Below are 55,646 nucleotides of genomic sequence, written 5' to 3' on the forward strand. Positions count from 1 at the left end.
AGAAATGACCTGCTTATTCGCACCTTCCTTAGGGCACTTTCACTTGCCCAATAAGGTCACGATTATGAAATTAGTTATCGCCTCCGTAATTTCTCTGCTCAGCTTCAGCGCGCTGGCGGCGCCAGAGGGGACGCTCAGCGTACACATTCTTAATCAGCAAACCGGGCTCCCTTCACCGGGGGTGCAGATTGAGCTGGATAAACAGCAGGGGGAGAGCTGGCAGCATATCGCCACCGGTAAAACGGATGCCGATGGGCGGATTAAATCGCTCTATCCGCAGGCGGAGAATATGGAGCCGGGGGTTTATAAAGTGACGTTTAAAACCGGTGACTATTTTAAAAGCCAAAACATGAATACGTTCTTCCCGGTGGTCCCGGTTATTTTCAATGTCACAAAGCAAAATCAAAAACTGCATATCCCGCTGCTGCTCAGTCAGTACGGATACTCTACCTACCGCGGCAGCTGATGACGCAAGCCGCTATCCAGCCAACGCCTGCGCGTCTCCCGCAGGCGTCACGTTTTCCTCGCACCACGATGTCCACGCCTAACGCTCGGTCTCTTTCTCTTTAAAGTGTTTAACAGCTTCGTCGTACATCGCCAGCAGGCCGGAAATTTCGCCTTCATATTGCGGCACGCGCTGGGCGCGAACGAGCTCAATCAGCAGCGCATAGGCTGCTTCTTCCGGGGCCGCATGTGGATTGATCAGTCCAGACATATCACCTCCTTAACAGTGGGCTTTTAGCCTACCCCTCGGCGGGAAAACGCAACAGCCTGATATGCAACCAGTACTTCTTATATGGCTCTTGTGAAACCTCAGAGGCGAAGACCTCGGCGGAAATCAATTGAAGGAGGGGTTATCCAGACCACTGGCGTGGCGGTTAGCGGTGCATCTACACCGGCAGCAGGCTCATCATCAGCCAGGCGATGGTAATGCAGATGAGGGTCATCGACAGCACAAAATTCATGGTAGCTCTTCTTCATCCTTTCTTTACTCAGCGTAAATTTTGACAGCGATGATCGCCTTTATCCTTGGCGATTTGTGCCGCTATCCGGCGGTGGGCTGGGGAAAGACGGCCTGTTTCCCCGTGAAGGCCAGTAAAATATCCTCTTTGTCAGGGTTATAGTGATGACATCAATGAATAAGCGGCATCACATTGGTTATGTTGGTCTTTCCGCCTGAAGAATGACTTCAGGTCGCTGATAAGCTTGCTGGGGGACTAACAGGATGAGCACTACACCGTTAACGCTTTCTTTTGCCGGGCAACAACCGCCCATCGCCCTGCCGCAGGTGCCGGGAACGCGGGGGCCGGTGGGAGTCGACATGCGCGGGCTAAATCAGTCCGGATTCTGCAGCTATGACCCCGGCTTCGCCAATACCGCCGGATGCCAGTCGGCGATTTCGTGGATCGATACGGAAAACAGCGTGCTGCTGCACCGCGGCTATCCGGTAGATCAGCTGGCTCGCCAGTGCGATTTTCTCGAAGTGGCCTACATCATGCTGAACGGTGACGCGCCGGATGAGGCCAGCTATCAAACCTTTCGCGAGACCATCACCCGCCATACTCTGGTCCACGAGCAGATAGCCCGCATGTGCAGCGGCTTTCGTCGCGATTCGCACCCGATGGCGCTGATGTGCGCCCTGGTGGGGGCGCTGGCGGCGTTCTATCATGATGTCCTGGATGTGGAAAATCCGCAGCACCGGGCGCTGGCCGCCACCCGGCTGCTGTCGAAAATGCCCACTATCGCCGCCATGAGCTACAAGTACACCATTGAACAACCCGCCGCGTATCCGCGCAACGATCTCTCCTATGCCGGAAATTTCCTGCAGATGCTGTTTGCTATCCCGGCGGAGAAATATGTTCTGAATCCGGTCATCGAGCAGGCGATGAACCAGATCCTGGTGCTCCATGCCGATCACGGGCAGTGCGCCTCGACCACCACGGTGCGTGCGGCGGGCTCCTCCGGGGCGAATTTATTCGCCTGCGTCGCCGCCGGGCTGGCGTCGCTGTGGGGGCCAATGCACGGTGGCGCCAATGAATCGAGCATGCGAATGCTGGAGGAGATTGAAAGCGTCGATCAGGTTCCGGCGTTTCTGCGCCAGGCGAAGCGCGATCCGCAGGCATTTCGCCGGCTGGGTTTTGGCAACTCGCGCTACCGTCACCGCGATCCGCGCGCCGGGATCCTGCGTGAAACCAGCCATCGGGTACTGGCGGAGGTAGGCATGTCCGACCGTTTGCTGCAGGTGGCGATGGCCCTTGAGGACGTGGCGCTGACCGACCCCTATTTTGTGGACAATGGCCTGTCGCCAAGCGTGGATTTCTATACCGCGGTGATCCTCAAGGCGATGAATCTGCCTTCGTCGATGTTTGCGGTGGTCACCGCGGTCGGTCGGACGGTCGGTTGGGTGGCGCACTGGAACGAGATGCACCAGGCGCCGCTGACCATCTACCGGCCACGGCAGATTTACGTTGGCGAGGGCTATCGGGATTACGTCTCCCGACGCGGCGAGCAGTCTGCTGGCCCAAGGTAATGCGTACGGGCAGGAGGCGCGCGGCGTCTTCCTGCCCAGGCGGGGTGCTACTTAGAGATGCCGGGAGAGCAGATAGTGCTCGACGGCGGTATATTCGGTTAACCGGGTATACAGCGCCAACAGGGCGCTGAGAAAAGCGCCTACCTCACAGGCTTGCGGCCCGGGTGTGGCGAGTAATGGCTGTAGCGTAGCTCTCAGTTGATCAAGGTCAGACTTCAGCACATACGGTATATGCAGGGTGCTGAGGATGGCTTCAGTCTGCTGGAAATCGTGACGAGATGGCAACGCCTCGTCTGCGCTTAGCCAGCTCAGGATAATCAACATAAGGCGATTTTTAGCGTAGAGATACGATTTCATGGCCTGTCTCCTGTCGGTAGTGGCGCAACACCATCCCCTGAACTTTGTTCATCAGTTCCACGTTATTTTTCACCGCCAGCTTGCTAAGGACGCGTGAACGGTAGTAGTAGACCCGTTTGATCGTGAGCTGCATGGTGCTGGCCACGTGACACAACGGCATTCCCCCCATCAACAGGCTGATTAAAAAAGTTTCCTTACGGGTCAGGTTATAGCTGTCAGGTATGGCGATATAGAGCTTGTCGGCGGGGGGCGACGTCCAGCGCGGAGCGCGGGCAAGCGCCGTACTGAGCCCGGCAAAACTGGTGATGAACTCTGCGCCGAGCACAATGGCGAGGCTGCTTTCGAGCTCGCTCAACGGGTAGCCTGATTTGGCAAAAATAAAGATCCGGATCAGGGGATTAAACGATTTTAAACTGAGCGCGACCTGCAGTACTTCGATGCTGACGCTGCTGTAATCAATAAGGATGGTGCTTAACCGGGCTCCGGCATCGGTCGCAAAAAAAGTATAGAACATCTCACTCTGTCCGCTAAACGGGTAACAGAGCATTTCTTTAATATCCAGAGGCTTGCTGTTTGGTTCATTAATATACGCCTTCAGCGCAATATTAAAATATTCTGAATCCGCAATGCAGATCAACATAATGACCTCCTGGCATAAATACGCTGTGCATGCTGTCCTGCCTGATTCGACAATTTACTGTAGAGAATACCCGTCTGAAATAACATACTCCCTGCGCTTTCAATCGAGGGGGGAGAACGTGGGAGGAGGTGGTTAATAATGAGGGTGAGATATTTAGATCGCATTTTACGAATGTTGTATGGAAAACAAAAAATAAAAATTATCATTTATTTACAATGAGTTATGTTTTTAATGTTGGTTTATTTTATTTCTTTTTCAGAGTGGCGTTAAGACTTTTCTATAAAAAGTAGAAATGGTCCTGGTGGCGAATTTGAATAATAAACAATGAAGTGAGTAGGATGTCAGTGCAGGGAAGGGGTTAAAAGATAACTGGTTAATCCAATGGAATGAGCATTAATAAATTGTACGTATAAAGTACGCCAGGGGTATTTCCTGAACGATTCTCCATAAGCGTGGTGATGAGGAGTGAATATGAAAAAATACAGCAGAGGAATGGCATCTTTCGTGGTGATGATGATGCTTTCTCCGGTAGCGGCACAGGCTGCTGATGGCAAAGTCACCTTTAATGGTGAAGTCATCGAAAATACTTGTACGGTAGTGAATAAAGATAAGACGGTGACCCTGCCGACGGTCCAGCGTTCAGCGCTCAGCAGCGCGGGTGAGACGGCGGGCGTGGTTCCCTTCACCATCGATCTGACGAGCTGCACCCCAGGGGCTGATGTCTCGGTGTACTTCGAGAAAGATCAATACGTTTCCACGGAGGGCCGACTAAAAAATACCCTGTCTGACGGCACGGAAGCAGAAAACGTCGATGTGGAACTGCTGAACACCCGGTTTACGCCGATTAACCTCGCGGAGACCCCGGCGGTCGCTGCAGACGGCACCATTGCTCGCCCGGACGTGATCCCGGTGGCGGTGGCTGAGCAGGATGGTTCCGCCTCGCTGCCTTTCTATGCCCGCTACTATGCGACCGACGCCGCTACGGCTGGAAAAGTCGCTACCTACGTCAACTTTACGGTGGTCTATCCGTAAACCCTGTCCACGGCCCCGCTCAGGGGCCGTTTATCCACCCGGCAAGGAGGAGGTGAATATGCGGCGTATGGTTCTGGCATGGCTGCTGTCCTGCATTTTACCCTCGGCGGACGCCAGCATGGTTATTGACGGCACACGGATTATTTTTCCCGGCGACAAAAAAGAGATCGCCGTCCGGGCCACCAATATGGGGGAGACCCCCTCTCTGACGCAGGTCTGGGTCGACGATGGCCGCGTGCAAAATCAACCGGAAAAAGATTCGGCGCCGTTTATTGTGCTGCCGCCGATTGTGCGTATCGAGCCGGGAAAGGGCCAAAGCTGGCGCCTGGTGTTCAACGGCAGCCGTCTGCCGCAGGATCGGGAGTCGCTGTTCTGGTTTAATCTGCTGGACATCCCGCCTGAGCCGAAAAACGGCACGGCAATCAATTACCTCCAGCTCGCGATACGGTCGCGTATCAAGCTGTTTTACCGTCCGGCAGGCGTGGCGGCGGAAAAAATGGCGCCGGAGAATGCCCTGCGCTGGGCGCTGGCTCCCACGGGCAATAGGCTGCGGGTGAGCAATGCCTCATCGCGCTATATCACCATCGACAGCATCACCCTTAACGGACAAAAACAGTCCGCTGGCATGGTCGCCCCTTTTTCCTCGCTGGAGATCGCGCTTAAAGGGGTCGCGCTGCGTACGCTGCCGGAGAAATTCAGCTTCACCACCATCAATGATTACGGCGCGGTAGTGAATCATAATTATCCTCAGTAAGGACATTATTATGAAACTCAGGGAGATCAAGTTTGGGTTGATGCTGCTCCTTCCCTGGCAGGAGGCATGGGCGGCAGAGGCGTTTAGTTTTAACCGCGCCCATTTGCACGGCGCCGCGCAGGTTGATCTCCAGAAATATCAATACGGTAATCCGCTGCACGCCGGACAGTATCGCAGCACGCTCTCGGTGAATGGCCGGGACCTGGCGGAAGAAACGTTTGTTATCCAGGAACGCGATGGCCAGCTTGAGCCCTGCATCTCGCCCTCGCTGTTCGACGCCCTGCAGCTGAAGGATGCCCAGTGGCCGGCGGCGGCCACCTGCCTGCGCTTTTCGCAGATCAATAAGGCGATCGGCTGGGAGTATGACAGCGGGGAAAACGTCCTGCGGGTGAATATGCCCCAGGCGCTACTGCAACCCCATTATCGGGGGGCGGTGAACCTGAAGAAGGTGGATAGCGGCGTGCCCGCCGCAGTGCTGCGCTATCAGGCCAACAGCTATCAGAGCATCGTCGACGGGGATAGCAGCAGCCATCATTATCTCGGGCTGGATGCCAGCCTGCGCGCCTTTGGCTGGCGTTTACATCACCAGTCCAGCTACCAGGCGCAGGAGGGGAATACACACTGGGATAGCATTGCCACCTGGGCTGAGAGAAGTGTAGTGAACTGGGCGTCCACGTTACGGCTGGGTCAGGGATGGACCGACGGAACCTTCTTTGACAGCGTCAGTTTTATCGGCGGCAGGCTGGCTACCGATGTGCGCATGCTGCCGGGCTCCCGCCGCGGCTTTGCGCCGTCGGTTAGCGGCGTGGCGCGCACCAATGCCCGCGTGACGGTCACCCAGAACGGCGCCCTGCTGTACGAGGCCACGGTTCCGCCGGGCAAATTCACCTTTGACGATCTCTATCCCACCAACGCCGGCGGCGATTTACAGGTAACGATCCATGAGGCGGACGGCAGTCAGGAGACCTTTACCGTGCCGTACGCCGCGCTGCCTGGCCTGGTGCGGGCAGGCGCGGTCTACTATGACCTGTCGCTGGGCTATCTGGATGAGGACGGGATCGCCGGGCGGCCGGGATTTGGCGAAGCCACGGTGCAGTACGGCTTCAATGACTATGTCAGCGGCTATACCGGCGCCAACGCGACGACGGATTATTACTCGACGCTGGTCGGCAGCGCCTTCAATACCTACTGGGGGGCGCTGGCGGTCGATCTTTCCCGTTCTGCGGCGAAGGGCAGGGAACGCGGCTGGCAGGAGGGGTATCGCTGGCGGGTATCCGCATCAAAATCCTTCGCGTCCGATACGCGGATGCTGGTCTCGATGAGCCACAGCAACGACGGCAACTATCGTTCCATTCGCGACGCCGTCCAGGAGCACGACCGTCACCCCAACGACTGGCGGGAGATGACCCGCTACAGCGCGACGTTGTCTCAGCAGGCCGGCAGCGGCAGCCTGTCGTTTAACGGAATCTGGAGTGAGGATGTCCGCCACCACCGCTGGCGCTCCTATCAGCTGGGGTACGCCAACCGCTATGGTCAGCTCAATTACTACCTGTACGCCCAGCAGAGTCAGGATATTCATCACCGCAATAATCAGGTGGTGGGCATCTCCTTTTCGCTGCCGTTCGGGCAGGCGGGCAGCCTGACTACCCGCTTTAACCATGATAAGAGCTACGGCAGCCAGCTGCAGTCCAGCTATACCGGCAGCGCTGGCGAGAAAAATGCCTTTAGCTATGGCCTGACCGCCAGCTACGACATGCCGCGGGAGAACCCGCACGAGGCCAGCGTTGGGGGCAACGGTAGCCTGCGTACGGATTATGCGTACCTGAATGCCAGTGCCAGCGCCGGTCGCCACCAGCAGCAGTACTCGCTGGGGGCATCGGGCGCCCTGGTGGCGCATCAGGGCGGAATGACCGCCACCCCCGAACTGGGGGAAACCTTCGCCATTGTGGAAGCGCCCGGCGCGGCGGGCGCTCGGGTGGCAAACCGCCTCGGACAGCCAATAAACCGCCAGGGTTTTACGATCATCCCTTACCTCGATCCCTTTACCGATAACTGGCTGGATCTCGATCCGCAGGGTCTGAACGACCATGTGGAGATTGTCTCCAGCAGCACGACGGTGGTGCCCGATTCGGGCGCGGCGGTGAAGGTCAAATTTGTCACGCGTACCGGCTATCCCTGGTTTGCCCATGTCACGCTGCCGGATGGCGCGGCGCCCCCGCTGGGCGCGGAGGTGTTTGACGACAGCGGTCGGGCGGTTGGCGCCGTCGGTCAGGGCGGGCTGCTGTATGCCCGGGTGCCGCAGGCCGACGGCAGCGTCTCGGTAGTATGGGGCGAACGCAGCGGGCAACGCTGCCGGTTGGCCTATGCCATCCGCGGCGACGCGGCGCAACAGGTTAGCCGCGGTACGCCGCATCAGGTCTGCCGGCCGGGAATAAAGGAGAAGTAATATGAAAAAAATCATCGCATCAGGGGTACCGCTTCTGCTGGCCGGCGGATACTGCGCCTCGCTGTCGGCAGCGTGCCAGATGGTCAGTGGCAAAACTATCGAGTATTCAGTGAACGTCAGCCAGGCCAGTATCAACCTTGACGTCAGCAATCGCCCCATCGGCTCCCTGCTATACAGCTACGGAGGGATGATTATCACTAATAACGAACGCTGGGAGATCGCCTGCAGCGGCAGCGAGCCCGGCGGGTTTCAGAGCATCGGCGGCTCACGGGTCGGCCCGGCGGGAGACGGCAAGCCCGGGGATATCTACAGCATCGACCGCCTGCCGGGCATTGGTTACAGCTTCCAGATGGGGGAACAGGATGGCATTAATTTCGATCCCCTGTTCACGGCCTGGCCCTCAGCGCCGGTATTTTCCGGCCAGCGCGCATTTCAGGCGGAAAATAAAAAACCGACCATCTATTTCTGGCGGATTGCCGATAACGGCGGTCTACCGCCGCCGGGCGAGTATTGCCTTAACGATTACCTTGGCGATATTTATCTTGGCGGAGTACAGGCGATGCGCTTTAGCGTCAGTGGGCTCTGTATTCAGGTCAAATCACCCACCTGCAAGATTACTGACGACAGTAAAAACATTAACGTCTTCCTCGGGCGGCATAACAAAACCGCGTTTACCGGGCTCAACAGCACCACCGCCCCGGTTCCTTTTAACATCAACCTGACGAACTGTGAAAATGTCGGCAGCGTGTTTATGCAGTTTAACGCGACGGTGGACAGCGCTGTCGCCGCCAACGAGGTGATTAAAATCGATGACCAACCTGAAGGCGCATCCGGACTTGGCGTGCAAATCCTCAGCGCCGGCGGCGCGCTGGTGCCGCTAAACCAGGTGAGCCAGGTCTGGTCCGGGAATAAAGGCAGTCAGACGAACTATCGTTTATCCTATCAGGCCCGCTATATCCAGACGCAGCCCGCAGTGACTGCGGGCGAGGCGAACGCCAGCGCGACCTTCGTGGTGACTTATAACTGATCGGCCTGACGGCGTGGCGTCGTCAGGCATGCGCCAGTAAAGGAAACATCAACTTCCTGTCTTTAAACAGGTTTTCCTTCTGGTCATAGACGAAGAGGATATCTTCTCCCTCTATTTTCTCATACTCGCCGAGCCGGTCTTCATTAGGGGTAAAACCGAGGATGGCCTGGTAAACATGGTCATCGGCCAGTTCGTTGACCAGCGTCGACAGGCTCTTACCCTCCTCGCAGAAGAGGTCAAAGCAGATCAGCACCGGACCGTTTTGCATGGCGATGACCACTGCCTCATTTTTTGCCGAGTAATAAACAAAATGCTTCATAAAGGCTGAGCAGTAAAACATCAGCAGGCCAAAGTTATGCTCCACCCGCAGCGGTGAGAACGGGTTGGATTTTTCATAGTAATGGCGGAGCAGGGCGACATCGTCAGCGCTGTCCATATCCAGTTTACGAAAATCACCGGCTCGCGGGGAAACCGGCATAATATATTGATGCTCTTCGCTGCGGGTGAAGCCAAATTTGGGGTAAAAATCCACCGTGGTGGGATTGGCGAATAAAAAGAAGGCGTCCGCCTCCTGCTGCCAGTCCTGCAGGATGTGATGGATAAGCTGGCCGGCTAATCCCTTATTACGGTGGTCCGGTTCGGTCATCACGGTGCCAATCTGAATATAACGCCGGGGCTCGCCCTGCCAGCGCAGGTCGATGATATTGGCCGAGGCGTTAGCGATAACTTTATTGCGTTCGACAAAGGCGTAGGGGATATAGGCGTCGGTCCAGTAACCTTGCTGATACCACTCTTCAAAAGACAGATCAAAAGTCTTAACGGCAAGGTCAATGAAGCTTTTTCTTAATGGGCTATTTTCTCTGACTTGCTTCACTAATTGATAATTCATTGTCATAGTTCCTTCTCACTATGGCTTCTGAAAGCGGCGACGTCGGCAAAGGCACTTGCGTCGAATGAGCGCTGTAAACGTAGCATATCTGGGAAAAGGATCCGCAATGTCGATGCTTAACCTTTGCCCCAGTCACAAATAACCGCATGCTGGCCATATCAGACCGGGCTGAACGGCCTGTTTGCGTTTGCTATCGCCATAATAGAGCGTGAGTAAACGAGGCACTGGTCGAGAGGCTGAGGCAAATGTACTGGCGATTTTATCGACAATCGGCCGCGCCGTAGAGGTTAGGTTTATTTATTTATGCATTAAACAGGAAATTTTACGCGATCTGCCTAATAATAGAGTAGCCGTCATCGCAAGGGCTGAAATTACTCAAGGAGCGACGTATAATAACGCCCTTTGTGTCTGAGTATTACCGCACGAATTGGAAAAATATAACATGCAGGATCCGCTACTTTATTTCGCGGTTTTTGCTCAGCTATTATTGAGTGAATTAACAGGATTACTATGTCAAATTTACCCAAATTTTCCCGCGCGCTTTTGCACCCGCGTTACTGGCTGTTGTGGCTGGGAATTGGCTTTTTGTGGCTGCTGGTGCAATTACCGTATCCGGTGATCTACCGTCTGGGAACGGCGCTTGGGCGGCTGGCAATGCGGGTGATGAAAAGCCGCGCGCGGATTGCCAGACGTAATCTCGAACTCTGCTTTCCCGAGATGAGCGCCGCCGACCGCGAGGCGCTGCTGGTGAAAAACTTTGAATCGCTGGGCATGGGGCTGATGGAGACCGGCATGGCCTGGTTCTGGCCGACGCACCGGGTGGCGCGCTGGACCGAGACCAGCGGCGTTAACGAGGTGGTGGAGCTTCTGGAACAAAAGCAGGGCATCTTACTGATCGGTATTCATTTTCTGACCCTCGAAATGGGGGCGCGAATGTATGGCATGTTTACCCCGGGCATTGGCGTCTACCGGCCCAATGATAACCCGCTGATTGACTGGCTGCAGACCTGGGGACGCTTGCGTTCGAACAAGACCATGCTGGATCGAAAAAATCTGAAAGGGATGGTCAGGGCGCTGAAAGAGGGGGAGATCCTCTGGTACGCGCCAGATCACGATTACGGCCCGGCCAGCAGCGTTTTTGCCCCGCTGTTTGCCGTCGAGCAGGCGGCGACCACCACCGGCACCTGGATGCTGGCGAAAATGTCCGGGGCGACGATTGTGCCGTTTGTTCCGCGGCGCAAGCCCAACGGCATGGGGTATGAATTGATCTCTCTGACGCCAGAGCGCACGCCGCCGCTGGCGAGCGCCGAGGTCACGGCGGCCTGGATGAATCAGATTATCGAACAGTGCATCCTGATGGCGCCCGAGCAATATATGTGGCTGCACCGGCGTTTTAAGACTCGCCCGGAAGGGGTACCGCCGCGTTACTGAACGCTTCGGCCGAAAAATAAGCGCATCGGTAGCACGCTCAGTAAATCGCCGTCTATACTGAAAGAGCCTGACTGAAGGCTAATTCCAAGGAGATTGCAGGATGAAAAAAGTGATAGTCGCGTTAGCCCTTTCCGCCGTTGCATTTGGCGCGTCCGCCGCACAGTTGATCACCAAAGAAGAAGTGAAACACTTCAAACTGACCAAGGTCGGACCGATCTCGGTAGGGCCGTCCGGTGGCGAGTTCTCTTCACCTTCCGATCTGCACGATCAGCTCTCTAAGCTGGCCGATGAGAAAGGCGGAAAATATTACGTGATTACCGCCGCGCGCGAGCATGGTCCAAACTTCGAAGCCACAGCGGAAGTGTATAAATAACCTTTTTAAAAGCGTGCCGTAGCGGCGCGCGACGCATTGAGCCTGGAGCGCGTTAAGCCTCCGGGCTCATTTTTTTTCTGCCATCGGAATTGCCTTAGGCAATTGCGGCAGCGGAAATGCGTTTTTATCGCTATATATAAATTTCATGATCACGATGTTAATGAATTATTGCTTTTTATTGTTAATAAAAAGCCAATTCTGACCTAATGCCTGAGGGAGTGACCCCTGGCAAAAATAGGTAGGACAAATGTGTTATCATCGCGCCTTTCCCTTTTTGTCTGGGGCTTTCTTGTATGCTACAACCTGTTGTTCGCGTCGGTGAATGGCTGGTAACCCCCTCTGTAAACCAAATCAGCAGGAAGGGGCGCCAGCTTACCCTTGAACCGCGTTTAATCGATCTTCTGGTCTTTTTTGCCCGCCATCCGGGGGAAGTGCTTAGCCGGGACGAGCTTATCGAAAACGTCTGGACCCGGAACGTTGTGACCAGCCACGTCGTCACGCAGAGTATTTCCGAACTGCGCAAGTCGCTCAAAGACGGCGACGACGTTAGCCTTGAGTACATCGCGACGGTACCCAAACGGGGGTATAAGCTCACGGTGCCGGTGATCTGGTGCACCGAGGAGGGGGAGGAACTCGCCCCGCAGGTGGAGGCGCTGACGCCTTCGTCGTCGACCGCTATTCCCGTGCCACCGGCTGCCGGTGGGCCGCCAGAAGCCCCCGACTCCTCCGCCGATCTTACCGCGCCGTTGACAGCGCCAGCGGCGGCTCCCGCTGTCGCCAGCGCGCCATCGGCCCGCAAACGCCTCACCACCGCCCTGGTGTGGGGGCTGTTCCTGTTGGCGCTGGGCACCTGTGTGGCGCTGGTGGCGCTGTCGAGCATGGAGTCGCGGCCGCCGGTCAACAAGGCGCGCCTGCTGCTCAATCCGCGCGATATCGATATCCACCTGGTCAATGGTAACTCCTGCGCCAACTGGTCGTCGCAGCACTCCTACGCGGTCGGCCTGGCCAGCCTGATCACCACCTCGCTGAACACCTTCTCGACCTTTATGGTGCATGACAAAACGGACTACAACATCAATGAGCCGAGCAGCTCCGGGAAAACGCTGACCATTGAGTTCGTCAATCAGCGCCACTATCGGGCGCAGCAGTGCTTTATGTCGGTCCAGCTGGTGGATAACGCCGACAGCTCGACGATGCTGGATAAACGCTACTTTGTGACCAACGACAACCAGCTGACCATTCAGAACGATCTGATGAACAGCCTGTCGGATGCCCTGACGCAACCGTGGCCGGCGCGGATGCAGGCGATGCTCAGGCAATATCAGCCCTCGCAGAGCGTGGCGTTAACCTATTTCTACCAGTCGCATCAGCTGTTAATGAAGGGCGATGTCGATTCATTAAGTAAAGCCAGTAGCCTGCTGGATGATGTGATTAAGCGGGCGCCGGATTTTATTTACGCCTATGCCGAAAAAACGCTGGTGGATGTATTACGCCATTCGCAGCAGCCGCTGGACGATAAACAGCTAGCTGCCCTCTACAGTGAGGTTGAGCGGGTAGGGGAGATGCCGGGTATTAAAGACATGGCGATTTATTATCAAATAAAAGCGGTAGATTCGTTGGGTAAGGGTAAAGTCGACGAAGCGAATACCGCGATTAACAGTGCGATTGATTTAGAGATGTCGTGGCTGAATTATGTGCTGTTAGGCAAAGTCTATGAGATGAAAGGAGAGAACCGACTGGCTGCCGATTCTTACATCACTGCGTTTAATTTACGGCCCGGCGGGGATACCCTGTACTGGATTGAAAACGGTGTTTTCCAGACATCAGTTAATCGGGTGGTACCGTATCTCGACAATTTCCTCTCTTCAGAATAAGTAAACCCTCATCATGCGCAAGGTTTTGGGCATGGTGAGGTTAAATTTATGTTTCTCATGAAGTCTCCTGTTGTTATTTGTATTTAGCATTCAGGAGGCTTTGAATAACACTTCAGTAACACTTGACTCCCGCTCTAACTCCATGTAATTAAACGATGTTTATCTTTTTCTGACACCCTGTTGTCATGTTTATATGTTAAGCGAAAAAGGTCAAAATATCATTTGTCTGATGTTTGTTGTTATTTCACTTTATCTTTAGGACTTATCTCGTACAAATCAGTAATCTTGTTGGCAGTTGGTCGGGTCAATTAATGGTTCTGTATCATGATCTGTACCTCCCAAATAAACTTAGGAGAAAAACAACCATGAGTTCTGCCAAGAAGATCGGGCTATTTGCCTGTACCGGTGTCGTCGCCGGTAATATGATGGGGAGCGGTATTGCATTATTACCTGCGAACCTGGCCAGCATCGGTGGTATTGCCATTTGGGGCTGGGTAATTTCAATTATTGGTGCGATGTCTCTGGCTTATGTTTATGCCCGACTGGCCACTAAGAACCCGCAACAGGGTGGTCCAATTGCCTACGCCGGGGAAATATCTCCCGCATTCGGTTTCCAGACCGGTGTGCTTTATTATCATGCAAACTGGATTGGTAACCTGGCCATCGGGATTACCGCAGTTTCTTATCTCTCAACGTTCTTCCCAATTTTAAATAACCCGGTGCCAGCAGGTATTGCCTGTATTGCCATCGTGTGGATCTTTACTTTCGTTAATATGCTCGGCGGGACCTGGGTCAGCCGTCTGACCACTATTGGTCTGGTACTGGTGCTTATTCCAGTGGTGATGACCGCGGTTGTCGGCTGGCACTGGTTTGATGTCGCCACCTATCAGGCGAACTGGAACACCTCCAGCACCACCGATAGCCACGCGGTCATTAAAAGTATCCTGCTCTGCCTGTGGGCCTTTGTTGGCGTCGAATCCGCCGCCGTGAGTACCGGGATGGTGAAAAACCCGAAACGTACCGTACCGCTGGCAACCATGCTGGGTACTGCGATGGCCGGTATCGTCTATATCGCCGCGACTCAGGTTATCGCCGGTATGTATCCTGCTTCTCAGATGGCCGCGTCCGGTGCGCCGTTCGCGATTAGCGCCTCTACCATTCTCGGCGGCTGGGCTGCTCCGATGGTTTCCGCTTTCACCGCCTTCGCTTGCCTGACGTCTCTGGGCTCGTGGATGATGCTGGTTGGCCAGGCCGGTGTACGTGCCGCCAACGACGGTAACTTCCCGAAAGTGTATGGCGAAGTCGATAGCAACGGTATCCCGAAAAAAGGCCTGCTGCTGGCGGCGGTGAAAATGACCGCGCTGATGGTGCTGATTACCCTGATGAACTCCGCCGGTGGTAAAGCTTCTGACCTGTTCGGCGAACTGACCGGTATCGCGGTACTGCTGACCATGCTGCCTTACTTCTACTCCTGTGTTGACCTGATTCGTTTCGAAGGCATCAACATTCGTAACTTCGTTAGCCTGATTTGTTCGGTACTGGGTTGCGTGTTCTGCTTCATCGCGCTGATGGGCGCAAGCTCCTTCGAACTGGCCGGCACCTTTATCGTTAGCCTGATAATCCTGATGTTCTACGGTCGCAAAATGCACCAGCGCCAGAACAACGCAACGGATAACAACAGCCCCGCTAACGCGCACTAATCAGTAACCCTTTTTCCTGAGGCTCCTTCCATCACCTGTCACATCGAGACGGGAGGGGCTTTCTACATCTGGAGATTTGACTATGAACGTTATTGCAATCATGAATCACATGGGTGTTTACTTCAAAGAAGAACCCATCCGTGAACTGCATCGTGCTCTCGAACGCCTGGACTTCCGTATTGTCTACCCGAACGACCGTGACGACTTATTAAAACTTATCGAAAACAACTCTCGTCTGTGCGGCGTGATCTTCGACTGGGATAAATACAATCTCGAACTGTGCGAAGAAATCAGCAAAATGAACGAGTACATGCCGCTGTACGCGTTCGCTAACACCTACTCGACTCTGGACGTTAGCCTGAACGATCTGCGCATGCAGGTTCGCTTCTTCGAATATGCGCTGGGCGCTGCGGAAGATATCGCGAACAAAATCAAACAGAACACTGACGAATACATCGACACCATTCTGCCGCCGCTGACCAAAGCGCTGTTCAAATATGTACGTGAAGGCAAATACACCTTCTGTACCCCTGGCCACATGGGCGGTACCGCGTTCCAGAAAAGCCCGGTAGGCAGCATCTTCTATGATTTCTTTGGCCCGAATACCATGAAATCCGATATCTCCATTTCGGTTTCTGAACTGGGTTCTCTGCTGGACCACAGCGGCCCGCACAAAGAAGCGGAAGAGTATATCGCTCGCGTCTTTAACGCTGAACGCAGCTACATGGTGACCAACGGTACCTCTACTGCTAACAAAATCGTCGGCATGTACTCCGCGCCGGCCGGCAGCACCGTGCTGATTGACCGTAACTGCCACAAATCGCTGACTCACCTGATGATGATGAGCGACATTACGCCGATCTACTTCCGTCCGACCCGTAACGCCTACGGTATCCTCGGCGGTATCCCGCAGAGCGAATTCCAGCACGCGACTATCGCCAAGCGTGTGAAAGAGACGCCGAATGCGACCTGGCCGGTACACGCGGTGATCACCAACTCAACCTATGATGGTCTGCTGTATAACACCGACTTCATCAAGAAAACCCTGGATGTGAAATCCATCCACTTTGACTCCGCATGGGTCCCTTACACCAACTTCTCGCCGATCTATGAAGGCAAATGCGGGATGAGCGGCGGCCGCGTCGAAGGGAAAGTGATCTACGAAACCCAGTCCACGCACAAACTGCTGGCGGCATTCTCCCAGGCGTCGATGATCCACGTGAAAGGCGACGTAAACGAAGAGACCTTCAACGAAGCCTACATGATGCACACCACCACTTCCCCGCACTACGGGATCGTGGCGTCCACCGAAACCGCGGCGGCGATGATGAAGGGTAACGCCGGTAAGCGTCTGATTGACGGCTCTATTGAACGTTCCATCAAGTTCCGTAAAGAGATCAAACGTCTGAAAGGCGAGTCTGACGGCTGGTTCTTCGACGTCTGGCAGCCGGAGCATATCGATGGTCCTGAATGCTGGCCGCTGCGTTCCGACAGCGCATGGCACGGTTTCAAAAACATCGATAACGAGCACATGTACCTCGACCCGATCAAAGTCACGCTGCTGACGCCGGGGATGAAGAAAGACGGCACCATGGATGACTTCGGTATTCCGGCGAGCATCGTGGCGAAATATCTCGACGAACACGGCATTGTGGTTGAGAAAACCGGTCCGTACAACCTGCTGTTCCTGTTCAGCATCGGTATCGACAAAACCAAAGCGCTGAGCCTGCTGCGTGCGCTGACCGACTTCAAACGCGCGTTCGACCTGAACCTGCGGGTGAAAAACATGCTGCCGTCGCTGTACCGTGAAGATCCTGAATTCTATGAAAACATGCGTATTCAGGACCTGGCGCAGAACATTCACAAACTGATTGAGCATCACAACCTGCCGGACCTGATGTTCCGCGCGTTTGAAGTGCTGCCATCGATGGTGATGACCCCGTATGCCGCGTTCCAGAAAGAGCTGCACGGTCAGACTGAAGAGGTTTATCTCGAAGAGATGGTCGGCCGCGTCAACGCCAACATGATCCTGCCGTATCCTCCGGGAGTGCCGCTGGTGATGCCGGGTGAAATGATCACCGAAGAAAGCCGCCCGGTGCTGGAGTTCCTGCAGATGCTGTGCGAAATCGGCGCCCACTACCCGGGCTTCGAAACCGATATCCACGGCGCCTATCGTCAGGCGGATGGTCGTTACACCGTTAAAGTGCTGAAAGAAGAAAACAACAAGTAATAGACGCACACCAGGGAAGTGGCTTGCCACTTCCCTTTTTTCACGCTGCAAGGAGAACCTATGAAAACACCCTCACAGCCGCGCGCGATTTACTACATCGTTGCGATCCAGATCTGGGAGTACTTCAGCTTTTACGGCATGCGTGCCTTACTCATCCTTTATCTCACCCACCAGCTTGGCTTTGACGACAGCCATGCCATCAGTCTGTTCAGCGCCTACGCATCTTTAGTTTACGTTACCCCTATTCTCGGCGGCTGGCTTGCCGACCGCCTGCTCGGCAACCGCACGGCGGTGATTGCCGGGGCGCTGTTAATGACCCTCGGCCACGTGGTGCTGGGCGTCGAGTCGACCTCCGCATGGAGTCTGTACGTCGCGCTGGCGATCATCATCTGCGGCTACGGCCTGTTCAAATCCAATATCAGCTGCCTGCTCGGCGAACTGTACGCTCACGACGACCCGCGTCGCGACGGCGGTTTCTCGCTGCTGTACGCCGCCGGCAACGTCGGGTCGATCGCCGCGCCCATCGCCTGCGGACTGGCGGCGCAGTGGTACGGCTGGCATATCGGCTTTGCGCTGGCGGGGATCGGCATGTTTATCGGCCTGATGATTTTCTTAAGCGGCAGCCGCCATTTCCGGCATACCCGCGGCGTCGATAAACCGGCGCTGCGGGCAGTGAAATTTGTGCTGCCGACCTGGGGCTGGCTGCTGGTGATGCTGTGCCTGGCGCCGGTGTTCTTCACGCTGCTGCTGCAAAACAACTGGTCCGGCTATCTGCTGGCGATCGTCTGCCTGTTCGCCGCCCAGATGGTGGCGCGGATCATGATCAAAGCCCCGGAGCATCGTCGCGCGCTGTGGCAGATCGTCCTGCTGATGCTCGCCGGAACGCTGTTCTGGGTGCTGGCGCAGCAGGGCGGGAGCTCGATTAGCCTGTTTATCGACCACTTCGTCAATCGTCGCCTGCTGAACTGGGACGTGCCAACCGCGCTGTTCCAGTCGGTCAACGCGGTGGCGGTGATGGCGGCCGGCGTGGTGCTGGCGTGGCTGATGCGCCCGGAAGGCAGCGTGCGTTCGGTGCTGCGCGTCTGGCTGAAATTCGCTTTCGGCCTGCTGCTGATGGGCGGCGGCTTTATGCTGCTGGCGCTCAATGCCCGCCACGGCGCGGCTGACGGCCAGGCCTCGATGGGCATGATGGTCGCCGGGCTGGCGATGATGGGCTTTGCCGAACTGTTTATCGACCCGGTGGCGATGGCGCAAATCACCCGTCTGAACATGCCCGGCGTCACCGGGGTGTTGACCGGGATCTATATGCTGGCCACTGGCGCGGTCGCCAACTGGCTGGCGGGCGTGGTGGCGCAGCAGACCACCGAATCGCAAATTAGCGACACGGCGATTGCTGCCTATCAACATTTCTTCTCGCAGATGGGCGAATGGACCCTCGGCTGCGTGGCGGTGATGGTCGTTATCGCCTTTGCCGCGGCCTGTAGTGTGGGCAAACGCCGTGCGGCTGCCGGTGAAGTTACCGGCGGCGGCGCCTGACGCTCGTCCCGGCTGGTGGCGTAAACGCCTTATCCGGGCCGCGATTCGTAGCCCCGATAAGCGCAGCGCGACCGGGGGCATGACATCAACAGCGGAGCGCGAAGTCGCTCCTTGCACAGCTTAGTGAACAGGAGGAGGATATTCTGGCATGCGCGGAGGCCAACGATAAAAAATACCGTTACTGAAGCCATAGCTGAGTGAGATCAGCTTGGAGTGAATCCAGGATCGTTAAGATTGTGCTCTGGTGTCTTCCCAGAGACAGGCCGCGCGGAAGGGTGACCTGGTTCAATTTATCGAAGCTAGTTTGAAAGCAAGGTTATGAGGAATCCATATGTCTGAACAACAAGCACAAGGTGCCGATGAGGCCATTGACCTTAATAATGAACTGAAAACTCGTCGCGAAAAACTGGCTGCACTGCGTGAGCAGGGCGTAGCCTTCCCCAACGACTTCCGTCGCGATCATACCTCTGACCAATTGCACGCTGAATTCGATGCGAAGGATAACGATGAACTCGCTTCCCTGAACGTTGAAGTTGCGGTGGCTGGCCGGATGATGACCCGCCGCGTGATGGGCAAAGCCTCTTTCGTCACTCTTCAGGACGTCGGCGGCCGCATTCAGCTGTACGTGGCGCGCGATGACCTGCCGGAAGGCGTCTACAACGAACAGTTTAAAAAATGGGACCTCGGCGATATCATCGCCGCCCGCGGCAAGCTGTTCAAAACGCAAACCGGCGAACTCTCTATTCACTGCACCGAGCTGCGTCTGCTGACCAAAGCCCTGCGCCCGCTGCCGGATAAATTCCACGGCCTGCAGGATCAGGAAGTCCGCTATCGCCAGCGCTATCTGGATCTGATCGCCAACGAAGAGTCACGTCATACGTTCCGTATCCGTTCGCAGATCCTCGCGACCATGCGCCAGTTCATGGTGGCTCGCGGCTTTATGGAAGTCGAAACCCCGATGATGCAGGTGATCCCTGGCGGGGCGTCCGCCCGTCCGTTCATCACCCATCACAACGCGCTGGATCTGGATATGTACCTGCGCATCGCGCCGGAACTGTATCTGAAACGTCTGGTGGTCGGCGGTTTTGAACGCGTGTTTGAAATCAACCGCAACTTCCGTAATGAAGGGATCTCGGTACGCCATAACCCAGAGTTCACCATGATGGAACTGTATATGGCGTATGCGGACTACAAAGACCTGATCGAACTGACCGAGTCGTTGTTCCGCACCCTGGCGCAGACGGTGCTGGGCAAAACCGAAGTGCCATATGGCGACCAGGTGTTTGATTTCGGCAAGCCGTTTGAAAAACTGACCATGCGCGAAGCGATCAAGAAACACCGTCCGGAAACCAACATGGCGGATCTGGATAACTTCGACGCGGCGAAAGCGCTGGCGGAATCTCTCGGTATTCAGGTAGAGAAAAGCTGGGGTCTGGGACGTATCGTCACCGAAATCTTTGACGAAGTGGCGGAAGCGCATCTGATTCAGCCAACCTTCATCACCGAATACCCGGCGGAAGTTTCCCCGCTGGCTCGCCGTAACGACGTCAACCCGGAAATCACTGACCGCTTTGAATTCTTCATCGGCGGCCGCGAAATCGGTAACGGTTTCAGCGAGCTGAACGATGCCGAAGATCAGGCGCAGCGCTTCCAGGATCAGGTGAACGCCAAAGCGGCGGGCGATGACGAAGCGATGTTCTATGACGAAGACTACGTCACCGCCCTGGAGTATGGTTTACCGCCGACCGCGGGTCTGGGTATCGGTATCGACCGCATGGTGATGCTGTTTACCAACAGCCATACCATCCGCGACGTGATCCTCTTCCCGGCCATGCGTCCGCAGAAGTAATCCGTTGCACTCCCTCCCGGCCTGCGCCGGGAGGTCCTCCCTGCATTATCCCCATCCTGTCTTTTGCCCTGCTTTATGAACCGCTAACCGCTATTTATCGGGATGTTTTGCCGTGGCCAGACGCGCGACAATAGTGACCATTTCGCGAGGAGACGCTATGAGCAAATTTGGTATTGCCCTCATGACCGCGGCGGCTATTAGCCTGCTGAGCGGCTGCCAGGCGGCGAAGGAGAAGCATCCGACGCAGGAGGAACTGATCCGCCAGATGCAGCAGCGGGCCGCGGCCTCGGATACGCACACACTGCCGCCGGGCAAAGCCTCGCAGGACCAACTGATGCGCTACGCCTTCACGCTCAGAGAGGCGGTTATGGTTCAATTGCCCAACAGCGCACGCTACCAGGGGAAAATATGCTCCGTGCGGCTGTCGCTTAACCGCAGTGCAAAACTGACCGGACTGCAGCAGGAGGGGGGCGATCCGGCGTTCTGCGCGGTAGTGACCGATGCGGTACTGCGCACGACCTTCCCGCCCTTTGCCAGCGAAGGGGTCTACCAGATCTTTAACCATCCGCTACTGGATTTTAAGCCTTAGCGCACCCGGCTTTCCGCCCCCGCCGGATGGCAGGGGCGGGGAGATTACTGCACTTTTTGCAGGGAGCCGCGCTGGCTGCCGTTTGTCCAGCTGCCGTTAAAGGCGTTGTTGAGGGTAAAGGCTGAGCTTTTCACCCGGAAAGTCAGTTTACCCTGGCTGGCTTTCGCCTCCTCGACCAGATGACCATGGGTTTTCACCGTTTTAGCGGTGACGGTAATCTCATCAATTTTATCGCCATACTCCGTATAAACATACCAGGTGCCCACCCAGGGGCCGAAGCCGCTGCTGGCCTGCTGCGCGGCGGCGGCATTCTCGGCTTTGGTTTTATGAATATCGCAGGTGGTCCCGTCGGTCATCTGCGTGCAGCCGGAACGTTCAAGCTGTTCCCGGTATTTCGCGCTAATGGCGTGGGCCGGCGCGGCGGCGACCAGCGCCAGGGTGAGGGTGGTGAAAAGCCAGGTCTTATTCATCTTATTGTTTCTCATCGCGATAGCGGCGTGCATGGTCATAAAGGTTGATACACATTGGTGCATTCTCCCGGTGGCGTCAGAATAAATATAACCGCAGCCATTCCTGATAAATAACTAGCAGGAAGGAGATGGGTTATTTATTGGTAAAACATCATTACCCTGATTTTATTTATCACTGTACCTTCCCGCTGCATGTCATATTATTGCAGAGAGAATGTTAAGTAATTGATGTTTTAAAAGTGACTATTTGTCACTTACGCAAATAACAGCAGGCCCGGCCTGGGCGCGCGGCTAAAGCCCGCGCCGGTGCGGTGTTGAGTTTTTTTCATATTGCTATCATCATATTTCGAATGAAAGGGATAACCTCTGAAGCGGGTTATTAAGCCAGTAATTTTTAGCCGCAAAATAAGCCGGCGGCAAGCATTATTTCCATTTATTTTTTCATGGTTACCTGAAATAGCGGATATATCGCCAGCGCAATGATGGATTTCCATCATTTCTCCGTTTTCATCGTCGGTCGTCGCCTGCTTATAGTGACGCCAGACAAGACCACAGGGTGAAAAGGAGACAAGATGGCGACAGAGCATCTGCAGTGGGGCGTGAGCCCCCTGTGCTGGACCAACGATGTGCTGGAGGATTTAGGCGGCGATATCCCCCTGGATACCTGCCTGCGCGAGGCGCGGGAGGCGGGCTATCAGGGCATTGAGTTAGGACGGAAATTTCCCCGCCAGGCAGAGACGCTGGGCCCGCTGCTGGCGGCGGCTGACCTGCGCCTGGCGTCCGGCTGGTACAGCAGCTTGCTGGCCGAGCGCAGCGTGGAAGCGGAGCTGGAGGCGGTGCGGGAGCACGCGCAGCTCCTCCGGCAGCTCGGCGCGAGGGTGATGGTTTACGGCGAGTGCGGGCAACTGCCGGGTGAAACCCCGCTTGATGAGCCTATTTCACTCTCGCCGCCGTTAAGCCGTGTCAGCCTGGCGGCGTATTGCCACAAGCTAAATACCTTTGCCGACCTGCTGCTGCGCGACTATGGCCTCCAGCTGGCCTATCACCATCATCTGATGATGCTGGTGGAGCACGATGACGAGCTGGAGCGGTTTCTGTCCCATACCCATGACAACGTCGGGCTGGCGTTTGATACCGGACACGCCTTTGTCGCCGGGGTCGAGATCCCGCGCGTGCTGCAAAAATATGGCCACCGTATCCGCCATCTGCATCTGAAAGACGTGCGTCCGCAGGTGCTGGGGCGTCTGTATCGTGAAAACCTGAGCTTTAACGAGGCGGTGCGCGCCGGGCTGTTTACTATCCCGGGCGACGGCTGCATCGACTATGCGCCGATCCTCGACTTCGTCCGGGACAGCGACTACCGCGGCTGGCTGATTATCGAAGCCGAGCAGGACCCGGCGATGGCGCCGCCGTTGGCCACCGCCCGCCGCGCCTTTGCCTGGCTGGCGCACCATTTTTCTTCCCCTTCACCGTCAGAGGAGCATGCATCATGAGCGCGCGGTTAAATATCGGTCTTATCGGCTCGGGTTTTATGGGTCAGGCACATGCTGACGCGTACCGTCGCGCGGCCATGTTCTATCCCGATCTGCCGAAGCGCCCGCATCTCTATGCGCTGGCGGATCAGGATCAGGCGCTGGCTGAACGCCATGCGGCGAAACTGGGGGCGGAAAAGGCCTACGGCGACTGGCGCGAGCTGGTAAACGATCCGCAGGTTGATGTGGTGGATATCACCTCGCCGAACCATCTGCACTACACAATGGCGATGGCGGCGATCGCGGCGGGTAAACATGTCTATTGCGAGAAGCCGCTGGCGGTCAACGAGCAGCAGGCGCAGGAGATGGCGCAGGCGGCACGGCGCGCGGGGGTGAAGACCATGGTGGCCTTTAACAACATCAAAACGCCGGCGGCACTGCTGGCAAAGCAGATTATCGCCCGGGGCGATATTGGCGAACCGGTGCGCTTTCGCGGCACCTTTGATCAGGGGTTTTATAACGACCCTAACCTGCCCTGGTCCTGGCGCTGCTCGAAAACCCTCGGCGGCAGCGGGGCGCTTGGCGACCTTGGCGCCCATACCCTGTCGGTCGCCCAGTTTTTGCTGGGCGGGATCCGCGAAGTGACCGCCAGCGCGCAAACCTGCCTGCGCCAGCGTCCGGTGCCGCAGAGCGATGCCGGGTATGCCAGCCGGGTCGCGGCCGATGCCGAGTGGCGGGAAGTAGAAAATGACGATCAGGTTCAGTGCCTGGTCAATTTCGACAGCGGCGCGGCGGGAGTGATTGAGGCCTCGCGCATCGCCGCCGGGCGGATCTTCGGCGTGTTCTGGGAGGTCTCCGGCACCGAAGGCACGCTGTATATGGACGGGGAGCGCTTTAACGAACTGCAGGTGTATCGCTTCAACGATGATAAACACGACCGCGGCTTTAAGACGCTGTATGCCGGGAGCCAGATCCCGGCCTATGCCGGCTTCTTCGGCTTCGATTTTGGCGGCGGTGGGCTGGGCTATTTTGACGTCAAGGTGATCGAAGTGCATGACCTGGTGCAGGGAATTTGCGGGGAGGACGACTGCTATCCCAACTTTGAATTTGGTTTGCAGAATCAGCGCGTGCTGTCGGCGATTGAAGCCTCGATGGCCAGCCGTCGCTGGGTGAACGTGGTTAAAGACTAAGGAGCCGCTATGTTTCCCTCACACTTACCGATCCCGCGCCGCCCGGCGGCGCAGAGCATTCCCTCCCTGCGCTGGGGCATTATCGGTCCTGGCTGGATCGCCGAGCGCTTTGTTCATGCATTGAAAACCTACAGCCGGCAGCAGGTGGTGGCGGTGGCCTCCCGCAGCCAGGCGAAGGCCGAGCGGGTGGCCGCGGAATGGGGGATCCCCCAGGCTTACGGCCAGGTGGAGGAGATGCTGGCGCGCCCGGATATTGATGCGGTGTACATTGCGACGCCGCACAACCATCACTTTCCCGACGGCATGCAGGCGCTGAAGGCGGGTAAACACGTGCTGATTGAGAAGCCCTTCGCGCTCAACCTCGGCGAAGGGCGTGAGCTGCAGGCCGAAGCCGCCCGCCAGGGGAAGCTGGCGCTGGAGGCAATGTGGTGCGATTACGCGCCGAAATATGATGTGATCCGCCAGCTGCTGGAGGATGGGGCGCTCGGCGACCTGCATACCCTGCTGGCCGATCACGGCGAGTATTTCACCCCCGACCACCGCATCTTCAATGCCGACCTTGCCGGCGGGCCGATGATGGACCTCGGCAGCTATTTGACCTCGTTTGCGCTGATGGTGGGCGGCATGCCGCAGGAGATTGTCGCCCGCGGCAGCGCCACGGCGGAGGGGCTTAACGGTCAGACGTCGATGCTGTTTAGCTGGCAGAACGGGATGCAGGGGTTGTTAAACACGACGTTGTTCAGCAACACGCCGGGCGGGGCGGTGGTGGCCGGACGCCAGGCGACCCTGACGATCGACGGTCAGTTTTATGCCCCCGGCGGCTTCACGCTCGCCGCCAGCCAGGGCGGGCAGGCGCTGCGCTGGGAAGAGCCGCGCAATCGCTACGACCAGCTGTTCTGGCAGGCGGAGCATTTTGCCTGGTGCATCGGGCAGGGGTTGCAGGACTCGCCGCTGCGGTCGCTCAGTCGGGTGCTGCAGAATCTGCAGGTGATGGATGAAGTGCGGCGCCAGGTGGGCGCGGTGTTTAACGAAGAACGCTAAGGAGCCGGCCGGGCTTTGGTTTGCAGATAGCGCGAGCGTGTCTGCCATTGCCCGGCACCAGGACGCGTACGATGCCGGATGTCTGTTGCCCGGCGGCTCTGCGCTTGCACGGGCCTACGATTTTACTTCAACCGTTTGATATTAAAGCATATTAATGCCAGTGTTATGTAGGCCGGGCAAGGCATCGCCGCCGCCCGGCATAAAGGCTGGTACAGCGCCTGATGGCGGTTGCCACGCAACCACTCAGCGACAGTCGTCGACGGCGACAAACTGGCCATGCTGCAGGGACTGAACCGCCGCTTCGGCAATGGCCTGCGCCTGCAGGCCGTCCAGCAGGCCGGGCAGATCGGCCACGGTTTCACCATTCAGGGCGCGAATAAAGGCGTCAAGATGCTGGTAATAAGATCCCTGTACCCGGCTGAACCAGTCCGGCCACAGGCCCGGCTCAATGCGCTGATTGCCGCGCCACAGGGTAGGGCCCGCCGGCGACTGGCTACCGGACTCCAGCGCGCCTTCGGCGCCCAGCAGCGTGATCCGTTCATCATACCCGTGGCCGGTGCGGCGGGTGTTGTCCAGCTGCGCCAGCGCGCCGCCGCGCATCTGCATCATCAGGATGGAGGTGTCGACATCGCCAAATTCGGCAATGTCCGGCAGGGCCAGCGCCGCGCCCATCGCCGCCACGGTACGCACTTCATCGCCAGTGAGAAAGCGCAGGAGATCGAAGAAGTGGATCGCCTGATCGCGCATCTGGCCGCCGGAGCTGCGCAGATAGTCGAGCGGCGGCATGGTGGAGGCGCGGCAGACCATCTGCACCAGCTCGACCCGGCCGATCAGCCCTTGCTCCAGCTGGCGGCGGAGCTGCTGATGGCTGCTGTCGAAGCGCCGGTTAAAGCCGACAGTCACCGGCACGTTCAGGGGGAGCACCCGCTCCACCACCTCACGGGCGCGCGCCAGGGAGAGGTCGATCGGTTTTTCGCAATAGACCGCCTTGCCCGCCCGGGCGGCGGCTTCCAGCAGTTCGGCATGCGACGGGGTTGAACTGGCGATCAGCACCGCGTCGATGGCGTCGCTATGGATCGCCTCGCTCACTGTCACCGCCCGGGCGCCATAGCGGGCGGCCAGCGCCTGGGCGCGCTCCGGGGCGGCATCGGCCACCATCGTCAGCGCACTTCCTTCATGACGGGCAAGACTGGTGGCATGAACCTGACCGATAAAACCACTGCCTACCAGGGCAAAACGTTTGCAGATCATTTTTTTCTCCAGAATGGCGAGGGGACGTTGCCACCATAATCGGTTTGCTAAACTCACTGACACTGCCGTTTTGATGGATTTCCATCATGAAGAGAGGGGCGATGAAAAACATTTCACTGGCGATGCTGGCCAGACAGATTGGCGTCGGCGTGGCCACCGTTGACCGGGTGCTGAACGAACGCGGCGGCGTATCGCCGCAGACCACCCGCAAAGTGCTGCAGGCGGCGCGCGAGGCGGGGCTGAAGCGGATCCTGCCGGAGGAGCACCGCTTTCCCTGGCAGGTTGAGGTCTTTCTCAGCAGCAATGACTCGTTCTTCTTTCCCCAGCTGGCGCAGGATTTTGCCGCCGTGGCGGATAGCCTCGGCTATCGCCGTCTGACCCTGCACCGCACCTTTGTCCCGGAGTCGCAGCCGACGACCCTGGCCCGGCGCATTGTGCGCAGCTGCCAGCAGCGTCAGGGGATCATCGTCTTCGGCAATGACCATCCCGCAGTGCACGACGCGCTGCGCCGCTGCCGGGAGGCGGGCGTCCCGGCGATCACCCTGGCGACGGACCTGCCCGGCGCCGACCGACTCTGCCACGTGGGGATCAATCAGCTGCAGGCTGGCCGCACGGCGGGGTTAATGCTGGGGAGGATGACGCCGCGGCCCGGCGAGGTGCTGATGGTCAGCGGCCGGCAAGATTACAACGCGCATCGCCTGCGCATTCAGGGGTTTCGCGAGGTGCTGAGCCAGCGCTTTCCCCACCTGCAGCTCAGCGACGTGCTGGCGGGTGAGGAGCGGCGGGAGCAGATCACCCGCCTGCTGGAACAAGCCCTGTGCCGCAGCCGGAATATTGTTGGGATCTATAACACCGGGCTTGGCAATACCCAGATTGCCGAGGCGCTGGCCCGCCACCGCCGCGAAGGCGACGTCTGCTGGATCACCCATGAGCGTTACAACACCACCCGGCAGCAGCTGGCGAAGGGGAGTCTGGCGTTAACGCTCGATCAGAACACCCGCCAACACGCCCAGCTGGCGATCGACCTGATGCTGCGCCATCTGGAGTCCGGCTACCAGCCGCAAACCTATGCCGACGGTAAAGTCGACTTTATCCTCTACAGCGCCGAAAACGTCGACTGAGTCGGTCGGCGTATCCCCTCCTGACCGCATGACTATCCCTGGCGGGTAAATACCCGCCTGACGGGGAAGCGATCGCGTCAAAGCGTTGTCTGCCTCTCATTTTTCGCTCATTTATGCGGCAATGTTAGATGTCTGTCAAAATTCTGTTACTGCATAGTTTTAAAATTTTCATTTCAGTTATTTACTTATAAAAGTTTCAAATGTCTTGTTAATGAAATAAATGGTCTGAAATCCAGGTTGCGGCGTAAATGGACTAACGTTTCAAAAAAGTGATGAAAAAACAGCCGTAATTTGTGATTTAGATCACGATGGAGTGCGAGAGGTGCCGCAGCGTCGTCGATATCACAGCAGACATTTGCCGCAACGTAACTGAAATTAATTTTTCATTTTGTTTCATTCACCGGCGTACCTACAAAATCAAGGATCAACTATGAATATTAAGAAAACGATTGTTGCCTCTTTGTTAGCCTGCATGCTGCCTGCGGTGGTTATGGCAAAAGACGTCTCTATTGGCGTCTCCATGGCGCTGTTTGACGATAACTTCCTGACGATCCTGCGGACCTCGATGCAAAAAGAGATGAAAAAAGACGGCGTTAAATCGCAGATCGAGGACGCAAAAGGGGATGTCTCCCAGCAGCTGCAGCAGGTGCAAAACTTTATCGGCCAGGGGGTGGACGCCATTATCGTCAACCCGGTGGATACCAATGCGGTGAAACCGATTATGGATCAGGCCACCAAAGCCGGGATCCCGCTGGTGTTTGTGAACCGCCGTCCGCAGGCGGAACTGACCGATAAGATGGCCTATGTGGGGTCGGATTCCATTCTCGCCGGCCGTCTGCAGATGGAAGCGCTGGCGAAAGCGATGAACGGCAAGGGCAATGTGGCGATCCTGCTCGGCGACCTGGCGAATGAGTCCACCCGCGATCGTACCAAAGGGGTGGAAGAGGTGGTGGCGAAATACCCGAACATCAAAATCGTCCAGAAGCAGACCGCGAAATTTACCCGCAATGACGCCGTGGACGTGGTCAGCAACTGGATGACCAGCGGTGAGGATATCCAGGCCATCGCCTCCAACAACGATGAAATGGCGATCGGCGCCCTGCAGGCTCTGGGCAAAAACCCGAACCATATTCTCATCGCTGGCGTGGATGGCACCCCGGATGCCCTGCAGATGCTGAAGAGCGGCAAGATGATCGCCACCATCTTCCAGGATGCGAAAGGCCAGGGTGAAGGCGCAGTCGACGCGGCCATCAAGCTGGCGAATGGCGAGAAAGTGGAAAAAATCATCGACGTGCCGTATCAGCTGATCACCAAAGAGAACATGGCTGAATTTACTAACCGTAATCAGAAATAGTCCTGGCCAACCCGTAGTACGGAGGTGGATGTATGAACGCTTTTGCACTTGAAGCCGAAGGTATCAGTAAGTTCTTCCCCGGCGTGAAGGCGCTCGATAATGTCTCATTGCGCGTGCGTCCGGGAACGGTGCATGCCCTGATGGGTGAGAACGGCGCCGGTAAATCCACGCTGATGAAGTGCCTGATCGGTATCTATCGCCCCGATAAAGGGTCGATTCGCGTGAAAGGGGAGCCGGTGGAGTTTACCGACACCATGGATGCGCTGCGCTCGGGGATCTCGATGATCCACCAGGAGCTCAATCTGGTGCCGCATATGACGGTGGCGGAGAATATCTGGCTGGGGCGCGAGCCGATGAAGTACGGCTTTGTCGACCACGGCCAGCTGACCCGCCAGACCCAGGCGCTGCTGGACAAGCTTAATATCCGCTTAACCGCCGACCGGCTGGTGGGCGACCTGAGCATCGCCGCCCAGCAGATGGTGGAGATTGCCAAAGCAGTCTCGTGGAACGCGGATATCGTGATCATGGATGAGCCCACCTCGGCGCTGACCGAAGGCGAGGTGGCTCACCTGTTCACCATCATCCGCGACCTGCGCGCCCAGGGTAAAGCGATCATCTATATCAGTCACAAAATGGATGAGATCTTTGCCATTACCGATGAGATCAGCGTGTTTCGCGACGGCACCTGGGTGGGGAGCAAAAACACCACCGAATTTACCCGGCAGTCGCTGATCACCCAGATGGTGGGCCGCGAATTAACTCAGCTGTTTCCGAAATTTAATAACACCATCGGCGAAGAGGTGCTGACGGTGCGCAACCTGACGCGCCAGGGCGTGTTCCATGACGTCAGCTTTACTGTACGCCGCGGTGAAATCCTTGGCGTGGCCGGGCTGGTGGGCGCCGGGCGCAGCGAGGTGATGGAAAGCCTGTTCGGTATGGAGCGCTTCGACAGCGGCGAAGTGCTGATCGACGGGGCGCCGGTGACCATTGATTCCCCCTCCGTGGCGATTGAAAAGGGGATGGCGTTATTAACCGAAGACCGCAAAAAGTCGGGCCTGTTTCTGGTGCTGTCGGTGCTGGAAAATATGAGTATCGTCAAAATGCCGGAATATATCGGCAAGAGCGGTTTTGTCCAGCACGTGAAAATGGCCGAAGACTGCATGGAGCAAATTCGCCGGCTCAATATTAAAACGCCGACGATGGATCAAATTATTAATAACCTCAGCGGGGGGAATCAGCAAAAAGTCCTGATTGCGCGCTGGCTGTTAGCGCAACCGAAAATCTTAATTCTCGATGAGCCGACCCGCGGTATCGACGTCGGGGCGAAGGCGGAGATTTATCATCTGATCAGTGAACTGGCGAATCGGGGGGTGGCGGTCATTATGGTCTCCTCTGAGCTGCCGGAAATCCTTGGCATGAGTGATCGGGTTATGGTGATGCATGAAGGCCGTATCACCGGCATCCTGGAAAAAGACGAAGCCGACCAGGAAACCATTTTGTCGTTGGCATCCCATTGAGGCACAGAGAATGAGTAATATGAAATTAACGGCGGCTCCGGCCAGCGAGGGTTCCTCCTTCTTCGCTAATTTGCGGCATAAAATGCCGAAAGATACCGGCATCTTTGTGGTGATGCTGGTGATTGCCCTGACTTTTGAAATTGCCGGCTGGTATGTTCGCGACCAGTCGTTCCTGCTCAATACCAACCGCCTGGTGCTGATTGTGCTGCAGGTGGCGATCATCGGCATCATCGCCGTCGGCGTCACCCAGGTGATCATCACCACCGGGATTGACCTCTCCTCCGGCTCGGTTATCGCCCTTGCGGCGGTGGTGGCAGCGAGCCTGGCGCAAACTTCCGACAGCCTGTCGCCGATGTTCCCGGCGCTGGTCAACCTGCCGGCGGTGATCCCCATTTGCGCGGGGATCGGCGTCGGCCTGCTGTGCGGCCTGACCAACGGTTTTCTGGTGACGCGGACCGGTATTCCGCCGTTTATTGCCACCCTCGGGATGATGGTTTCGGCGCGCGGTCTGGCGCAGTATTACACCCAGGGCAACCCGATCAGCTTCCTCTCCGACAGCTTTACGGCGATAGGTCAGGGGGCGATGCCGGTGATTATCTTCTTCGTGATCGCCGCCGTGTTTCACATTGCGCTGAAGCATACCCGTTATGGCAAATATGTGTATGCCATCGGCGGCAACATGACCTCGGCCAAAGTGTCCGGCATCAACGTGAATAAGTACCTGGTGATTGTCTACACCATCGCCGGGGCGCTCTCCGGGCTGGCGGGGGTGGTGCTGGCGGCGCGCGTCAGCAGCGGCCAGTCGAGCATGGGGATGTCCTACGAGCTGGACGCGATTGCCGCCGCGGTGATCGGCGGCAGCAGCTTAATGGGCGGGGTGGGGCGCATTACCGGCACCCTGATTGGCGCGATGATCCTTGGTCTGATCAAAAGCGGTTTTACCTTTGTCGGCGTCGATGCCTACGTGCAGGATATTATTAAGGGCATCATTATTGTCGCCGCGGTGACCATCGACATGCGTCGCAACCGGAAAAAACACTAATCTTATCAACGGGCGGCAGCGGCGAAGGATGTCATTGCCGCCCGTCCTGTCCAGAAATAAACAAAATACGCCCCGCCAGGCGCGGCCTGTCTGTTTTGCCCACGCGGCTCATCCTGTACAGTTTTGCCACTTCCGTTGTCTATTCGTCAGGGGGCCCACGCGTGGCCTCCGGTTTCTGGAGTCGTATGAATACACCATCCGTCGTCAAATCCTCGCCGCTCTGGCGACCGGCAAGCAGGGGCATTATCGTCACGCTGATCGCCGGACTGGCGATCCTGGCGCTCGGTCGGGGCGTGAATTTGCCGGCCAGAGAGGTTTACCGTGAGATGCAGACCCGCCAGCTGGAGGAGGATGCGCAGTGGGTGGCGCAACGCCTTGAGCGGCGAATGAACACGCCGGCGCCGCAGCGGGAAGCCGCCTGGCCGTTGGCGGCGATGCGCGCCGAACTCCATACCCTCGCCCGGCAGCGGCATTATCAACTGCTGCTGGTGAATGGCGACGGGCATCTGCTGACGGCGTCGCATGCGCTGCCGGCCAGCGTACTGGCCCAGGTGCAGGCGCAGTTCCCCAGGGAGATGCAGCCGCCGCTGTTCGGCAGCCACTACCAGACTATCCAGCCTTTCGCCCCGCACCAGCGGATGTTAACCCGCGCGCTGAACGGCGAGGCGGGGCTAACGGGCTGGAATCTGGTGGTGCTGGCGCCGGACGGCGGATTGCCCTCGTTACTGATGGCTTACCGCTGGCCGGTGACGATCGGCCTGGGCATGCTGTTTGCCGGTGCGCTGCTGGCGGTGAGGCAGGCAGCGCGCGCCCGGCGAAAACGCTAATTGCCGACGGCGCCGTCAGGGATGGCGAAACTGCAGGGTGGCGGGGAGGTAGCGCTGGAGCGGCTCCGGCGCCTGGCCGTCGATCAGCTGGCTGAGCAGATCGTAGCAGTGCCAGGCCAGCTGGCGATTATCCTGCTGCACGGTATCAATGCGCAGGGAAAGCGAATCATACAGGTAGTGATCGTCGAAGCTGGCGAGATGAATATTGGAGTCCAGCAGATGATGCTGGCTCATGTAGCGCAGGACCCCTTCGAGCAGTCCGCAGGCCGCGGTAAATAAGGCCTTCGGCGGACGTCCCAGCCGCGCGCAGAGCGCCGCGAACATCTCATACCCGGAGCTGGGGTGGTAGTTACCGTTGATCACCCACTCAGGGCGCAGCGTGACCCCCGCCTGAGCCAGGCCTTGCGTGAATCCCGCCAGCCGGTCGCGCGACGGCGACAGCCGCGGCTGGCCGCCGAGAAACCAGAACTCGTCCGCATGCTGAGGCGCAATGCGGGAGATCAGCTCGGCGGTTGGCGTCACCGAGTCGGTCATCACCAGCGGCAGGGCGCTGTCGCTGGGGGAGCGGTCAAACAGCACCACCGGCAGCTGTTCGCTGAGCTTCAGGTAGTCGGCATCGCTGTGCATGCACGAGGCGACGATCAGCCCGTCGACCTGGCGGGCAATCATATTATTGACCACCACGCTCTCCTGGCCGGGGTTTTCGTCGGTGCAGGAGATAAGCAGCTGCACGCCAGCTTCCCGGCAGAGCGTCTCAAGCTCATGGGAGAAAACGGCAAACCCGTAGTTGGTGATCTCCGGTACCACCAGGCCAATGGTATGGCTGCGGTTATCGCGCAGCGAGCGCGCATGAATGCTGGGCTGATAGTGCTGCTCGCGGGCGATCGCCAGCACGCGCTCGCGCGTCTCCTGCGCCACGCGCAGCTCTTTGCCACGGCCGTTGAGCACCAGACTGGCGGTCGCTTTGGAGACGCCCGCCAGTTCGGCGATATCTTTGATAGTTACGCGTTTGGTTTTCATCACCACTCAGGAGCCTGAAAGCAAAACGCTTATACTACCATGCATGGCCGCAGCAGCCAGCGGCAGAATGCCACCGGCGTCGCACCGCTGAAGATTAACTGCCCCGGATAGCCCGGGAAGAAGCGGCTGCTCATCACCCCTTCGCCATCGTTGATGAAAATTTCCACGCTGGAGCGGTCGATAAAGATCCGCAGGCACCGCGCTTCGCCGCGCCAGTAGCGGTGATGCATCTCGGCGGTCTGCAGCCCGCGGCGCGACAGACGCAGGCCGTCGCGGTTGGCGGTGAGCTGCAGGGCGCCGGCAAAGTCCAGCCCCAGCGTACTGTTGGGGGCGATGTCAAAGGCCAGCTCCATCGGGGCGAGGGGCAGGGTCTGCCCGCGCCAGCCCTGGGCTTCCTCGCGCAGAGCAGCCAGCTCGCGCAGCGGGCGCTGATACAGGGTGCCCGCCTGCCACTCCAGCTCGCGCACGCAGGTCATCTGGTGGATCCATCCCTGTGCGCGGGTGGGTTGATGCATCTCTTCCCCGTCCGGGACGCCCATCCAGCCGACCAGCAGACGGCGGCCATCCTCGGCCAGCATGGTCTGCGGCGCGTAGAACTCAAACCCGCTGTCCAGCTCGTGCAGCGGGCCGTGGTCGAAGGTGCCGCGCTCGGCGTCGAAGCGGCCTGCCATCCACACCGCAGGATAGGTATTGAGAAAGCGCTGCGCTTCACGGGCCAGCCCCTGCGGGCAGCAGATCAGCAGGTGGGTATCCGCCAGCGGAAAGAGATCCGGGCACTCCCACATATAGCCGCCGTTCGCCAGACCGTTAACGCCATGTCCGGCGATCTCGCCCACCAGGCGCCACTCCCGCAGATCGCTGGCGGTGAACAGCAGCACTTTACCGTGCTGTTGCAAATCCTGCGCGCCGAGGACCATGTACCAGCGCCCGTCCTGCTGCCACACCTTGGGGTCGCGTACATGGCCGGTGTAACCGTCAGGGAGCGGCAGCACCGGCCCCAGCTTGCGGAAGGTGCCATCGGCATTCTCTGTCGCCAGGCACTGCCAGGCGGTGCGCCCGCCGTCGGGGAATTTCACGTTGCCGGTGTAGCACAGGGTCAGGGCGCCCTCGAACTCGACCGCGCTGCCGGAGTAGCAGCCGTTGCGGTCATACTCTTCGTCCGGCATCAGGGCGATAGGTTCATGCCGCCAGTGCAGCAGATCGGCTGAACTCCAGTGTCCCCAGCACTTATAGGTATGGTCACAGGCGAGCGGGTTCCACTGATAAAACAGGTGGTAACGCCCGGCGACCTGGCAAAAGCCGTTGGGATCGTTCAGCAGTCCGCTGACCGGCGCCAGATGCCATTGCGGATAATGGCTGTCGGCCAGCGCCTGCGGCTGGCCCTGCATAACGGCCTGCAGGATCGCAGGCAGGCGTGACGGTAATGACATTATTCAGCGTCCGTTTTGTATTTCAGCGTCAGAGAGAGCATGAAGGCCACGGCGAAGGCGATCGCCATTCCGATAATGTAGTTCAGCAGCGAGCTGGCCTGCACGATGGCCATCCCCGGGATCGCCGTCAGGCCCACCGCGGTCATATAGACGTGCATTGACACCACCCAGGCGCCGCCGGCGGCACCACCGACCAGCGCGGCGATGAACGGCTTCACAAAGCGCAGGTTAATCCCGAAGATTGCCGCTTCCGTGATCCCCAGCATCGCCGAAAACGCCGACGGCAGGGTGATGGCTTTGATTTTGGCATCTTTGGTTTTAAACCATACCGCAAAGCAGGCGCCGCCCTGAGCGACGTTGGCCATTGCCCAGATCGGCAGCAGGAAGTTGACGCCAATCGACGGGTTGCCCAGCAGACCCGCCTCGATGGCATGGAAGCTGTGATGGATACCGGTAATGACGATCACCGAGTAGAGGCCGCCGAACAGCAGGCCCGCCAGCCAGCCAGCGTGGCTGATAAGCGTGCTGAGAATAAACGAAATACCGTCGCCGAGCGCGCGACCGGCCGGGCCGATCAGCAGCAGGGCGATAAAGCCGGAGATAATCACCGTCAGGAACGGGGTGAGGATCAGGTCCAGCGCGTCAGGGATAACGCGGCGCAGCCGTTTCTCGACCATGCTCATAAACCACACCGCCAGCAGCACCGGGAAGACGGTGCCCTGGTAGCCGATCATCGCCACTTCGATGCCGAAGAAATTCATGGTGTGGAAGCCGGCGGCGACGCCCCAGGCGTTGGTCAGCGCCGGGTGGGTGAGGATCCCGCCAAGGGTCGCGCCCAGATAAGGGTTACCGCCAAATTCGCGGGCGGCGGTAAAGCCGATCAGGATCGGCAGAATGATAAACGCTGCCGAGCTGCACATATCCAGCATGATATAGATAGCGTTGCTCGGGTCGACCCAACCGTAGGTTTTCACCATCCCCAGCAGGCCCATCAGCAGGCCGGAGGCGACGATGGCGGGAATGATCGGTACGAAAATGTTGGACAGCAGGCGGGCGATGCGCTGGAACGGGTTCAGCTTTTTCGCGGCCAGGTCGGCGGCTTCGGATTTGCTTGATTCGCTGATGCCTGCGGCCTGGATAAAGGCGGCATAGACTTTATTGACCACCCCGGTGCCGAAGATGATCTGCATCTGTCCGGCATTGCGAAAGCAGCCTTTCACCCCGTCGATTTTGCCAATGGCCTGTTGGTCGGCGAGCGCGTCGTCGACCAGCACCAGCCGCAGGCGGGTGGCGCAGTGCGCGGCGCTGGCGATATTTTCCTTGCCGCCCAACAGGGGAAGCAGTGAGCGGGAAATCTGATCAAAATCCATAGTACCCTCTAAATGCATGATGATATGGCGTGGGCGGTGCCGGCCGTGGCAGGCACCGCGAACCTTATATTTATGTGTTACTTACCCTGTCGTCCGGGTTACCGTCAGAACCAGGTCTCCATTTGCATACCGAACGACCATTCGCCGCCCGATTTGAACCCGTTGCTGCCTAATGCATCATCGTTGGCGTAGTTATCCAGTTTTTTGCTCCAGTCCATCCACGATGTATAGAAGCGGATCTCCGGACGCGAGAAGAAGTCGCCGATGCTGCCCACCTTGAAGGTTGGGGCGAAGGTCAGCTTGTAGAAGCTGCCGTTCACCGCGTGGCGATCGTTGTAGCCTTCAGGCTGCAGATCCATGTACTGATAGCTGCCCTCCCAGGCGAGGGCGAAGTTCTGCGTCACTTCCTGAATCAGACGCAGGTTGAGAGTGGCCCACTGATAGCTGTCGCCATCGACATAACGATCTTTACTGCTCTGCGCCAGCACGGCCGGGGCAATAAACCAGCGATCGCTCAGCGGCGTCGTGCCGTAGCTGGCGAAGCGCCAGGTATTGGCCCCCGGGCGCAGCGCACCGTCGGAGCCGATGCCTTTAACCTCGGCGCCCAGCCCGTGGCCGTACAGCAGGGCCGTTTTGCTGGTCCCGTCGCGCAGGCCATAGAAGCTCTCATTGTGCAGGCCCAGCAGAGCATGGACCCCGGTGTTAGCGGCATCGCCTTTCACCAGATTGCCGTTCGTGTCCTGGCGTTCGTCATTATCTTTCGCCCGCATCCCGCTGACCATCATCTGCACCGGGCCGGCAAAGTTATTCATGCTGACGATATAGTTCTGCACGCTGTTACTGCTGTCAGCGATATCGCCAAAGTTGCGGCCGTATAACGAGAAGTTGCTGCGCAGGCTGTCGTTCCATTTCACGTCGTAGATCCCGCCGCCGGTCCCGGCGAGGAAAACCACATCCGAGTCAATCCAGTGGATGTCGAAGTTGTCACGGTCAAAGCGTTTCCCGGCCCACAGGGTCGAGCCTTTGAACGGGCCTTCGAAGGTGGGCAGGTTGCCCAGCTCGACAAACGCCTGGCGCACGTTCAGGTCGCTGCTGCTTGCCGTCCAGTCGTTATAGGTGGTTTGCCCGTCGGCCACCATCACTTTGAAACGGGTGGTCGCCCCGTTGTCCAGCGTCTGTTTATGTTCGAGGTTCATTTCCACATAGGTGTCGGCCTGGTTGCCCAGACGACCAATGGCGCCACCGGTCTCCCCGGCGGGGGTCATATAAGCGCCGGATTTGGTGCTGGCGGCCGAGTCGTTCATGATCACGCCGGAACGGGCATAGCCGTGGAACTCAAAGCCGCCAGGCCGTTCGGCTTTTTCTTCCAGCTGAGTGGTGCGCTTGGCCACCTGCTGGGTGGTGACCTGGGTTTGCTGCTGCTGCTGGGTTAACTGCTGAACTTTCTGCTCCGCCGAGGCGGCACGGCTTTCGGCAGTGCTGGCGCGGGTTTCGGCGTCCTGCAGGCGTTTTTCCAGGGCGGCGAGACGCGCTTCAATGCTGTTCAGGTCTGTCTGCCCATGGGCGGCGGCGGTGCCGGTTAGCAAAGCAATAAGAATGGCTAACTTCCGTTTTTTATACATGCTGTTGACATCCAAAGGTGAAAATCAGTGAGTGTGCTAACTTTTGCTAAACCGGTTTAGTTAATATGGTAAACATGTCAGTAACGCGGTGAAAATAAAAATTGCTAAACCGGTTTAAGAATTGTGATGTCGCCAGCAAAGTGGGCCGTTAGCCGGCCCAACGGGATCACAGTGAGCGCTGAAGATCGTCCCTGTAGGGCAGGGCGGTCATGGCGCCTTTGGCGGTGGTGGCCAGCGCGCCGCAGGTTTGCGCCAGCGTAAGGTCGGGAGCCAGCGCGGCGAGGTTGTCAGGGATACCGTGAGCGGCGAGGCCGGCGAGCAGCCCGGCGACAAAGGCATCGCCGGCGCCGGTGGTATCAACGGCCACCACCGGGCGAGCGGGGAAGTGGCTAACCTGCCCGCGCAGGGCGGCCTGGACCCCCGCTTTGCCCTGGGTCACCAGCAGCAGCGTCGGCTGGAAGCGGGCGTTCAGCCGGGCGATGCCGCTGACGATGTCGTCGCTGCCGCTGACAAAGGCCAGCTCCTCTTCCGAGAGTTTTATGGCGTCGGCGAGGGCCAGCGCCCGGTCGAGACAGTCACGCAGGTCCTGCGGATCCTGCCACAGGTCGCTGCGGATATTGGGGTCGAAGCTGACATAGCCCCCGGCGCGTTTTATCGCCTCCATTGCCGCGAATGCCGTGCTGCGGCTCGGCTCGGCGCTGAGAGCGATGGAGCAGACGTGCAGCCACTGGCCGGCGGCAAACGGCGGGAGATCCTCGGGCTGAAGGAACAGGTCGGCGCTCGGACGGACCATAAAGGTAAAGGTGCGCTCCCCGTGCTGATCGAGATCGACCACCACCGTGGAGGTGCGCTGCGCCGCATCGAGGCGCATGTAATTCACATCGACCTGCTCCTGCGCCAGGGTGTGACGCATAAAGCGGCCGAAGGGATCGTCGCCGACGCGGCCAATAAACCCGCTGTCGCCGCCGAGCCGCGCCACGCCGACCGCGACGTTGGCCGGTGCGCCGCCGGGGCATTGCAGCAGGCGGCCCTCGCCATCGGGCAGGAGATCAACGACCGCATCGCCGAGTACCCAGATTTTTCCATTCATTCGACAAATTCCTCTTAGCTAAACTATGTTAAACCGGTTTAGCTAATTAAAGCATAGCCCACCGGTAAGCGGAACGATCGGGTCACGAAACAGGGAGGCGAGGGTAAAAAATGTGAGCCAGGCGAAATATTTCGCCACTCCAGATCTGGACTTTTCCTTCCCCACCCGCTTAGGTATAGTTCAACAGGTCGCGGTTAGCCCCGCCGCGGTGGCCAAAGGTAAAGGAGTGCGCAGCGCGATGAACCCCAGTTTTGGCGATATTTACGATCGGTACCAGAATCTGACGCTGACCACGCATCTGCCGGCGGTGATCGCCTGCAGTGAAACGCTGAGTTTGGGCAAAGACCAGGGCTTTATTCCGCAGCCGGGCTATCTCTACTTTCTGCTGCAGGGGCAAATGACGTTGGCCTTTGGCGATGAGCAGAACCTGGTCGGGATTGTTATCGCGCATATGCCGTTAGGATTACTGGAACATTATTGTCCGTCGGTCGCGCTCTATTATCGGTGTCTGGGCGAGTGCCAGCTGGCGAAAATAACCGCCAGCGATTTTGAGCGAATATTCTTTCATTCGTCGCCGGGCTATATGCAAGAGCTGACCACGATCCTGGCCTATATGGGCATATTTGCCCTTGATGCCCACTATGAACGTGGCAGCCAGACCAGTTTTCAGACCATTAAATCGATGCTGTCGCGCTATCTATATCGCAGCGAAATCGATGGTGGTCAGCATGAGAGCCTGTCGGCATTTATTATTAAACGAACCAATCTCTCGCGCAGCTATGTGTACCAGGTGCTGGCCGCGCTGCGCGAGGGGGGATATATCACGGTGAAAAAAGGCAAGCTGATCTCCATCGACCGTCATATTCCTGAGAAATTCTGAACCCGATTCGGCAGATTCACGCCATCACGTTGCTATCACCGCCAGGGAAAGCGCTAAGCGCGCTTTTTCCCCGGCCCTGTTACGTCTGAATCTGGCTGTTTTATTAAGTTAACCTTTCACTCTGGAGTTATTTTATGACCCTGGATTATGTTGCGCTGGCCATTCTGATCGCCGTGGCCTTAATACTGTTTTATGGCGTGATTGTTATTCACGATATTCCTTATGAAATTGCCAAAGAGCGGCGCCATCCTCATCAGGATGCGATTCATTATGCCGGCTGGGTCAGCTTATTTACCTTGCACGCCCTGTGGCCTTTGTTATGGATCTGGGCAACGCTGTGGCGCGAAGATCGCGGGTGGGGAATGCGCCACATTGCCGACGATCAGCAGGCGCTGCATCAGCGTCTGGAAACGGTGGTCCAGCAACTGGAACAGGTCCAGCGCGAGGTGGCTGCGCTGAAAGCGGAGGAGGCAAACTAATGGAAACGTTAATGTTACTGACCTACGCCGCGCTGTGCATTGTGGTGTTTAAGGTCTTCCGCATCCCGCTCAATAAGTGGACCGTACCGACGGCGGTGCTCGGCGGTATCGCCCTGATTGGCGCGGTGATCTTCGGGATGAACTACAACTTCCCGTATACCGACGTTGGTAACCAGGTGTTTCGCACCGTGCCGATTGTGTCGCAGGTGCGCGGCCGGGTGCAGAGCGTACCGGTGAAGCCTAACCAGATGCTGCATAAGGGCGATGTGCTGTTTACCCTCGACCCGACGCCGTTCCAGGCAAAAGTAGACGATCTGCAGGCGCAGATAAAAGCGGCCAGTCAGGATGCGCTCTCCTTAAACGCGGCGTTAAGCCAGGCGCAGGCCGAGCTGAGCAGAGCGGTGGCCCAGCGCGACCAGTCGCGGCGGGAATATGCCCGCTATCGGGAGGGCCATGCCCAGGGCGCCTTCTCCGATCAAATGGTTGATACCCGTCTGCAGACGTGGAAGGCCGATGAAGCCAGCGTCAGCGCGGCTCAGGCAAAGGTGGTGCAGGCGCGCAACGCGCTGGACTCGGTGGTGAAGGGCAAAAATACCACCGTGGCCTCCCTGCTGGCGCAGCTGCAAAAGGCGCAGTTTCAGCTGGAGAACACCGTCGTCCGTGCCCCGGAGGATGGCTATGTCAGTACCGTCGGCTTACGGCCGGGCACCATGTCCACTGCCCTGGGGATGATCCCGCTGATGACCTTTGTGCCGGTGGAGGGCGCCGCCTCGCGGGAGTACGTCGCGGCATTTCGCCAGAACGCCCTGCAGCGTCTGCACAAAGGCGAGCCCGCGGAGCTGATGTTTCCGGCCATCCCGGGCACCGTCTTTCGCGGAGAAGTGGCCGACGTGCTGCCGGCGATTGGCGAGAGTCAGTTTCAGGGGCAGGGCAAATTGCTGACCACAGACGCGCTCAATACCCATGGCCGGGCGCTGGTGGTGCTGAAGGTGACCGATCCGCGATTTGCCGAATACGCTCTGCCGCAGGGGGCCACCCTTGAGGCGGCGGTCTACTCGGATCACCTGAAAGAGCTGTCGCTGATCAGGAAGATCCTGATCCGCATGAAAAGCTGGGAAAACTACCTCTATCTCGATCACTAAGCCGGCGGGCGCAGGGCGGACGTGCCGCCCCGCGCCGCAGTCAGGCCTCGCTGTCCACCAGGCCGTCAATAATGACCTGCCGCACCCCCTGCGAACAGGGTTCAATACGCCCGCGCACCCCATAGACGGCCGCCAGGGTCTCGGGGGTGATGACCGCGGCCGGGGTGCCGTCGCCGAGCAACTGGCCCGCCTTGAGCATCAGCACGTGGTCGGCATGACGCAGGGCAATATTGATATCGTGCACCACCACCAGGGTTACGATGTTGCGCCGTCGGGTCTCCCGGCGTACCAGATCCATCACGTGAAACTGGTAGTTGAGGTCAAGGGCGCTGAGCGGTTCGTCGAGCAGCAGCAGGCGCGGCTGGCGGATCAGCGACTGAGCGAGACCCACCAGCTGCTTTTGCCCGCCGGAGAGCTGATCGAGGTAGCTCATCGCCAGATGGGCAATCCCCAGCTGCCGCAGCAGCGCCATCACCTCCTCCTGGTGCTGCGGACTGTGGCGTCCTCCGGCGGCGCGCTGGGCAACGATAATCGACTCCAGCACATGCAGATGCACGCCGGCGGGCAGCGTCTGCGGAAGATAGACCACCTGCTCTGCGCGACGTGAGAACGGCTGCGTCAGCAGATTTTCCCCCTCCAGCAGCAGCTCGCCGCGGCAGGGTCCCAGACCCGCCATCGCCCGCATTAACGTTGATTTACCGCTGCCGTTTGGCCCCAGCAGCGCGGTGATTTTCCCTCGCGGCAGATGGGGAACCGTCAGGTTCTCGATCACCTTGCGTCTGGGGTAGCCGGCGCTGAAGTAAGACAGCGACAGCCCGGATAACGTCTGGTCGCTCATGCCTGCCCCCGATGACGTAAAATAATGCTCAAAAAGAACGGGACCCCGACCAGGGAAGTGACGATCCCCACCGGAATAATGGCCCCCGGGATCAGGTTCTTCGAGGCGATGGAGGCCAGGGAGAGCACCAGAGCGCCGATCAGCGCGCTGGCGGGCAGATAAAAGCGATGGTCTTCGCCGAAGAGCATCCGCGCAATATGCGGCGCCACCAGGCCGATAAAGCCGATTGGCCCGACAAAGGCCACCGAAAGCGCAGACAGTATGCTGATCCGCAGCAGCGTGGTCAGGCGCAGGCGGCGAACGTTAATGCCAAAGCTGATGGCCCGGTCCTCGCCCAGCCGCAGGGCGGTCAGCTTCCACGCGCTGCGCAGCGACAGGGGCATCACCAGCGCCAGGGCGACCAGCAGGATGGCGACTTTGCTCCAGGAGGCGCGGTCGATGCTGCCCATGGTCCAGAACACCAGCCCCTGCAGCGTGTCTTCGTTGGCGATGAACTGCAGCATCGAGACCAGGGCGTTAAAGGTAAAGACCAGCGCGATGCCGAACAGGATGACCCCGGAGGTGGCCACCTGGGTCCAGCGGGTGATGCCGTCCAGCAGCAGGGCCGCCAGCAGGGCGAAGATAAAGGCGTTGGCCGAGATAAACCACTGGCCGGGAATACCGGGCAGGCCAATACCCAGCACAATCGCCAGCGCGGCGCCAAACGCCGCAGCCGAGGAGACGCCAAGGGTAAACGGACTGGCCAGCGGGTTATTGAGGATGGTCTGCATTTCGGCGCCGGCCAGTCCCAGCGCCAGGCCGACGATAATCGCCATCACCGCATAGGGCAGACGGATATCCCAGACGATGGCGCGCGTGCCCGGATCGGCGCTGGCCGGATCGGTTAACGTCTGCCACAGGCTCTGCAGCGGCAGACCGGAGGGGCCGAGCATAAAATCGAGCAGCAGCGACGCGACAATCAACAGCGCCAGCAGGAGCATCAGCAGCAGACGGCGACGCACGATACGGCGATAGTCATCTATCACGCCAGAGGTCCCGGCGGGCAGCCCGTCGAGCACGGAGTCGGAGGTTAAACGCATGCCGGATTACTCGCTCTGCTGCCAGGAGAAGACGAACGGCTGGTCCGGCAGGTCGGTGAAATGGCGCACGATATAATGGTAAGTCTCATCCGGGTTGAGATCGCCGAAGGCCTGCGGGTAGATATCTTTCGCCAGGTATTCCATGCCGACAATATTCCACGGGTGGTTATAGAAGTGGTGATAGACGCCATAGGCCCGCTTTGCCTGTACCGCCGGGATCTGGCTGACCCCAGGTCGCGCCAGCAGGATCTGCGCCTGGGCCTTCACCGCCTCCGGCTTAACCTCATAACCCAGGGGCAGCACCTGGCTGTTGCCGCGCTTCGAGCCGGTCATGATCCAGGCGTCGGGCTTCATGCTGATGATTTTCTCCAGCGAGACGAACCCGGAGGCGCCCGGCAGCAGCTGCGAACCGATATTGTTCGCCCCGACCGCCTCCACCAGCCCGCCCCAGCCGCTGTGGCCGTGGGTAAAGCAGCAGGCGTCGCTGTTGCCGGCCAGCGCTTCCACGAAGACGTTGGCCTTCGGCGTGATGGCCGCGGTTTTCTGGCGAATCGTCTGCAGCTGCTGACGATAGTAATCGGTAAAGGCTTTGGCCTGGCTCTCGCGGTTAAGGACTTTGCCCAGCAGGTCGATGCTGGGGGCGGTATCTTTCGCCGGGTCTATCTCATAGTCGACAAACAGCACCGGAACGTGCAGGGCGCTGAGCTTGTCGATGACGCCGCTCTCCATCAGCGCTGGCCTGGCGCGCAGCTGGGCGATCATCAGATCCGGCTGACGGGCGATGACGCTTTCAAGATCGACGTTCCCTTTGTCGCTGAAGCCCATGTCAAGGATCGTGGCCGACTGCGGCCACGTCGTTTTCAGCATCTGCCAGGTGGCAACATCCTGCTTTTTCGCCAGATTATTCCATGCCACCAGCCGTTTAAACGGATTGTCCCGGTCCAGCAGGGCGAGGGTCATAATGTCGCGGCCATCCTGCAAAATAATACGCTGCGGCTCTTTGGCCAGGGTGACCTGCCGGCCGTCGAGGTCAGTGACCGTCAGGGGATATTGGGTTGCATAGCTGAAGAGGGGCGTCGCGATCAGCGCAGTAAGTAACAGCGATCTTACTGATTTTCTTGCCATAAAAGGAGTTCCGTTTGCCAATTTATAAATATAATGATTCTGAGAATTATTCTCGAACAAACATCAACGGCAAGTATATCAAGGACAAATTTCATAAAATGTAACAAACATGTTGGAAATTATGCCAACGCCGACAGGGCGCGCACGGCGGCAGCATTTTCTGCCATGGCTGGAGGTCGAAGACGTTTTTCAGGCTAATTCCTAATGTCATCCCCGGTTCGTTGTGCCATCCTGAATGCGACTCATAACACGACACGTGAGAGAGGATATTATGAAAAAAGCAATGATTGCGTTATCGGCTATTCTGGTTGCAGCTCCGGTTTTTGCTGCGACAACACATGCAACAGATGATACCGTCGCGGCGGCGAATGCCAATGCCAACACCGCCAAAGAGAAGCTGCACCAGGCCCAGCATGAGGGCGAAGAGCAGCAGCTGAAGGCGAAACATGCTGCCGAAGGCAAGCAGGACAGCGTTGGCAGCCAGGTGAGCGAAGGCGCGCAGAAAACCTGGAACAAGACCAAAGAAGGCACCGAGAAGGGGTGGGATAAGACCAAAGAGGTCAGTGAAAAAGGCTGGAATGCCACCAAATCCGGTGCGGAAAAGGGCTGGGATAAAACCAAAACCGGCGCCGAAGAGTTAAAAAATAAAGTGACTGAATAAGTCCTTTTACCTGTCTGAATCAAGGTCGCGAAAGCGGCCTTTTTTATTGCCCCGCCATCAGCACAACCTCTTCCCGACAGCCGATGCCAGGAATCGTCCTGGTTAACCAGTTACTCACTCTTTCTTCACATTTGCCCGGTACAAAGGAGCTGAATCAGGAGGTGTACCATGAAAAAGATGATTTCTCTGGCAGTAATTTTATCGTGTGTGCTGAGCGTCCCGGCCTTTGCCGATGGCCCGAACGACGGCCATCGCCCGGGGCAGCCAACGGTGTGGCAGAACGGTCCGGACCATGATGGGCATGCGCCGCAGGGCGGACCTGACGCGCATCATCAGGGCGACCATGACCAGCGTGGCCCGGATCGCGACGGTCATGACAAACGCGATCAGGCACGTCATGAGCAGGACCATTTCGCCTGGCGCGGGAACGATTTCCGCAAAGGCCACCCGGCTCCGGCGCCGTTCCGTGGCGATGAATATCGCGTCCGCGACTGGAGCGACCGCGGCCTGCCGCCCCCGCCGGAAGGCCATCACTGGTCCTATATCGACGGTAACTATGTGCTGATCGCTGCGGCGACCGGGATCATCACCTCGATTCTGGTGAGCGGCGCCCTCGGCCACTAAATGCGCTGCTCCGCGACGCTGGGTCAGGGAAAGCCTGATCCGGCGATGGCGCACTCGCGGAAAGCTACGGGTTCAGCGCAGCATCCGGCCAGTATTTATAACCATTGATCATTGCCTGGGCGGCCAGCCCTTTTTCGGTCAGGTCGTAGACGTTGACCTTCGAGGGCAGGGAGGCGGTATCTGACGCCACGCCGCTGGTGGAGGCGGCGATCGGCGCGATGCCTTTGTCATCATATTTTGCGGCGGCATTCGCATCGGCGCCAACCATGTATCCCTGGCGAATAAAGGTCTCCAGGGCCGCTTTATCATGGAAAACCAGCACCGTGCGCTGCTGCTTAATCCCCATCCCCAGGCCGGCGCCGCCCTGGGCCATTTTCATATAGGTATCCTTCCCGGTGGCCTTATTCCGCACCACGCCGTAACCGCTGCCAAACCCGAACAGCAGGATCTTGCTGCTGTTATTGGCAAACACCGCATACCCCTTCGCATGCTGAATATCACTGCGGGCCTCAGGCTGCAGGGCGTAAAGCTTGTTGAGGGTTTCGCTGCGCATCTTCTGGATGCTGGCCCGCTGCTGGCTGGCGGTATCGCCCTGCGCGCTGCAGCCCGCTAGCATGACGATGGCGGCGAGGGAAAGCGTCTGTAATTTCATACACGTTTATTTTATTTAAATCTGAATATGGTCGGGAATGGTAGGTTAAATAACGGTAAATCCTCCATAAAATAAACGTTTATTTTTAAATTTCACTATTTTGATTATTTATTACTCTGTAATGTGCGGATTATTAAATAAGATGAGTTCATTCCAGGTATTAGAAATGCTGCTTGCATAAAGTTTCCACCACGTTACCGTGTTAAGTCCTTAATTTATTTCCCGGAGAACGGCATGAGTGATTATGTAATCCCCGAAATTAAAGCGACGGAAGATGAAATGATTTCTATCCGTCATTATTTACATGCCAATCCGGAATTAAGTCTGGAAGAGTTTAATACCAGTGAGCTGGTGGCTGGCAAACTGGCGGAGTGGGGCTATCAGGTCACCCGCGGCCTCGGTAAAACCGGCGTCGTCGGCAGCCTGAGCAAGGGCGACTCGCCGCGTACTATTGGCCTGCGCGCCGATATGGACGCGCTGCCGATCCATGAAACTACTGATTTGCCCTGGGCCAGTACGGTACCCGGAAAAATGCACGCCTGCGGCCATGACGGCCATACCACCATTCTGCTGGCGGCGGCGAAATACATCGCCTCGCCGGCCTGCCAGTTTAACGGCACGGTGCATCTGATTTTTCAGCCGGCGGAAGAGGCTATCGGCGGCGCCGATTTAATGATTAAAGACGGGCTGTTCGAGCAATTCCCCTGCGAACGCATCTTTGGCTTGCACAACATGCCGGGGCTACCGGTGGGCAAGCTGGGCTTCTACGCCGGCAACTTTATGGCCTCGGCGGACACCGTCAAAATTACGATTACCGGCTACGGCGGCCACGGCGCCCATCCGGAGCGTACCGTCGACCCGATCGTCGCCGGCGCAGCGCTGGTGATGGCCCTGCAGAGCATCGTGGCGCGCAACGTGCCGCCGGGGGAAACGGCAGTGGTCAGCGTCGGCACCTTCCAGGCCGGTATCGCCTCCAACGTCATTCCGGAGAGCGTGGTGATGGAGCTGAGCGTGCGGGCGATGAAGCCGGACATTCGCGATCTGCTGATCAAGCGTATTTACGAGCTCGCTGATTTTACCGCCAAAAGCTATGGCGCCAGCAGCGTAGTGGAGGTGTACGACTCCTACCCGGTATTAACCAACAGCCCTGAAGAGACCGATTTCGCCCGGGCGCTGGCGCTGGAAGTGTTTGGCCGCGAAGGGGTACTGGAGTCGGTCTCGCCGATGAACGCCAGCGAGGATTTCGCTTTTATGCTGCGCGAACGCCCAGGGAGTTACTTCCTGCTCGGCAACGGTGAGAAAGGGGAGAAGGGCGGTTGCATGGTGCACAACCCCGGCTACGACTTTAACGATGACATTATCACCACCGGCGCGACGCTGTTCGCCCGCCTGGTGGAAAAGCACTGTCGCTAATCTCTGGAGAAGAACGCGAATGAAAAAATCACTGTTGCTATGGCTGGCATTAATGGCGTCGACGTCGGCGCTGGCCGAAGGGGGAAAGGAGATCCGCTTCGGCGTCGACCCGACTTTCGCGCCGTTTGAATGGAAAGATCCGCAGGGCAAGCTGGCGGGGTTTGATATCGATTTAGGCAACGCCATTTGCCAGCAGCTGCAGGCGAAATGCGTGTGGGTGGAAAGCAATTTCGACGGCATTATCCCGGCGCTGAAGGCGCGTAAATTCGACGCGATCCTTTCCGGGATGTACATGACTGAGAAGCGCAAAGCACAGATTGCCTTTAGCGACAAGCTATATAACGGGCCGGTGTTCCTCGTGGCGCGTAAAAATACCCTGCAGGGCAATACGCCGGAACAGCTGAAGGGCAAAACCATCGGCGTGGAGCAGGGCTCGGCGCAGGAGACTTATGTTAACCAGCACTGGCGGCCGCAGGGGATTAACATTGTGGCCTACCAGGGGGCCGATAGCGTGGTGCGTGACCTGGAGTCCGGGCGCATCGACGGCGCAGTGCTCTCCGGGATGATGGCCGACTACAGCTTCCTGCAGCAGCCGCAGGGTAAGGAATTCGCCTTTGTCGGCGGCCATCTGCAGGACGATACGCTGTTTGGCGCCGGGGCGGCGATCGGCTTGCGTAAAGACGATGAGGCATTGCGTCAGGAAATTAACGGTGCCATTGCGAAGATTCTTGCCGACGGCACCTATAAAAAATTAGCCGGCAAATATTTTAGCTTTGATGTTTATTCCGGGACATAATGTCTGAGTGTACCTGCGGGCGTGGAGCGCCCGCCGTAAGATTCCTTTTCTGATTATCCAATCACCTCCTCTCCTGACCCCTGCGGTTACCTGAGGGAAGCAGAATATAAGCTAAGGAGTACTCGGCATGATGACACGTCCATTGGGTAAAACCGGATTTTCCATCGCCCCATTAGTCTTTGGCGGCAACGTCTTTGGCTGGACCATCGATGAAAAAACCAGTTTTGCTCTTCTTGATGCTTTTGTTGACCACGGTTTTGACGCTATCGATACGGCGGATGTTTATTCCCGCTGGGCGGAAGGCAACCAGGGCGGCGAATCCGAAACCATCATCGGTCGTTGGCTGCAGGCGCGCCCCGGCATGCGCGATAAGGTCAAAATCTTCACCAAAGTCGGCTCCGATTTAGGCCTACCCGGCCATAAAGGGCTCAGCAAAGCCTGGATCCAACAGGCGGTAGATGACTCCTTACGCCGCCTGAATACCGACTACATTGATCTCTACTTCTCCCACTGGCCGGATCCGCAAACCCCGGTGGAGGAAACGCTGGAGGCTTTCCACAGCCTGCAGCAGGCCGGAAAAATCCGCGCCATGGGGGCCTCTAACCTGGATGCGATGCAGCTGGCGGGGGCGCTGGAGGTAGCGCGTAAAGGCGGCTTGCCTGCCTGGCAGGTGCTGCAGCCGGAATATAACCTCTACCACCGCTCCGCGTTTGAAGGCGCGCTGTGCGATCTCTGCGTCAGCCGCGATATCGGGGTGGTGACCTACTACAGCCTGGCCTCCGGGTTCTTAACCGGTAAGTACCGCCAGCCATCGGATCTGGCCCAGAGCCAGCGCGGAGGGGGGATTGGTAAGTACCTGAATCCGCGCGGGATGCGGATTATCGATACCCTGGTGGCGGTCGCGGACGAGCAGGGGGCGAAGCCGGCTGAGGTGGCCCTGGCGTGGCTGATCGGCCGCGAAGGCGTGACCGCGCCGATCGCCAGCGCCACCAGCGTGGCTCAGGTGGAGAGTTTTGCCCGCGCGGCGGCGCTGAGCCTGAGCGCGGAGCAAGTGGCGCGACTGGACAGCGCCAGCGCCTGAGTCACTCCCTCTCCCCGGCGGGGAGAGGGAGAAGGGCTATACATGACGCGGACCGTAGGCCGGTTAAGGCGCCAGCCGCCACCCGGCGAAATGACGGCGCAACCGGAAATGCCCCTGCTCGCGCTGCGCTTAGCAGGGCTACCACTCCAGTGCTATTTCCGAGCTGATTGCGCTCCCGATATTTCTTCTGCGTTATGTCACTCATGGCACAGGGAGCGCACAGGGGGCGGCCAGTCGCCGCCGCCCCCTGTACCCCCGGGCTCCGGCCAGCAACATCGCCACTGCGTGGTGCCTTCGACTTATCCCTGCAGGCTTCGGGTCGGGCCGAGGCAGCGTCCCTGCAAAACACGGCCCTCAGCCCGCATCCATGCGGGCTGCCCCGGCCTTCCGGGAACGTCTCAGCGATTTTGAGGCCGTCAGCACCGGCAGTTTCAGTCGCACAAGTGGGTAAATTAATGACTGGCTGCTCGGACCTTAGGCCGGGTCAGGCGCAGCCGCCACCCGGCGAAATGACGGGTGTGGTGCCTGAAAGCGTGCCCGGCGGCGCCCCTTTATTCCTGATGGCGGGTGACGTTGAGGATCTTCGCGCTGGCGCCGACCGGGAAATTGCTGAGGGCGCCGAAATCGCTGCCCTGATAGCCCATGATCTTGCCGTCGGTGCGCATCTGCTGCAGATCGATCAGGATCACCCCCAGCGTGGGAATGATTTTCTCCCGCCAGACGAACAGATAGAGATCCTCAGCCACCTGCACATAGTGGCAGCGATCGACATCCGCCAGCCCCTTTTCCACACCGTCCAGACACTGCCAGGTGTAAAAATTGTCGTTGAGATAGATGTGCTCATAGCGCTCGGTCGGGCTGTAGGTGTACTGATTGCGCATGCCAATGAGCGCATCGGTAAAGTCCGGCAGCGGCCCCGACTGCTCATCCAGGCGGGCAAAAACAAACCGTGCCTCTACCGCGGTCAGCGGCAGGCCTTGCTCCACCCGGCTGAAGGCGTCCAGCCGCGCGGCGGCTTCGTCCGGCAGCTGGCCGTAGACCAGGGTGGCGTTGCGCTGCGTCAGGTTGCATACCGCGCTAATGCTGGCGTTATCCCGCTCCGGGTCAAGGAAGTCGATAAACAGAATGTCCGGGCGCAGGGCGGTTGCCCGCCAGGGCGCGCGCTTGCCGTTCCAGCTGAGCGTCTGGTCATCTTCGATAACCAACTGCTGCGGCTTACTGCCCGCGACATAAAAAGTAAAGGTTTCGCCGGCGGGCAGGCTGGTGGTGGCGAGTAAATTACCGTGTGGCGCAAAACCATCGGCCAGCGCGCCGACCTGGATAAATACGGCTTCTGAAGTCATAGGGGCTCCTGAACAGAGTAGGGCGTTAGGCAAACGCCAGAGTGGGAACATCGACGATACTGGCGCCGCCGTCGGCGACCAGCGTGGCGCCGCTGATGATGGCGGCCTGCGGCGAACAGAGAAACTGACAGGCCTCGGCTATCTCCTCGGGGCTGGCGGGGCGGCGCAGCGGAACATCGCGACAGACCCGCTGATAAGCCTCCGTCAGCGATAGCCCTTCTGCCTCCATCAGCGGGCGCATCTCTTCATCCGCCATCGGCGTCGTGACCCAGCCGGGACAGATGGCGTTGGCGCGTACCCCCTGTGGGCCGTAATCGCGGGCGACGGAACGCATCAGGCCAATTAAGGCGTGTTTGGCGGTGACGTAGCCGCAGGCCTGCGGCCCGGCGGCGAGTGAGGCGATGGAGGCGACAAACAGGACATTGCCGCGGCGGGCAATGAGCGAGGGCAGACAGGCGCGAACGCTGGCGAACGCGCTGGTGAGATTGCCGTCCAGCGCCTCGCGCCACTGGCTGTCGCTGGTCTCGGCGGCGGGGCTGTTGCCCATCCCGCCGGCGCTGCAGATGAGGACATCAATACCGCCAGCCTGGTCGAGGATCGCCGGCAGCAGCCGCTGACCCCAGACCTCGCCGTCGGCGGCATCGCCCACCAGCGCCGTCGCGCCGGTCTCATCGGCGACAGCCTGCAATGGCGCTTCGCGCCGTCCGGTAATAAACACCCGGTCGCCCGCGGCGCACATCAGCCGCGCGCAGGCGGCGCCAATTCCGGTTCCACCGCCGGTGATCACCACGACTCTCGCCATTCGCTCTCTCCTGTTATGGGGTCTTCGATTACCTTAAAAAGCGCGTCAGGTCCCGGCTATCGTCCGGAAGAACGATAGCCGTGGCGGTTAATGGATCTCTCTCACAGGGCGCCGTTCTCATTATTTCGGCAACAGTGGGTCAGGCGTCATCACATGATTACGCCGCGGCGAAAATTAATTGCATCCTGTTAAGGGTATAAGTGAAAAAAAACAGAAATCCATCGTTCTTTAGGATGAGAATGACGCGTCGGGGATAGGTTTTTTTTATCACCAGGGGCAGGTACGCCGGGTGTTAATCTTTTTTGTTTATATTTTAACGCGGCTATCGTAAAGCATGGCGGGTGTGTTTTTTAAATGCTTTATATAACAATGGTTTGTTGAAAATTATGTAACGGCTATCACATTGTTAATATGTTAATGATTGCGTTACTTAAATGTGAAATGTATGCTTCAATTATCAGTAGTCATCCATGTGTCATGTACCATCATCTCGACGGGGAGGCCCTATCATGTCTGCTTTGTTAAAAGCCAGCCGTAATGATGCGATAATAGCCCGTTGTTTACAGACTATTTCCCAGCTAATTCCACTGACTTCAGCGGTCTTTTATCGAGTAAATAATCGTTTAAAACCCGAAAGCTATATATTGCATAATATTTCCGATAATACGCACCAACAATATCTGGAAAACTTCCAGCCGCTGGATCCGCTTCTGCCCTCGCATTTTAGCCACCAGAACACCACCGTGGCGGCGATGACGCCGCGGCTCTGCGACCGCAACCGCCATTACTATCATGAATTCATGTTGCCGAATAACGTACGCGACATGACCGAGATCTTTATTCGCCGCGAGCGGCGGATCATCGCCGGTATCTCGCTGATGCGCGACGTGCCTTTCTCCAGCGAAGAGCGCCAGCGGGCTCAGGCGGTGCTGCCGCTGGTGGAGCTGGCCATTCGCGACTGTCTGCAGGAAGACGATGACCTGCCCGCCATCCTGACGGCGAAAGAGCGGGAAATCGTCGGCATGGTGCGCGAAGGCGCCAGCAATAAGCTGATTGCCCGCCAGCTGGATATCTCGCTCTCGACGGTAAAAACGCACCTGCGCAACATTTTCGCCAAGACCGAAGTCGTCAATCGTACCGAACTGGTTTCCCGAACCTGGATGCCGGCCGCTCAGCGTACGCTGCATCTGTGATCTGACTTTCGCATCCCGCGCGCGCCGTGGCAGCACGGCGTTTTCCTGATGCCTGTGGGTATCACTCCCTGGAGGATCCTCCGGGGGGAGGCTTTTTTGACCGGAGCACGCCTACGATGTCGAGTACCCCTCTCACTGATAATGCGCTTTCCCGGCCCGCCGGGTTGGTGGTCTCCCTGCGTTTGCTGGCGGCGATCGTGATTTTTGCCGCTATTGCGCCGGGTATTCTGATGACCGCGCCGGCGGTGGCGGCGCAGCTGGCCAGCGAATGGCAGCTTAAACCTGGGCAGATCGGCTGGCTGTTCTCGGCGGAGCTGGGGGCGATGAGTCTGGCGACGCTCCCGGCGTGGTGGTGGATGAGCCGCCTCGACTGGCGGCGGGTCGCCCTGATGGCCGGGGTGGTGTTTCTGACCGCCAACCTCGCCTCGGCGGTGGTCACCCAGTACGAGACGCTGCTGGCGGCGCGCTTTCTCGCCTCGCTGGCGGGCGGCACGCTGATGATTTTGTGTATCAGCTGCGCGGCGGGGACGCCGAACCCGTCGCGGGTCTACGCCTTTTGGGTGCTCGGGCAACTGCTGTTAGGCATGCTTGGCCTGCTGGTGCTGCCCGGCCTGTTCGCGACCTTTGGCCTGAAGGTGGTTTATCTGATCCTCGCCGCCATTATGCTCTGCTGTTTGCCGCTGGTGTCCGCTTTCCCTCCGCGCTTTCAACCGCTCTCTGCCTCCCACCAGCAGCCGTCGACGGCGCTGTGGCGTCAGGCGCTGGCGGTGCTGGCGGTACTCACTTTCTATATCAGCCTCAGCGCAGTGTGGACCTTTATCGGCACCATCGGCAGCGCGGCGGGGCTAACCCCGACGCAGGTCGGCCTGGTGCTGGCGGCGGCGACGGTTTGCGGCATTATCGGCGCCGGCGGCGCGGCGCTGCGGGGTACCCAGCGGGCCGATCGTTTACCGGTGTGGCTGGGCTACGGCCTGCTGATCGTCAGCGTTGGGCTGCTGATCGGCCAGCCGCTGCTGGTGCGCTACGCCATCGCGGCGCTGCTGTTTAAGTTCACCTGGACCTTCGTGCTGCCCTTTATTCTTGCCCGTGTGGCCGGGCTCGATAGCAACGGCCGGCTGATGAACAGCATCAATCTGGTGATCGGCGGCGGCATGGCGGCCGGTCCGGCCTTAGCCGGGGCCTTACTGCAGCGTTTTGCCAGCGCCGACCCGCTGCTGGCGGCGGCAGGCGTCTGCGCGCTGCTGTCATTGATTTTGATTGCGGCGGCGTCCGCCGCCGGGAAGAGTTAGCCCACGGGAGGATAGAGTGAAAAGAAAAACCGGTTTCTTCTTTGATGAACGTTGTTTCTGGCACAGTACCGGCCTGCACGCGGTGACGCTGCCGGTGGGCGGGTGGGTGCAGCCGCCCGCCGGTGGCGGCCATGCTGAATCGCCGGAGACCAAACGGCGGATGAAAAACCTGATGGACGTCTCCGGGCTGACGCCGCAGCTGGCGCTGCGCAGCGCGGCGCCGGCGAGCCTTGAGGACCTGCGGCGGATCCACCCCGACAGCTATCTGGAGCGCTTCAAGACGATCAGCGATAACGGCGGTGGCATGCTCGGCAAAGAGGCGCCGCTGGGGCCGGGCAGTTATGAAATCGCCTGTCTTTCCGCCGGGCTGGCCTGTGCGGCGGTGGAAGCGGTGCTGGAGGGGGAGCTGGATAATGCCTATTCGCTGTCGCGCCCGCCCGGACACCACTGTCTGCCGGACCAGTCGATGGGATTTTGTTTCCTCGCCAATATTCCCATTGCCGTCGAGCGGGCGAAAGCGCAGCTGGGGCTGGGCAAGGTGGCGATCATTGACTGGGATGTTCACCACGGCAACGGCACCCAGCATATCTACCTGCAGCGCGACGACGTACTGACTATTTCCTTGCATCAGGACGGCTGCTTCCCGCCGGGCTACGCCGGCGAGGACGATCGCGGCGTGGGCGCGGGCGAAGGTTACAACATTAATATTCCGCTGCTGGCCGGGGCGGGGGATGACAGCTGGCGCTATGCGCTGGAAACTATCGTCATTCCTGCGCTGGCGCATTTTGAGCCGGAGCTGATTATTATCGCCTGCGGCTATGACGCCAACGCCATGGATCCATTAGCGCGGATGCAGCTACATAGCGACAGCTTCCGGTCGATGACCGAACAGGTCCAGCAGGCGGCGGATCGCCTGTGCGGCGGGAAACTGGTGATGGTGCACGAGGGCGGCTACGCCGAATCCTACGTGCCGTTCTGCGGCCTGGCGGTGATGGAAACGCTGAGCGGTATCCGTACCGAGGTCCAGGATCCGCTGCGGGAATTTATTCAGCAGCAGCAGCCGCGGGCGGAGTTCGCGCAGTTCCAGAGGCAGGCTATCGATCGGCTGGCGCAACGGTTTGGTCTGCTATAAAACGCCTCAGCTTCCCCGCTGTGATGGCGGGGAAGTCAATGCT

Annotated in this window: 51 protein-coding genes and 2 pseudogenes (1 of these 53 running past the window's edge); 34 read left to right on the forward strand and 19 right to left on the reverse strand. The window is 58.4% G+C overall.

Annotated features, from left to right (window positions below; genetic code table 11):
* Positions 1 to 64: 64 nt before the first annotated feature.
* The gene (uraH, locus tag HMPREF3096_RS23505; protein ID WP_008805473.1) at positions 65 to 466 is read left to right on the forward strand and encodes a hydroxyisourate hydrolase; all 402 of its coding nucleotides are present in this window, start codon (positions 65 to 67) and stop codon (positions 464 to 466) included.
* A 78-nt stretch (positions 467 to 544) separates the two neighbouring features.
* Here the strand turns inward: uraH and HMPREF3096_RS23510 are convergent, their stop codons facing one another.
* Positions 545 to 715, reverse strand: a complete 171-nt coding sequence (locus HMPREF3096_RS23510) for a hypothetical protein (RefSeq protein ID WP_002892370.1) — start codon at positions 713 to 715, stop codon at positions 545 to 547.
* A 324-nt stretch (positions 716 to 1,039) separates the two neighbouring features.
* On the opposite strand from HMPREF3096_RS23510, the pseudogene HMPREF3096_RS31090 reads away from it, so the two are divergent.
* Both HMPREF3096_RS31090 and HMPREF3096_RS23515 read left to right on the forward strand, forming a co-directional pair.
* Positions 1,040 to 1,180 (forward strand): annotated as a pseudogene (locus HMPREF3096_RS31090) (hypothetical protein).
* A gap of 45 nt (positions 1,181 to 1,225) precedes the next feature.
* Positions 1,226 to 2,530: a citrate synthase gene (locus HMPREF3096_RS23515; protein ID WP_023339736.1), complete on the forward strand. Its 1,305-nt coding sequence runs from the start codon at positions 1,226 to 1,228 to the stop codon at positions 2,528 to 2,530.
* A gap of 51 nt (positions 2,531 to 2,581) precedes the next feature.
* Here the strand turns inward: HMPREF3096_RS23515 and HMPREF3096_RS23520 are convergent, their stop codons facing one another.
* On the reverse strand, positions 2,582 to 2,887 hold the full coding sequence (locus HMPREF3096_RS23520) for a hypothetical protein (RefSeq protein ID WP_022064705.1): 306 nt from the start codon (positions 2,885 to 2,887) through the stop codon (positions 2,582 to 2,584).
* Positions 2,865 to 3,527, reverse strand: a complete 663-nt coding sequence (locus HMPREF3096_RS23525; protein ID WP_008805477.1) for a LuxR C-terminal-related transcriptional regulator — start codon at positions 3,525 to 3,527, stop codon at positions 2,865 to 2,867. Before HMPREF3096_RS23525 ends, HMPREF3096_RS23520 begins: the two co-directional genes overlap by 23 nt.
* Before the next feature lie 471 nt (positions 3,528 to 3,998).
* On the opposite strand from HMPREF3096_RS23525, the gene HMPREF3096_RS23530 reads away from it, so the two are divergent.
* The 4 genes from HMPREF3096_RS23530 to HMPREF3096_RS23545 are packed head-to-tail and all read left to right on the forward strand — an operon-like array spanning position 3,999 to position 8,786.
* Complete coding sequence (locus HMPREF3096_RS23530) at positions 3,999 to 4,559, forward strand: fimbrial protein (protein ID WP_004151792.1); 561 nt, start codon at positions 3,999 to 4,001, stop codon at positions 4,557 to 4,559.
* A 58-nt stretch (positions 4,560 to 4,617) separates the two neighbouring features.
* On the forward strand, positions 4,618 to 5,313 hold the full coding sequence (locus HMPREF3096_RS23535; protein ID WP_032729500.1) for a fimbrial biogenesis chaperone: 696 nt from the start codon (positions 4,618 to 4,620) through the stop codon (positions 5,311 to 5,313).
* Positions 5,314 to 5,323: 10 nt separating this feature from the next.
* Entirely contained in the window at positions 5,324 to 7,759 is a 2,436-nt protein-coding gene (locus tag HMPREF3096_RS23540; protein ID WP_032729501.1) for a fimbria/pilus outer membrane usher protein, read from the forward strand.
* Position 7,760: 1 nt separating this feature from the next.
* A complete protein-coding gene (locus HMPREF3096_RS23545; protein WP_008805480.1) occupies positions 7,761 to 8,786 on the forward strand; it encodes a fimbrial protein in 1,026 nt (341 codons plus the stop codon).
* A 22-nt stretch (positions 8,787 to 8,808) separates the two neighbouring features.
* Here the strand turns inward: HMPREF3096_RS23545 and HMPREF3096_RS23550 are convergent, their stop codons facing one another.
* Complete coding sequence (locus HMPREF3096_RS23550; protein ID WP_012542565.1) at positions 8,809 to 9,675, reverse strand: GNAT family N-acetyltransferase; 867 nt, start codon at positions 9,673 to 9,675, stop codon at positions 8,809 to 8,811.
* 510 nt (positions 9,676 to 10,185) lie between these two features.
* Between HMPREF3096_RS23550 and HMPREF3096_RS23555 the strand changes: the two genes are divergently transcribed.
* The 8 genes from HMPREF3096_RS23555 (at position 10,186) to HMPREF3096_RS23590 (ending at position 21,257) form a co-directional block, all read left to right on the forward strand.
* Positions 10,186 to 11,106 (forward strand): Kdo(2)-lipid IV(A) acyltransferase, encoded by a 921-nt coding sequence (locus HMPREF3096_RS23555; protein WP_008805482.1) that lies wholly within the window; start codon positions 10,186 to 10,188, stop codon positions 11,104 to 11,106.
* A 100-nt stretch (positions 11,107 to 11,206) separates the two neighbouring features.
* Entirely contained in the window at positions 11,207 to 11,479 is a 273-nt protein-coding gene (locus HMPREF3096_RS23560) for a YdgH/BhsA/McbA family protein (protein ID WP_002892402.1), read from the forward strand.
* A gap of 293 nt (positions 11,480 to 11,772) precedes the next feature.
* Positions 11,773 to 13,353 (forward strand): lysine decarboxylation/transport transcriptional activator CadC, encoded by a 1,581-nt coding sequence (gene cadC / locus HMPREF3096_RS23565; protein ID WP_032729504.1) that lies wholly within the window; start codon positions 11,773 to 11,775, stop codon positions 13,351 to 13,353.
* Positions 13,354 to 13,718: 365 nt separating this feature from the next.
* Positions 13,719 to 15,053: a cadaverine/lysine antiporter gene (gene cadB / locus HMPREF3096_RS23570; RefSeq protein WP_008805484.1), complete on the forward strand. Its 1,335-nt coding sequence runs from the start codon at positions 13,719 to 13,721 to the stop codon at positions 15,051 to 15,053.
* 82 nt (positions 15,054 to 15,135) lie between these two features.
* Positions 15,136 to 17,283, forward strand: coding sequence for a lysine decarboxylase CadA (gene cadA, locus HMPREF3096_RS23575; protein WP_012968785.1), 2,148 nt, complete (start codon positions 15,136 to 15,138; stop codon positions 17,281 to 17,283).
* A gap of 60 nt (positions 17,284 to 17,343) precedes the next feature.
* Positions 17,344 to 18,819 (forward strand): dipeptide permease DtpD, encoded by a 1,476-nt coding sequence (dtpD, locus tag HMPREF3096_RS23580; protein WP_012542563.1) that lies wholly within the window; start codon positions 17,344 to 17,346, stop codon positions 18,817 to 18,819.
* Positions 18,820 to 19,150: 331 nt separating this feature from the next.
* A complete protein-coding gene (lysS, locus tag HMPREF3096_RS23585) occupies positions 19,151 to 20,668 on the forward strand; it encodes a lysine--tRNA ligase (RefSeq protein ID WP_004202393.1) in 1,518 nt (505 codons plus the stop codon).
* Positions 20,669 to 20,825: 157 nt separating this feature from the next.
* The gene (locus tag HMPREF3096_RS23590; RefSeq protein ID WP_032729505.1) at positions 20,826 to 21,257 is read left to right on the forward strand and encodes a cell envelope integrity TolA C-terminal domain-containing protein; all 432 of its coding nucleotides are present in this window, start codon (positions 20,826 to 20,828) and stop codon (positions 21,255 to 21,257) included.
* Positions 21,258 to 21,301: 44 nt separating this feature from the next.
* Here HMPREF3096_RS23590 and HMPREF3096_RS23595 read toward each other — a convergent pair whose 3' ends face one another.
* The gene (locus HMPREF3096_RS23595) at positions 21,302 to 21,727 is read right to left on the reverse strand and encodes a hypothetical protein (protein ID WP_032730969.1); all 426 of its coding nucleotides are present in this window, start codon (positions 21,725 to 21,727) and stop codon (positions 21,302 to 21,304) included.
* A gap of 254 nt (positions 21,728 to 21,981) precedes the next feature.
* Positions 21,982 to 22,224, reverse strand: coding sequence for a hypothetical protein (locus HMPREF3096_RS29870; RefSeq protein WP_141749344.1), 243 nt, complete (start codon positions 22,222 to 22,224; stop codon positions 21,982 to 21,984).
* Between the two features lie 75 nt (positions 22,225 to 22,299).
* Between HMPREF3096_RS29870 and iolE the strand changes: the two genes are divergently transcribed.
* From iolE to HMPREF3096_RS23610, 3 genes are read left to right on the forward strand one after another with little or no spacing between them, the layout of a single operon-like run.
* Positions 22,300 to 23,220: a myo-inosose-2 dehydratase gene (gene iolE / locus HMPREF3096_RS23600; protein ID WP_070544655.1), complete on the forward strand. Its 921-nt coding sequence runs from the start codon at positions 22,300 to 22,302 to the stop codon at positions 23,218 to 23,220.
* Positions 23,217 to 24,389 carry a Gfo/Idh/MocA family protein gene (locus tag HMPREF3096_RS23605; protein WP_032729508.1) on the forward strand — a complete coding sequence of 391 codons (1,173 nt, stop codon included), beginning with the start codon at positions 23,217 to 23,219 and terminating at the stop codon, positions 24,387 to 24,389. Before iolE ends, HMPREF3096_RS23605 begins: the two co-directional genes overlap by 4 nt.
* Before the next feature lie 9 nt (positions 24,390 to 24,398).
* Complete coding sequence (locus tag HMPREF3096_RS23610; RefSeq protein ID WP_032729510.1) at positions 24,399 to 25,430, forward strand: Gfo/Idh/MocA family protein; 1,032 nt, start codon at positions 24,399 to 24,401, stop codon at positions 25,428 to 25,430.
* Between the two features lie 243 nt (positions 25,431 to 25,673).
* Here the strand turns inward: HMPREF3096_RS23610 and HMPREF3096_RS23615 are convergent, their stop codons facing one another.
* Positions 25,674 to 26,681 carry a Gfo/Idh/MocA family oxidoreductase gene (locus tag HMPREF3096_RS23615; RefSeq protein ID WP_032729511.1) on the reverse strand — a complete coding sequence of 336 codons (1,008 nt, stop codon included), beginning with the start codon at positions 26,679 to 26,681 and terminating at the stop codon, positions 25,674 to 25,676.
* Between the two features lie 101 nt (positions 26,682 to 26,782).
* Between HMPREF3096_RS23615 and HMPREF3096_RS23620 the strand changes: the two genes are divergently transcribed.
* The 5 genes and pseudogenes from HMPREF3096_RS23620 (at position 26,783) to HMPREF3096_RS23640 (ending at position 32,510) form a co-directional block, all read left to right on the forward strand.
* Entirely contained in the window at positions 26,783 to 27,802 is a 1,020-nt protein-coding gene (locus tag HMPREF3096_RS23620; RefSeq protein WP_032729512.1) for a LacI family DNA-binding transcriptional regulator, read from the forward strand.
* A gap of 430 nt (positions 27,803 to 28,232) precedes the next feature.
* Positions 28,233 to 29,156, forward strand: coding sequence for a sugar ABC transporter substrate-binding protein (locus HMPREF3096_RS23625; protein ID WP_002892597.1), 924 nt, complete (start codon positions 28,233 to 28,235; stop codon positions 29,154 to 29,156).
* A 32-nt stretch (positions 29,157 to 29,188) separates the two neighbouring features.
* Complete coding sequence (locus tag HMPREF3096_RS23630; RefSeq protein ID WP_004202401.1) at positions 29,189 to 30,673, forward strand: sugar ABC transporter ATP-binding protein; 1,485 nt, start codon at positions 29,189 to 29,191, stop codon at positions 30,671 to 30,673.
* 19 nt (positions 30,674 to 30,692) lie between these two features.
* Entirely contained in the window at positions 30,693 to 31,715 is a 1,023-nt protein-coding gene (locus HMPREF3096_RS23635) for an ABC transporter permease (protein WP_004152946.1), read from the forward strand.
* 185 nt (positions 31,716 to 31,900) lie between these two features.
* Positions 31,901 to 32,510, forward strand: a pseudogene (locus tag HMPREF3096_RS23640) (hypothetical protein).
* Between the two features lie 47 nt (positions 32,511 to 32,557).
* Here HMPREF3096_RS23640 and HMPREF3096_RS23645 read toward each other — a convergent pair.
* The 5 genes from HMPREF3096_RS23645 to HMPREF3096_RS23665 all read right to left on the reverse strand — a co-directional run bounded on the left by HMPREF3096_RS23645 (position 32,558) and on the right by HMPREF3096_RS23665 (position 39,074).
* Positions 32,558 to 33,568 carry a LacI family DNA-binding transcriptional regulator gene (locus tag HMPREF3096_RS23645; protein ID WP_162494424.1) on the reverse strand — a complete coding sequence of 337 codons (1,011 nt, stop codon included), beginning with the start codon at positions 33,566 to 33,568 and terminating at the stop codon, positions 32,558 to 32,560.
* A gap of 23 nt (positions 33,569 to 33,591) precedes the next feature.
* Positions 33,592 to 34,992: a sucrose-6-phosphate hydrolase gene (locus tag HMPREF3096_RS23650; protein ID WP_032729517.1), complete on the reverse strand. Its 1,401-nt coding sequence runs from the start codon at positions 34,990 to 34,992 to the stop codon at positions 33,592 to 33,594.
* A complete protein-coding gene (locus HMPREF3096_RS23655; protein WP_008805497.1) occupies positions 34,992 to 36,362 on the reverse strand; it encodes a sucrose-specific PTS transporter subunit IIBC in 1,371 nt (456 codons plus the stop codon). Before HMPREF3096_RS23655 ends, HMPREF3096_RS23650 begins: the two co-directional genes overlap by 1 nt.
* Before the next feature lie 104 nt (positions 36,363 to 36,466).
* Positions 36,467 to 37,984, reverse strand: coding sequence for a carbohydrate porin (locus HMPREF3096_RS23660; RefSeq protein ID WP_008805498.1), 1,518 nt, complete (start codon positions 37,982 to 37,984; stop codon positions 36,467 to 36,469).
* A 166-nt stretch (positions 37,985 to 38,150) separates the two neighbouring features.
* A complete protein-coding gene (locus HMPREF3096_RS23665; RefSeq protein WP_008805499.1) occupies positions 38,151 to 39,074 on the reverse strand; it encodes an aminoimidazole riboside kinase in 924 nt (307 codons plus the stop codon).
* Between the two features lie 238 nt (positions 39,075 to 39,312).
* Between HMPREF3096_RS23665 and HMPREF3096_RS23670 the strand changes: the two genes are divergently transcribed.
* The 3 genes from HMPREF3096_RS23670 (at position 39,313) to HMPREF3096_RS23680 (ending at position 41,575) form a co-directional block, all read left to right on the forward strand.
* Positions 39,313 to 39,954, forward strand: a complete 642-nt coding sequence (locus tag HMPREF3096_RS23670; protein WP_072121882.1) for a helix-turn-helix domain-containing protein — start codon at positions 39,313 to 39,315, stop codon at positions 39,952 to 39,954.
* A 134-nt stretch (positions 39,955 to 40,088) separates the two neighbouring features.
* Complete coding sequence (locus HMPREF3096_RS23675) at positions 40,089 to 40,433, forward strand: DUF3302 domain-containing protein (protein WP_008805501.1); 345 nt, start codon at positions 40,089 to 40,091, stop codon at positions 40,431 to 40,433.
* Positions 40,433 to 41,575, forward strand: coding sequence for an HlyD family secretion protein (locus HMPREF3096_RS23680; protein ID WP_012542548.1), 1,143 nt, complete (start codon positions 40,433 to 40,435; stop codon positions 41,573 to 41,575). Before HMPREF3096_RS23675 ends, HMPREF3096_RS23680 begins: the two co-directional genes overlap by 1 nt.
* Positions 41,576 to 41,615: 40 nt before the next feature.
* Here HMPREF3096_RS23680 and HMPREF3096_RS23685 read toward each other — a convergent pair whose 3' ends face one another.
* From HMPREF3096_RS23685 to HMPREF3096_RS23695, 3 genes are read right to left on the reverse strand one after another with little or no spacing between them, the layout of a single operon-like run.
* Entirely contained in the window at positions 41,616 to 42,413 is a 798-nt protein-coding gene (locus tag HMPREF3096_RS23685) for an ABC transporter ATP-binding protein (RefSeq protein WP_008805503.1), read from the reverse strand.
* Positions 42,410 to 43,438: a FecCD family ABC transporter permease gene (locus HMPREF3096_RS23690; protein WP_162494475.1), complete on the reverse strand. Its 1,029-nt coding sequence runs from the start codon at positions 43,436 to 43,438 to the stop codon at positions 42,410 to 42,412. Before HMPREF3096_RS23690 ends, HMPREF3096_RS23685 begins: the two co-directional genes overlap by 4 nt.
* A gap of 60 nt (positions 43,439 to 43,498) precedes the next feature.
* On the reverse strand, positions 43,499 to 44,617 hold the full coding sequence (locus HMPREF3096_RS23695; RefSeq protein ID WP_022066433.1) for an ABC transporter substrate-binding protein: 1,119 nt from the start codon (positions 44,615 to 44,617) through the stop codon (positions 43,499 to 43,501).
* A 271-nt stretch (positions 44,618 to 44,888) separates the two neighbouring features.
* Between HMPREF3096_RS23695 and HMPREF3096_RS23700 the strand changes: the two genes are divergently transcribed.
* Positions 44,889 to 45,278, forward strand: coding sequence for a hypothetical protein (locus tag HMPREF3096_RS23700; RefSeq protein WP_002892699.1), 390 nt, complete (start codon positions 44,889 to 44,891; stop codon positions 45,276 to 45,278).
* A gap of 168 nt (positions 45,279 to 45,446) precedes the next feature.
* Positions 45,447 to 45,902, forward strand: coding sequence for an RcnB family protein (locus HMPREF3096_RS23705; protein WP_012542546.1), 456 nt, complete (start codon positions 45,447 to 45,449; stop codon positions 45,900 to 45,902).
* Positions 45,903 to 45,966: 64 nt separating this feature from the next.
* Here the strand turns inward: HMPREF3096_RS23705 and HMPREF3096_RS31815 are convergent, their stop codons facing one another.
* Entirely contained in the window at positions 45,967 to 46,554 is a 588-nt protein-coding gene (locus HMPREF3096_RS31815) for a lipid-binding SYLF domain-containing protein (protein ID WP_008805508.1), read from the reverse strand.
* A 234-nt stretch (positions 46,555 to 46,788) separates the two neighbouring features.
* Here HMPREF3096_RS31815 and HMPREF3096_RS23715 point away from each other — a divergent pair, with 234 nt between their 5' ends.
* From HMPREF3096_RS23715 to HMPREF3096_RS23725, 3 genes are all read left to right on the forward strand, one after another.
* Complete coding sequence (locus HMPREF3096_RS23715; RefSeq protein ID WP_032729520.1) at positions 46,789 to 47,967, forward strand: M20 aminoacylase family protein; 1,179 nt, start codon at positions 46,789 to 46,791, stop codon at positions 47,965 to 47,967.
* A 19-nt stretch (positions 47,968 to 47,986) separates the two neighbouring features.
* A complete protein-coding gene (locus HMPREF3096_RS23720) occupies positions 47,987 to 48,763 on the forward strand; it encodes an ABC transporter substrate-binding protein (RefSeq protein ID WP_002892707.1) in 777 nt (258 codons plus the stop codon).
* Positions 48,764 to 48,890: 127 nt separating this feature from the next.
* Positions 48,891 to 49,844 (forward strand): aldo/keto reductase, encoded by a 954-nt coding sequence (locus HMPREF3096_RS23725; RefSeq protein ID WP_012968772.1) that lies wholly within the window; start codon positions 48,891 to 48,893, stop codon positions 49,842 to 49,844.
* 551 nt (positions 49,845 to 50,395) lie between these two features.
* Here HMPREF3096_RS23725 and HMPREF3096_RS23730 read toward each other — a convergent pair.
* The gene (locus HMPREF3096_RS23730) at positions 50,396 to 51,187 is read right to left on the reverse strand and encodes a MoaF C-terminal domain-containing protein (RefSeq protein WP_023322181.1); all 792 of its coding nucleotides are present in this window, start codon (positions 51,185 to 51,187) and stop codon (positions 50,396 to 50,398) included.
* A gap of 25 nt (positions 51,188 to 51,212) precedes the next feature.
* Positions 51,213 to 51,989 (reverse strand): SDR family NAD(P)-dependent oxidoreductase, encoded by a 777-nt coding sequence (locus HMPREF3096_RS23735; protein ID WP_012542542.1) that lies wholly within the window; start codon positions 51,987 to 51,989, stop codon positions 51,213 to 51,215.
* Between the two features lie 509 nt (positions 51,990 to 52,498).
* Here HMPREF3096_RS23735 and HMPREF3096_RS23740 point away from each other — a divergent pair.
* The 3 genes from HMPREF3096_RS23740 to HMPREF3096_RS23750 all read left to right on the forward strand — a co-directional run bounded on the left by HMPREF3096_RS23740 (position 52,499) and on the right by HMPREF3096_RS23750 (position 55,603).
* Positions 52,499 to 53,182, forward strand: a complete 684-nt coding sequence (locus tag HMPREF3096_RS23740; RefSeq protein ID WP_012968769.1) for a response regulator transcription factor — start codon at positions 52,499 to 52,501, stop codon at positions 53,180 to 53,182.
* Between the two features lie 116 nt (positions 53,183 to 53,298).
* A complete protein-coding gene (locus HMPREF3096_RS23745; RefSeq protein ID WP_012542539.1) occupies positions 53,299 to 54,471 on the forward strand; it encodes an MFS transporter in 1,173 nt (390 codons plus the stop codon).
* A gap of 16 nt (positions 54,472 to 54,487) precedes the next feature.
* On the forward strand, positions 54,488 to 55,603 hold the full coding sequence (locus tag HMPREF3096_RS23750; RefSeq protein ID WP_032729521.1) for a class II histone deacetylase: 1,116 nt from the start codon (positions 54,488 to 54,490) through the stop codon (positions 55,601 to 55,603).
* A 6-nt stretch (positions 55,604 to 55,609) separates the two neighbouring features.
* Here the strand turns inward: HMPREF3096_RS23750 and HMPREF3096_RS23755 are convergent, their stop codons facing one another.
* On the reverse strand, positions 55,610 to 55,646 hold the 3' end of the coding sequence (locus HMPREF3096_RS23755; protein WP_016160426.1) for a DUF3156 family protein. The gene runs 557 nt beyond the window's last position; 37 of the gene's 594 nt are visible here — the last part of the coding sequence; the start codon falls outside the window, past its right edge; it ends in the stop codon at positions 55,610 to 55,612.

Origin of the sequence: Klebsiella sp. HMSC25G12 (assembly GCF_001807705.1) — a bacterium.
Classification (GTDB): Bacteria; Pseudomonadota; Gammaproteobacteria; order Enterobacterales; family Enterobacteriaceae; genus Klebsiella; species Klebsiella variicola.

What these genes read in the sequence shown, in the direction of transcription:
- uraH (WP_008805473.1), top strand. Translation starts at nt 65, where the DNA reads ATGAAATTAGTTATCGCCTCCGTAATTTCTCTGCTCAGCTTCAGCGCG.
- HMPREF3096_RS23510 (WP_002892370.1), bottom strand. Translation starts at nt 715, where the DNA reads ATGTCTGGACTGATCAATCCACATGCGGCCCCGGAAGAAGCAGCCTAT.
- HMPREF3096_RS23515 (WP_023339736.1), top strand. Translation starts at nt 1,226, where the DNA reads ATGAGCACTACACCGTTAACGCTTTCTTTTGCCGGGCAACAACCGCCC.
- HMPREF3096_RS23520 (WP_022064705.1), bottom strand. Translation starts at nt 2,887, where the DNA reads ATGAAATCGTATCTCTACGCTAAAAATCGCCTTATGTTGATTATCCTG.
- HMPREF3096_RS23525 (WP_008805477.1), bottom strand. Translation starts at nt 3,527, where the DNA reads ATGTTGATCTGCATTGCGGATTCAGAATATTTTAATATTGCGCTGAAG.
- HMPREF3096_RS23530 (WP_004151792.1), top strand. Translation starts at nt 3,999, where the DNA reads ATGAAAAAATACAGCAGAGGAATGGCATCTTTCGTGGTGATGATGATG.
- HMPREF3096_RS23535 (WP_032729500.1), top strand. Translation starts at nt 4,618, where the DNA reads ATGCGGCGTATGGTTCTGGCATGGCTGCTGTCCTGCATTTTACCCTCG.
- HMPREF3096_RS23540 (WP_032729501.1), top strand. Translation starts at nt 5,324, where the DNA reads ATGAAACTCAGGGAGATCAAGTTTGGGTTGATGCTGCTCCTTCCCTGG.
- HMPREF3096_RS23545 (WP_008805480.1), top strand. Translation starts at nt 7,761, where the DNA reads ATGAAAAAAATCATCGCATCAGGGGTACCGCTTCTGCTGGCCGGCGGA.
- HMPREF3096_RS23550 (WP_012542565.1), bottom strand. Translation starts at nt 9,675, where the DNA reads ATGAATTATCAATTAGTGAAGCAAGTCAGAGAAAATAGCCCATTAAGA.
- HMPREF3096_RS23555 (WP_008805482.1), top strand. Translation starts at nt 10,186, where the DNA reads ATGTCAAATTTACCCAAATTTTCCCGCGCGCTTTTGCACCCGCGTTAC.
- HMPREF3096_RS23560 (WP_002892402.1), top strand. Translation starts at nt 11,207, where the DNA reads ATGAAAAAAGTGATAGTCGCGTTAGCCCTTTCCGCCGTTGCATTTGGC.
- cadC (WP_032729504.1), top strand. Translation starts at nt 11,773, where the DNA reads ATGCTACAACCTGTTGTTCGCGTCGGTGAATGGCTGGTAACCCCCTCT.
- cadB (WP_008805484.1), top strand. Translation starts at nt 13,719, where the DNA reads ATGAGTTCTGCCAAGAAGATCGGGCTATTTGCCTGTACCGGTGTCGTC.
- cadA (WP_012968785.1), top strand. Translation starts at nt 15,136, where the DNA reads ATGAACGTTATTGCAATCATGAATCACATGGGTGTTTACTTCAAAGAA.
- dtpD (WP_012542563.1), top strand. Translation starts at nt 17,344, where the DNA reads ATGAAAACACCCTCACAGCCGCGCGCGATTTACTACATCGTTGCGATC.
- lysS (WP_004202393.1), top strand. Translation starts at nt 19,151, where the DNA reads ATGTCTGAACAACAAGCACAAGGTGCCGATGAGGCCATTGACCTTAAT.
- HMPREF3096_RS23590 (WP_032729505.1), top strand. Translation starts at nt 20,826, where the DNA reads ATGAGCAAATTTGGTATTGCCCTCATGACCGCGGCGGCTATTAGCCTG.
- HMPREF3096_RS23595 (WP_032730969.1), bottom strand. Translation starts at nt 21,727, where the DNA reads ATGAATAAGACCTGGCTTTTCACCACCCTCACCCTGGCGCTGGTCGCC.
- HMPREF3096_RS29870 (WP_141749344.1), bottom strand. Translation starts at nt 22,224, where the DNA reads ATGATGGAAATCCATCATTGCGCTGGCGATATATCCGCTATTTCAGGT.
- iolE (WP_070544655.1), top strand. Translation starts at nt 22,300, where the DNA reads ATGGCGACAGAGCATCTGCAGTGGGGCGTGAGCCCCCTGTGCTGGACC.
- HMPREF3096_RS23605 (WP_032729508.1), top strand. Translation starts at nt 23,217, where the DNA reads ATGAGCGCGCGGTTAAATATCGGTCTTATCGGCTCGGGTTTTATGGGT.
- HMPREF3096_RS23610 (WP_032729510.1), top strand. Translation starts at nt 24,399, where the DNA reads ATGTTTCCCTCACACTTACCGATCCCGCGCCGCCCGGCGGCGCAGAGC.
- HMPREF3096_RS23615 (WP_032729511.1), bottom strand. Translation starts at nt 26,681, where the DNA reads ATGATCTGCAAACGTTTTGCCCTGGTAGGCAGTGGTTTTATCGGTCAG.
- HMPREF3096_RS23620 (WP_032729512.1), top strand. Translation starts at nt 26,783, where the DNA reads ATGAAAAACATTTCACTGGCGATGCTGGCCAGACAGATTGGCGTCGGC.
- HMPREF3096_RS23625 (WP_002892597.1), top strand. Translation starts at nt 28,233, where the DNA reads ATGAATATTAAGAAAACGATTGTTGCCTCTTTGTTAGCCTGCATGCTG.
- HMPREF3096_RS23630 (WP_004202401.1), top strand. Translation starts at nt 29,189, where the DNA reads ATGAACGCTTTTGCACTTGAAGCCGAAGGTATCAGTAAGTTCTTCCCC.
- HMPREF3096_RS23635 (WP_004152946.1), top strand. Translation starts at nt 30,693, where the DNA reads ATGAAATTAACGGCGGCTCCGGCCAGCGAGGGTTCCTCCTTCTTCGCT.
- HMPREF3096_RS23650 (WP_032729517.1), bottom strand. Translation starts at nt 34,992, where the DNA reads ATGTCATTACCGTCACGCCTGCCTGCGATCCTGCAGGCCGTTATGCAG.
- HMPREF3096_RS23655 (WP_008805497.1), bottom strand. Translation starts at nt 36,362, where the DNA reads ATGGATTTTGATCAGATTTCCCGCTCACTGCTTCCCCTGTTGGGCGGC.
- HMPREF3096_RS23660 (WP_008805498.1), bottom strand. Translation starts at nt 37,984, where the DNA reads ATGTATAAAAAACGGAAGTTAGCCATTCTTATTGCTTTGCTAACCGGC.
- HMPREF3096_RS23665 (WP_008805499.1), bottom strand. Translation starts at nt 39,074, where the DNA reads ATGAATGGAAAAATCTGGGTACTCGGCGATGCGGTCGTTGATCTCCTG.
- HMPREF3096_RS23670 (WP_072121882.1), top strand. Translation starts at nt 39,313, where the DNA reads ATGAACCCCAGTTTTGGCGATATTTACGATCGGTACCAGAATCTGACG.
- HMPREF3096_RS23675 (WP_008805501.1), top strand. Translation starts at nt 40,089, where the DNA reads ATGACCCTGGATTATGTTGCGCTGGCCATTCTGATCGCCGTGGCCTTA.
- HMPREF3096_RS23680 (WP_012542548.1), top strand. Translation starts at nt 40,433, where the DNA reads ATGGAAACGTTAATGTTACTGACCTACGCCGCGCTGTGCATTGTGGTG.
- HMPREF3096_RS23685 (WP_008805503.1), bottom strand. Translation starts at nt 42,413, where the DNA reads ATGAGCGACCAGACGTTATCCGGGCTGTCGCTGTCTTACTTCAGCGCC.
- HMPREF3096_RS23695 (WP_022066433.1), bottom strand. Translation starts at nt 44,617, where the DNA reads ATGGCAAGAAAATCAGTAAGATCGCTGTTACTTACTGCGCTGATCGCG.
- HMPREF3096_RS23700 (WP_002892699.1), top strand. Translation starts at nt 44,889, where the DNA reads ATGAAAAAAGCAATGATTGCGTTATCGGCTATTCTGGTTGCAGCTCCG.
- HMPREF3096_RS23705 (WP_012542546.1), top strand. Translation starts at nt 45,447, where the DNA reads ATGAAAAAGATGATTTCTCTGGCAGTAATTTTATCGTGTGTGCTGAGC.
- HMPREF3096_RS31815 (WP_008805508.1), bottom strand. Translation starts at nt 46,554, where the DNA reads ATGAAATTACAGACGCTTTCCCTCGCCGCCATCGTCATGCTAGCGGGC.
- HMPREF3096_RS23715 (WP_032729520.1), top strand. Translation starts at nt 46,789, where the DNA reads ATGAGTGATTATGTAATCCCCGAAATTAAAGCGACGGAAGATGAAATG.
- HMPREF3096_RS23720 (WP_002892707.1), top strand. Translation starts at nt 47,987, where the DNA reads ATGAAAAAATCACTGTTGCTATGGCTGGCATTAATGGCGTCGACGTCG.
- HMPREF3096_RS23725 (WP_012968772.1), top strand. Translation starts at nt 48,891, where the DNA reads ATGATGACACGTCCATTGGGTAAAACCGGATTTTCCATCGCCCCATTA.
- HMPREF3096_RS23730 (WP_023322181.1), bottom strand. Translation starts at nt 51,187, where the DNA reads ATGACTTCAGAAGCCGTATTTATCCAGGTCGGCGCGCTGGCCGATGGT.
- HMPREF3096_RS23735 (WP_012542542.1), bottom strand. Translation starts at nt 51,989, where the DNA reads ATGGCGAGAGTCGTGGTGATCACCGGCGGTGGAACCGGAATTGGCGCC.
- HMPREF3096_RS23740 (WP_012968769.1), top strand. Translation starts at nt 52,499, where the DNA reads ATGTCTGCTTTGTTAAAAGCCAGCCGTAATGATGCGATAATAGCCCGT.
- HMPREF3096_RS23745 (WP_012542539.1), top strand. Translation starts at nt 53,299, where the DNA reads ATGTCGAGTACCCCTCTCACTGATAATGCGCTTTCCCGGCCCGCCGGG.